The following is a 53,716-nucleotide window of genomic DNA, read 5'->3' as shown; positions in this document are numbered from 1 at the left end:
GCGCTCGCGCCGTCGGCCACCGAAGCCGCGGTCCGGCTCATCTTCGAGGCGGGCGGCACCCGGTACGCGGCGACGCGGGTGGTGCGCCGGGACGGCAAGGGTCGCGCCGCGACCCGGGCCGCCGGGCTGCAGGCGCTCACGCCGGGCTTCGACGCGTCCACGCTGGACGGCGACGACCTGCTCGACGAGCTGGGCGAGGCCCTGGCGGGCACGCCGAGCGAACTGGACCACGCTGTTGCCGACGTGGTCGGGCTGCCGTACGACCAGTTCATCAAGTGTGTGGTGCTGCCGCAGGGCGAGTTCGCGGCGTTCCTGCACGCGCGGCCCGCCGAGCGGCAGGAGATCCTGGTCCGGCTGCTGGGCCTGGACGTGTACGAGAAGATCCGGGAGAAGGCCGCCACGCTGGTCGGCGAGGCCAACGCGAAGCTCGCCGCGACCGAGCCGGTGCTCAACGAGCTGACCGCCGCCGCCTCCGACGAGGCGATCGAGGCCGCCGAGCAGCGGCTGGAGCAGGCCCGCGCGCTGGCCGCCGACGTCGACGCCGCGCTGCCGGAGCTGGCCGAGGCCCAGCGCAGGGTCGAGCAGGTCAGCGCCGAGGCGACCGCCGCCGAGCAGCGGCTGCGCGTGCTCACCGCGGTCGCCGCGCCCGCCGGGGTGACCACGCTGGCGCAGACGGCCCGTGCCGCGGCGGCCGCCGCGGCCGACGCCGCGATCGCGGTCGGCACCGCCGAGGAGTCCGAGGAGAAGGTGCGCGCCCAGCTGGAGGCAGCCGCCGACCCGACGGTGCTGCGCGGGCTGCTGGAGGCGCACGCCGAGAACTCGCGGCTGGCCACCCAGCTGTCCGAACTCGACGCGGCCGCGTCGCAGGCGCAGCAGCTGCACGACTCCGCGCTCGGCGCGCAGCAGACCGCCGTGGCCCGCCAGACGCAGGCCGAGCGGGCGCTGACCGACGCGCAGCAGGCGCTGCAGGCCGCGCAGACCTCCGACCGGGCCGCCTGGCTGCGCCGGGACCTGAAGGCGGGGCACGCCTGCCCGGTCTGCACGCAGCACGTGGCGACCGTGCCACCGATGCCCGACCAGCCCGCGATGACCGCCGCGAAGAAGGTCGTCGAGCAGGCCGAGCAGACGGTGACCACCACCCGTGCCGCGCGCGAGCAGCTCGACCGCAAGGTCAACGAGGCGAGCGTGCGGCACGCGCGGGCGTCCACGCAGCGTGAGGCCCTCGGGGTGCGGGCCGCCGAGGTCGCCCGGGTGCTGCACGGCGCCGCCCCGGTGCCGAAGCTGCGCGAACAGCTCACCGCCGCCGAGGCGCTGCGCCGCGAACTGGCCATGGCGACCACGGCACTGCGGGCCGCGCGGGAGGCGCAACGGCAGGCCGCCGGGTTCGCCCAGCAGGCCCAGGACCGGCTGGCGGCGGGCTGGCGCTCGTTCGACGCGGCCCGCGACACGGTGACCGCGCTGGTCCCGCCCGCCGCCGACCGCGACGACCTCGCGGCCGCGTGGCGCGCCCTGGACGGCTGGGCCCGCGAGCAGGCCGCCGCCGCGCAGACCGCCCGTGACGGCGAGCGGGGGCGGCTGGCCCAGGCCCGCGAGCACGCGACCGCGCTGGTGCACCGCCTCGACGAGATGTTCGCGGCAGCCGCGCTGCCCCGGCCGGGTGCCGGGGAGCACCAGCGGGCCGCCGCGGTGACCGTGGAGCGCATGGCCGCCGCCCGGGACACGCTGCTGGAGCGGCGCGCGCAGGCCGAGACGCTGCGGGCGCAGCGGGCCGTGGTCGAGACCGACCGGCAGGTGGCCACGGCGCTGGCCACCCACCTGCGGGCCAACAACTTCGAGGCGTGGCTGCTGCAGGAGGCGCTGGACGCCCTCGTGGACGGCGCGTCGGCGATCCTGCGCGAGCTGTCCGGCGGGCAGTACGACCTCATCCACGAGGACCGCGAGTTCTTCGTGGTCGACCACCACGACGCCGGGCTGCGCCGCACCGTGCGCACCCTGTCGGGCGGCGAGACGTTCCAGGCCTCGCTGGCGCTCGCGCTGGCGCTGGCCGACCAGCTCGGCGGCCTGTCGCCGACGGCGAGCCTGGAGTCCATCATGCTCGACGAGGGCTTCGGCACATTGGACGCGTCCACCCTGGACACGGTCGCCGCTACGCTGGAGAACCTTGCGGCGACGGGTGATCGCATGGTCGGCGTGGTGACGCACGTGCAGGCGCTGGCTGAACGCATCCCGGTCCGCTTCGAGATCAGCAAGGACGCCCGTACGGCCCGCGTGGAGCGGGTCGGATAGACGAGAGCTGGTAGACAGATCTCATGAAGTTCCATGTGGACGCCTGGGATCCCGGCTTCGGCGCCAGCCTCGACGGCGCGGACCGGGGGCCCGCCGAGGCCAGCAGCGCCAAGCTCGACGCCGAGATCGAGCTGCTGGCGGCGGACTGGCGACCCCTGGACACCCCGCCGGGCGTACGCGCCCCGGACGTGGTGCTGCTCGTCGACGGCGTACGCCGCACCGACGCCCGGCTCTGGATCGAGGACCACGACGGGGTCACCCGCCCCGGTCTGGCCTGCTCGTACGCGGCCGGGGTGGTGCGCTGCGAGCGCTCGTCCGGGGCCAGCGTCACCGGCGTGAAGGTCGAGCGCACCCTGTTCACCGCCGCCGAGCGCCCCGCCGACGTGAACGCCGGGCAGGCCGCCCGCTACCGCGCGGAGACCATCATCGGCGCGGAGGAGGGCGACCTGTCCAACGGCGTGCAGCGGGCGCTGACCGAGCTGGAGATCGAGGTGTCCCGGCAGTTGCGGGAGGACGGCGATCTGCTGATCGTGGACGGGCCGCTGCGCAGCCGCGACGCGCTGCCGCGCACCCTGGGCTACATCAAGACCCAGCAGAAGCAGTACCTGCCCGACCGCCTGATCAGCGTGGTCGCCGCGCTGAAGCCCGCGCAGCGCACCCCGGTCTTCCGGATCGCGGGCGTCTACGAGCGGCTCACCTGGTATCTGCGCCTGCCGCACGGCGGCAGCTCGCCCTGGGCGGGCATCGTGCGTGTCGAGTGCTCGGCCGAACTGCCCGAACACCAGGCCGTCGCGCTGGCCGAGCTGTCGACGGCGACGATCCCCCGCTTCGCCTCGCTGCCCTACAAGGACCCCCGCGCCCCGCAGAACCTGGTCCCGATCGCGGGCCTGGAGAAGAAGTTGCGCCACCTGCTCGGCGACGGCAAACTCCTGCACCGCTCGCTGGCCCTGGCCGCCCAGCGGGGGCAGTCCGCCGTCGCGTAACGGTCCGGCGGCGACCCATTGATCAGCATGGACGTGAGGCGTAAGTTCATCTCTTAGTTAAGTTTCCTTATTGGAACTTCCCACAGAGAGGTGGACCGCATGCGCGCCGTTACCCGCGCTGCCCTCGCCACGACCGTCCTGGCCCTCGCCCCGACCCTCGCCGTGATCGCCCTGACCGGGCCCGCGTCGAGCCACGGCACCATGACCAACCCGGCCAGCCGCGTCTACACCTGCTACCTCGAAGGCCCCGAGTCGCCCGACACGAACGCCTGCAAGGCCGTCGTCGCGCTCGGCGGCACCCAGCCGCTCTACGACTGGAACGAGGTGAACGTCGCCAACGCCGCCGGGCAGCACCGCAGCATCATCCCCGACGGCAAGCTGTGCAGCGCCAACCGCACCAAGTACGCCGGCCTCGACCTGGGCCGCGGCGACTGGCCGACGACCACGCTGCCCGCGTCCGGGGCGTACACCTTCCGGATCCGCGCCACCGCCCCGCACCTGGGCACCTGGCAGCTCTACATCACCCGGCCCGGCTACAACCCGGTCACCCCGCTGCGCTGGAGCGACCTGGAGGCCAGCCCGTTCCTGACCGTCACCAACCCGGCGGTCACCGACGGCTACTACCACCTCGCCGGGACCATCCCGTCCGGGCACCCCGGCCGCCACCTGATCTACATGGTCTGGCAGCGCTCGGACAGCCCGGAGGCGTTCTACTCGTGCGCCGACGTGGTCCTCGGCGGCACCGTGCCGTCGCCGTCGGTGTCGCCGAGCGCGCCGCCGTCGCCGAGCGCGTCGCCCAGTGCCCCGCCCTCGCCCAGCGCGTCGCCGAGCAGGTCGCCCAGCGCTTCCCCGTCGGCACCGCCGAGCAGCAGCCCGTCGGCCAGCCCGACCGGGTCGTACCCGGCGTGGGCGCCGAACGTCGGCTACGCGACCGGGGCCCGGGTGACCTACCAGGGCGTCGTCTACGCCTGCCGCCAGGCGCACACCTCGCTGTCCGGCTGGGAGCCCGCCACCACCCCCGCCCTGTGGGTGGCCGTCTGAGCGTGGCAGATTCGATGCCGTGACCGAGCGACACGAGCTGCCTGAGCGATACGACATCGCCGGTACGCTCGCGCAGCTCAGCCTCGGTCGCCACGACCCCTGCTCACGCTGGGTCGACGGCGTCTACTGGCTGGCTGCCCGGACACCCGAGGGTCCGGGCAGTCTCGCCCTGCGCTCGGCAGGCGGCTTCCTGCACATCGAGGCGTACGGGGCGGGCGCGGGCTGGCTGGCCGAACGCGCCGAGGCCATCGCCGGGCTGCGCGACGACGTCACCGGGTTCGCCGCGCTGGCCAGGGCCCATCCGCTGGTCGCCCGGCTGGCCCGCGAGTTCGCCGGACTGCGCCTGCCCGCGACCGGCCTGGCCTGGCCCCGGCTGCTGCGCGCGGTGTGCGAGCAGAAGGTCACCGGCACCGAGGCCTACCGCGCGTACGCGGCCATCGTCCGCAGGTTCGGCGGCAAGGCCCCCGGCCCGGTCGACAACCTGTGGCTGCCCCCGGACCCGGAGGTCATCGCGGGCGCCCAGTACTACGAGTTCCATCCACTGGGGCTGGAGCAGCGGCGGGCCGACACCCTGCGCCGGGTCGCCGCCCAGGCCGGGCGGCTCGAACGCCGCCCCGACAGCGCGGCCCTGACCGCGCACCTGCTCACCATCCGCGGCATCGGCCCGTGGACCGCCGCCGAGACGGCCGCCGTGGTGTTCGGCGACCCCGACGCGGTCAGCGTCGGCGACTTCCACCTGCCGAACTTCGTCTGCTACGCCCTGGCCGGGGAGCCGCGCGGCACCGACGCCCGGATGCTGGAGCTGCTCGCCCCGTTCGCCGGCCACCGCGGCCGGGTCTGCCACCTCATCGAGTCCTCCGGCATCGGCGCCCCGAAATACGGCCCCCGCATGCCGATCCGCAGCTTCAAGACGTTCTGATGCACGCCAGCAGGCCGCCCGGAGCACCCAGGCATGATCGCTGTTTCGTGTCATGATCTGCGCTCCAACCACCGTTTCTGACCCGAAACAGCGATCAACAGCGGGACAACGGCCCTCACGGCCGCCAGCGGCGACCCGTCACAGGTCCAGGGCCAGCTCCGAGGTCGGCTCGGAGCAGCAGATCAGCAGGTTCCCGTCGCCGGGCTCCTCGACCGGCTCGGGCGAGTACGCCACCTGGCCGGACAGCAGACCGCTCACGCAGGTGTGACACACCCCTGTCCGGCAGGACCAGCGCACCGGCACATCACACGCCTCGGCGAACTCCAGCAGGCTGGCGTACGCCGGACTCCACGGCACGGTCAGCCCGCTGCGGACGAACGACACCGCCGGACCCGTGCCCGGTGTGCCGTCCGGCGCATGCGGCGGCGGGGCGGGCGCGGCCGCGATGCCGGGGGTCAGGCCGCCCTGCGCGCCGAACAGCTCGCTGTGCACCTGCGTTGCGCCCAGCCCCAGTTCGCCGAGCGCGGCCGTGATCTCGCTCATGAACGCCGTCGGGCCGCACAGGTAGGCGGCCGTGTCCGGGGGCAGGTTCAGCGCGCGCAGCACGTCCGGCGTGATCCGTCCCGTGCTGTCGAAATCGCGGTCCTCGGGGCCGGGGCGGCTGTAACAGATGTACGCGTGCGCGTTCGGCAGCCGTCTCAGCAGCTCGCGGCTCTCCACAGCGAAGGCATGCTCGGCGGCGTCCCGCGCGCCGTGCACCCACCACACCGTGCGCTCCGGCTGCGTCGCGGCGAGGGCGTGCAGCATCGCCATCACCGGCGTCGCCCCGATCCCGGCCGACAGCAGCAGCACCGGCTGCTCGCCGGTGTCCAGCGTGAACGAGCCGCGCGGCGCGGCCGCGTCCACGGTCAGGCCGGGCCGGGCGTTGGCGCGCAGATACGTGCCCGCCGCGCCGTGCGGCTCCTGCTTCACGCTGATCCGGTACACCGCGTCGCCGGGCGTGCCCGACAGCGAGTAGCTGCGGATGATCGGCCCGGCCGGACCGGGCAGCCGCACCGTCAGGAACTGGCCGGGCAGCGCGGCCGGCAGCGGGGTCCCGTCGGCGGCGGCCAGGTGCAGCGAGAAGACGTCGCTGGTCTCCTCGTCGAGCGCGGTCACGGTCAGCGGCCGGAACCCGGCCCACGCGGGCGGGGCGGCCGCCGTCTCCAGACCCGCGTTGCCCTCCTGCCCACCGGCCTGCTCCAGCAGCCCCTGCATGGAGGTCTGCCAGCCCGGGCTGAGCGCCGGTATACGCAGCGCCCGCGCGGCGTCGTCACGGGAGTGGCCCGGCAGGTACAGCAGGGCGTCGATCTCCGCGACCGTCATCGCCTCGGGCCCGGTCGACAGTTTCACGAACTCGTCCCCGGCCCGCACCAGCCCCTCGGTCAGCACCCGCAGGTAGAAACCCGGCCGGTGGTGGGCGACCATCAGCGCCGCCATACGCGGCTCGTTCATCCGCATCCCGACCCGATAGCAGGTCACCCGAGGCTGGGTCACCTCGACGACGGCCTCGCCGACGCGGTAGCGGTCACCGATGCACACCTCGTCGTCGGGCAGCCCGTCGACGGTGAAGTTCTCCCCGAACTGGCCCGGCACCAGGTCGTCCCGGCCCAGCACCTCCTGCCAGTAGCGGTAGGAGTCCTGCTGGTACACCAGCACGGCGCGCTGCTCACCGCCGTGCCCGCCCAGGTCGCCCTGGCCGTCGCCGTCGAGGTTGAGGCGGCGCAGCAGCACCGGGCCGTCCACGGGCTGCTTCCACACACCGGTGTACACGGTCCGCCCGCGCCAGTCGACGTCCTTGGGCAGGCCCACGCTCACCGTCAGCAGGGTGGCCACCCGTCCGAAACTACGCCCCGAGCGTACGCCCGGAGTTCGCTTCGCCGATCTTCGCCGCGTTTGGGCGGTGACGCGTGCTACCGCACCGCGGCGGCCCCGCTGGGGCGTCCCGACCGGCGTCTACCATGCCGGACATGGCGCTTCTGTACCGTGCGGAGATCCGACCGACCAAGCTCGAATTGATCGACTCGTGGCTGCCCACCCGGTCCTGGTATCAGGGACCGGCCGAGCCCGGCGTGCGGCGGGTGTCCGCCTGCCGCTTCGACGACCCCGACGGCGAGGTCGGCGTCGAGACGATGCTCGTCCAGGCCGGTGACGGCCCCGTCCTGCACGTCCCGCTCACCTACCGGGCCGCGCCGCTGGACGGCGGCGAGCCGTGGCTGGTCGGCACCACCGAGCACTCCGTGCTCGGCAAGCGCTGGGTGTACGACGCCACCGGCGACCCCGTCTACCTGCAGGCGCTGGCCACCGCGATCCTGACCGGCGGCGGCGAGGCCGAGGAGTTCGTCGACGGCGACGACGGCCAGGAGCAGCGCACCCCCGCGATGACCCTGCGCGGCAGCGGCACCCCCGGCACCGCCGTGCCGACCGTCGGCCCCATCGAGCAGACCACCGACGGCGACCCCGGCCGCATCATCACCGGCACTGTCGAGCTGGTCGTACACCGGGTGCTCGGATCCGCCGACAGTGACGGACCCGTGCTCACCGGTTCCTGGGACGGCGGCTCACCGACCGTCCTGGCCGCAGTGACGTTGCGCTGACGCGATATACCGCGCGCGGGCGATGGCACACCTCGCCCGTGTGCGGTATCCACAAAGGATGCCTGAACCGGAGAACACGCCAACGCCGGAGCCCACCCGAGACGGCCGCGTCCCGGCCGCGGTCAAGTGGACCGTCCTCGGTGGCATCATCGTCGCCGTCATCGCCGCTGTCGGACCCCCGCTGGCGGAGCGGCTGCGGCCCGACCCGAAACCGACTTCCACCGCCTCCGCGCCGCAGTCGGCCGCCGCACCCGCCACACCGCCGTCGCCCTCACCGGTCGCCTACACGCTGACCAGCGCCGCTGCCGTGCCGCAGTGCGCCGACCTCACCGGGCAGGGCACCAAACCGGCGGGCCGGGAGGTCGGGCTGTTCATCAAGCACGTGGGCGACACGAAGTACTTCTGGGAGAAGCTCCTCCAGTTCGACGGCGACTCGTGGCGGGTCGACAAGGTGATGATCGGTGCACCCGGCGATGCGGGCAAGGAGTTCGAGCTGTTCTTCGTGCCGATGTCAGTGCAGGCCGTGGTCGAGTTCAGCAAGCACGACGGTGCCCCGTACGCCGTCGACAACCCGCCCCTGACCCCGCTCGCCACCATCCCCGTAACCCGGACCACCAACACCACCCCCTGCTGACCAGACACCCCCCGCGTTGATCATGAACTTATGGATGTGTTCGACGGCGTGTCGGCACCCGTAACTTCATGATCGACGGCGGGAGGGACTGTCGGCCGCTACTCGCAGACGACTCCGTCGCTGTCAGCGTCGCGATACCACGAGTACTCGGGGTCGACACCCCTGCGGTACGGGCCGTATCCCGCGGCCTTCGCCTTCGCGCAGGTGCTGTAGCGCGGGTCGTTCTGCGGCTTCGGTTTGGGGGAGGCCTTCGGCTGAGTCTTGGGCTGGCCACCGGTCGAACCTTCGGTCTGCTCGCAGGCCACCCCGTCGGCGTCACGATCCAGCGCCGCACGGTAGCCGGGCAGCCCTCTGCGCAGTGGCGCCTTGCCCGCCTTGCGTACGGCGTCGCAGCTGGCGAAATAAACCGGCGTGGGCGAAGGAGCCGCCTTGGTCGGCGCGGGCGTGGTCACCTGTGTGGCCGCCGACGCGGACGGAACGACCCCGCCCGGCGTGGGCCCACCCGGTGCGACAGCGGCAGCGGGGCGGGAGCCCGGTGCTGCTTCGTCGTCGCCCCCACCGATCATGGAGTTGACGCCGTTACAGACGCCACAGAAGGCGAACGCGGCCACGCCGAGGGCGGCGACCAGAAGCAGCGGTTTCTGCGATTTCCTCATCGTGACATTCTGAGCACGATGCGTGATCACCATCACCGTGCGAGTAGGCTGACCGCTTTGGACGGTCGACATCGCGCGACGACCGGTGAGCACTGTTCGGCCACCGCCCGGCTTACCCGTTCCGAGTGGCCCGGTCACTGAGCGTGGCCCACCGAGCCATCCGCCACCACCGCCGGTCGGGGGGCATGGGCCACTCGGACCTGGACCGTGGAGACAGGTCACCGCCTGCGACGCGACGGCTCTCGCTGTCGGTACGTACGGTGCTTGCATGAGCCTCGCAGCGAAGACTCGTATTTTCGTCCTATGGGACGTGGACGGCACACTGATCGATAACGGCGGGGTGAGTAAGGAGGCCTACGCGCGCGGCTTCGAGATTCTGACCGGGGCCCCCTCCACACAGCCCGTCGTCACCGACGGCATGACCGATCCGGCGATCATGCGTACGCTGTTCGAGCGACATGGCTTGGCCTTCAGCGATGAGCCGAGAGCTGCCCTCCCCGATGTGATGGCAGCCGCTCTCGAAGCCCTCGTTCCTCGATTGCGGGAGCGCGGACGGGCCATGCCCGGTGCAGGCCAGGCTATTGCGGCACTCGCAGCGGCACCGGGCGTCGTCCAGTCGGTGCTCACCGGCAACATCGCGCGCAACGCGTACGCCAAGGTTGCCGCGTTCGGTCTGGAGGCGGGCCTGGACTTCGAGGTCGGCGGCTACGGCGAGGACAGCGAAGTCAGGGCCGACCTGGTCACAGCCGCGAGGCGCAAGGCCAGCGGGAAGTACGGCACGGTGTTCAGCTCCGAGGACACGGTGTTGATCGGGGACACACCTCGCGATGTCGAAGCCGGTCGGCTCGGCGGGGCGAGGGTGGTCGGCGTGTGCACGGGCAAATTCAGCGAGGCCGAGTTGCGGGCCGCCGGTGCGCAGACCGTGCTACGCGACCTGCGCGATACCGCGGCACTCGTACGTACCGTGGTGTCCCCGTGACGGCGGCCAGACCGACTCGTCATCGGGGGCACGGGTAGGCACGTTCCCAGACACGTTCGAAGGATCCGGCATACATGCCGAAGAGGCCGTCTTCCCCGTGTCTGCGCAGGTGCAGAATTGGTGCCAGGTACCCGTACACGCCGTAGGCGTGCTGGTTGACCAGCATCTCGTCGTCGTAGACGAAGACGGAGTTGTACAGCGTCGTGCGGTGCAGGCGGAAGTCGACCGCGACGACGTCCAGCAGGGGGCGGTAGTAGGCGACTGCCATGCGCACGCGGCCCGCCAGCGCCTCCCCCAAGCCCTCCTCGGCACCGCGTCGCGCCACCTCGGGTGAGTCCGGGTCCCCCAGCGCGAGCCGGACCCGCACACCGGACTCCGCCTTCTCCGCCAGGAGCCGTATCGACTCGGGGTTGTCCTCGGGCAGGAACAGGCTGGCGTATGCCATCACGACGATCTCGCGCTGTGCGTTCTTGAGCAGGTCGAACCACAGTGATCGAGGTACGAGATGACGGTGCGGGTAGAGGCCGATCACCTCGTTCTCGGGTGCCGCCGCTCTGCTGGCGAGCGCGGGCCAGACGTACGCCATGGGGCTGCCGAGCAGGCGCGCCGCGTTGAAGGCTGTCGTCCGATGGGGAACGGTGTCGCGGGTGACCCAGCGTTCGACGGTCTTCGGGTCCACGCCGAGTTCCGCAGCCAGCCGATGCGTGGTGATCCCGGTCGAGTGCATGACAGCACGGAGGCGTTCGTTCGCCATGGACGGCCATTCCTTGGAACGTTCAGGGGCATCTACATAGTCCACTAAATATCCCAGGAAGGGAACCTCGGTGCGGTGCCAACGCCCCCGCCCGCAGGCGTTACATCGACTCATGGTTAGAACGATCCCGGAGCAGGAGTTCACCCGCTACGCCGAAGCACAAGCGGCCTACGGCGCTCACCTGCTGGCCGCACATCGGCGAGACCTCAGCGGCTGCTGCTGTCACTGCGGCCGTAGCCACCCCTGTGAACGCCGCGTTCATGGAGCCCAGCTGCTGGCCCACTTCGCCGACTGGCCCCACGACGGGCCCTCGCCGGAGCGCTGACCAGCTCTAGTGCCGGTACGGCGGGCACGTCCTCCACCATGGCTCGCACCTGGCTGGACGTGCCCGCCGTACCCTCCTGTCGATGGAGTGGCCCGCCGGTCAGAGGCGGCCCGCACCTGCTCCGGCGGTCACTATCGCGGGAACGGTGGAGGGGGCCGCGACGGTGTACGGGTAGTACGCGGCGGGGTCGCCGACGGTTCCGGAGACCTCGCAGGGGCCGGATGCTGTGAAGATGTTGTTGCGCTGAACCAGGCGGCCGGGGCCGCTGTCGGCGTAGCCGCCGGCCGAGAAGCACGGGAACGGCACGTCCTGGAAATAGTTGCCCTCCAGCAGCACGCCGCCGTCCTGCGTCGACGCGACGCCGTACAGCTCGTTGCCCAGAAAGTAGTTGTTGTAGACGTGCACCGGGTCGCCCCAGCGCACGCGCGGGTGGCGCTGGCGGCTGTGGTCGAAGAAGTTGTGATGGATGGTCACCTTGAGGTGGCCGACGTCCTCGCTGGCGCTGCCGTCGGAGTGGCCGATCAGCATCGACTTGTCGGTGTGGTCGAAGTGGTTCCAGGACACGGTGACGTACTCCGCGCCCCGCACGATGTCGATCGAGCCGTCGACCGGGGCCACGAAGCGGTTGTGGTCGATCCAGACGTGGTGCGAGTTCTGGCCCACGTTGACCGCGTCGTCCTCGGCGTTGGTGAAGGTCAAGTTCCTGACGATCACGTTGTACGAGCGGTAGAAGTCGAATCCGCCCCCGTTGATGACGGCGCTGGAGCCCAGCCCGATGATCGTCTTGTGCGGGCGTACGCCCCGCTTGCTGTCGATGGTGATCGTCCCCTGCACCTGGATGACCATCGGCCCGATGGTGTCGATCGCGGCCAGCAGCTCGGCGGTGGTGTCGACGACGACCGTCGGCCCGCCCACACCGCCGTACGTGCCGTTCTGGCCGAGCGCGTTCACGCTGGCGAAACCGTCGGCCTGGTTCGGCGGCACCGGTCCGGGGCTGGTGCTCGGCGACGGGCTCGGCGGCCGCGACGGCGACGCGCTCGGGCTCGGGCTGCTGCTCGGACCGGGTGATGCGGACGCGCTCGGTGACGGCATCGGGCTGGTGCTCGGGCTCGGCGGGGTGCCGGGCCCGCCGTCGACGGTCACGTCGTCGAAGGCCGCGCTCGCGTAGGACGCCGTCAGCCCGACCCGCCCGCTGGCGAATGTGCCGTCAGCGGTGCTGACCAGCGTCGCGCCGTTGACCGCGCCGGACAGCTGGGACCCGCTGACCCGCAGCGCGAGCGTGTACCAGGTGCCGGTGGTGACCGTCACCGGCGCGCTGGCCAGGGTCGTCACCCCGCCGCCGGAGACGCGGCGCAGTTGCGCCGTGCCGGCGCCGGTCAGCACCAGGGCGTAGAAGTTGGTCGTGTTCTGGGCGCGGGCGAGCACACCCGCGGCCCGGGTGCTGTTGCCGAATGCCGTCGGCTGCACCCGCGCCTGCACCGTGTAGTCGGTCCACGCGGTGGAGCCCGCCTGTGCTTTCGCGTCCGCGCCGGTGCCGGACTGGCGGTAGGCCTGACCGGACACCGACCAGCTGCCGCCCGAGGTCGACCAGCCGCTCGCGTTGCCGTCGGCGAAGTCGTCGCTGAACAGGTTCGCCGCGTCGGCCCGGCCGACCGCGACGGCGCTGAACGCCACCGTCGCGGCGAGCACGGCCGTGGCGACCCACGCCCGGTGTGCTGTCCTCATCGCGTACCCCCTCAGATCTTTCCGACGCCCGCGCCCGCCGGGACGATCGTCGGCACGGAGGCCGGTGCGTCCACGGTGTACGGGTAGAAGGTCGCCGGGTCGGTGACGGTGCCGCGCACCTCGATGGGGTGGTTGCACTCGACGAGGATGTTGTTGCGCTCGACCATGCGGCCCAGCGGGCCGCTGAACTCCACCCGGCCGGGGTTGTTCACGCTGTAGAAGTAGTTGCCCTCCACGAACAGGCCGGACTCGTTGGTCGACGCGATGCCGTAGCTGTTGTCGTAGTAGTAGTTGTTGTAGACGTGGACCAGCGGCGAGAAGCGCACCCTCGGGTTGCGCTGGTCGGAGCGGTCGAAGAAGTTGTGGTGGTAGGTGACTCGCAGCCGGCCGGTGTCCTGCGCGCCGTTGGCGTCGTCGTGGCCGACCAGGGTCGTCTTGTCGTGGTCGTGGAACCTGTTCCAGGACACCGTGAGCAGGTCAGAGCCGCGCTTGATGTCGAGCGCGCCGTCGCCGCCGTCGGACAGGTCGTTGTGGTCGATCCAGATGTGGTGCGAGAACATCTGCACGTTGATCAGGTCGTCGGTCGCGCCGCTGATGGACAGGTTGCGGATGATGACGTTGTGCACGGCGTTCGCGGGGGGCGAGGTCACCGCGTCGCTGATCGGCACGCCGATGTTGAGGCCCCCGCCGACCAGGCGCGCGGTCGAGCCGAGACCGACGATCGTCTTGTCGGAGGTCACGTTGTGCATGCCGTCGGTGGTGCCGGTCGGCAGCGTGATCGTGCCGGACACCTGGATCGTGTACGGCCCCGTGCGCGCGATGTAGTCCAGGAACTCCTCGGTGGTGTCCACCGTGACGGTCGGCCCGCCGGCCCCGCCCGTGGTGGTGGCCTGCCCGTATCCGGCGACGGTCGCGAACCCGTCCGGCTGCCCCGGGCCCGGCGGGTTCGGGGGCGGCCCGCTCGGGCTGGGGCTCGGATTGGGGCTTGTGCTCGGGCTGGTGCTCGGCCGCGGGCTGGCGCTCGGGCTGCTGCTCGCGGACGGGCCGGCGCTCGGGCTCGGTGACGGCCCGGCCGCGTCGGCCACCAGCACGTCGTCGAAGTTCGCGGCGGCGTTGTAGGTGGCCACGCCGATCTGCCCGGTGGCGAACTGGCTGTCCGTCGCGGACACGGCCGTGCCGCCGTTGACGGTGCCCTGGAGACTGCTGCCGCTGACCTTGAGGCTCAGCGTGTACCAGGCGCCGGTGGTCACCGTGACCGCCGCGCTGGCCAGGGTCGTGGACGACCCGCCGACCAGCTTCTTCAGCTCGACCGTGTGGTCGGTGCGCAGGGCCAGGTAGTAGTAGTTGGTGTTCGACTGCGCCCTGGCCAGCAGCGCGGCGAACCGGTTTGTGCCGTTGACCGCGGTGATCTTCACCCGCGCGGTGACGGTGTAGTTCGCCCACGCGGTCGAGCCCGCCCGGGCGCGGGCGTCGGAGCTCGTGCCCGCCTGCCGCAGCACGGACGTGCCGTCGGCGATGACAGACCAGGTCCCGCCGGACATCGTCCAGCCGGCCGAGTCGCCGTCGTTGAAGTCGTCATGGAACAGCGTGGCGGCGTTGGCGGTGCCCGCGTACAGCATCGCCGCCGCCACCGCGGCAGCCACCGCGGCGGTGGCGAGCCGGGAACGTACCTTCATGCGCCTTCCCTTCCGCGAGATCGAGCCGTCGAGCGCCTGAAACATCGACGAAACCCGACGTGACCTCCGAGCATAGGAAAGCGCTTTCCACGCATGCAAGGTTATCGATGTGCAGGTTTGTTGCAGCCCGCCGTCCGCCGTCCGCGTTGATCATGAACTCATGGGCGGGTTCGGCGGCGTGTCGCCGGCCTAAGTTCATGATCGTCTAGCGGGGGGCGGAAGGTTGACCTCAAGCACGATGGAGGTGATGGGATCTAGGCATGATCTTCGAGGGACTGCGGGTGGCGATCACCGGTGCGGGGCGGGACACCGGGCGGCTGCTCGCCGCCGACTTCGCGGCCCGGGGCGCGCATGTGTACCTGTCCGCCCGGGACGCCGATGCCGCCGCCACCGCCGCTGAGCTGATCAACAGGGACGGGCCTGGCCGCGCCGAGGCGTTCCGGTGCGACCTGGCCGACCCCGACGCGGTACGCGGGTTCGCCGCGGCCCTCGCCGAGCGGACCGGCCATCTCGACGTGCTCGTCAACAACGCGGCCGCGTACGCGAAGGGGCCAGATCTGGAGGATGTCCCCGACGACGTCATCGTGTCGATGATCAGCGGGGCGGCGACCGGGACCACGCTGCTGATCAAGCACCTGTTGCCACTGCTGAGGGCGTCGGCCCGACCGGACGTCGTCAACCTGATCTCCGGCTGCGGCGAGATCGGCCACCACCGCTCGACCGCACATCCGGCCTTCTACGCCGCCAAACACGCGCAGGCGGGGCTGGCCGGCATCCTGTCGCACCGGCTGCGCCCCGAGGGCATCCGGGTGATCTCGCTGTACCCGCCGGACTTCGTGCAGGACGGGCCGCGTACCGCCGGGGCGCTGCTCACGGCGCGCTCGGTCGCCGACTGCGTGCTGTTCGCGGTGGGCCAACCGCGCGACTGCTTCATCCGCGAGTTCCGCTTCGAGCAGGAGCGGTCCAGTCCCACCCCAGCCACCGCCTGATGGCACGACCCACCCCGACGATCATGAACTTTTGGACGCGACACGCCATCTAGCCGTGCCCACAAGTTCATGATCGACTCGAAAGGTGAGAAGGGGCTGGGAAAACGGGGGGATTGGCGCGGGGTGGGCGGTTTGCTGGTTGACTGATGGCATGGATCTACCGGTGAACCCCCCTGTGGAACCGATGCTGGCCAAGCCGGTGTCGACGATTCCCGATGCGCCGGGTATGACGTTCGAGCCCAAGTGGGACGGCTACCGCTGCATCATCTTCCGTGACGGCGACGAGGTCGAGCTGGCCAGCCGCGGTGGCAAGACGCTGACCCGATACTTTCCCGAGGTCGTGAACCTGGCTCTCAAGCAGTTCCCGGCCCGGTCGGTGATCGACTGCGAGCTGGTCTGCATCCGCCGCGACGCCGACCGCATCCCCCGCCTCGACTTCGACATGCTCAACCAGCGCATCCACCCTGCGGCCACGCGGGTGAACAAGCTGTCCGTGGAGACCCCCGCCGACGTCATCGCCTTCGACCTGCTGGCGCTGGACGACCGGCTGCTGATGGACCAGCCGTACGCCCAGCGCCGGGCCCTGCTGGCGCAGACTCTCGCCCACGTCGAGCCGCCGGTGCACCTGACCCCGGTCACCACCGACGCCGACACCGCCCGGGAATGGTTCACCGCGTTCGAGGGCGCGGGGCTCGACGGGCTCATCGCGAAACCGGCCGACATGCCCTACTCCCCCGGCAAGCGGCTCATGTTCAAGATCAAGCACGCGCGTACGGCGGACGTGGTGGTGGCCGGGTTCCGGTACCACACGTCCGGGCCGGTGGTCGGGTCGCTGCTGCTCGGCCTGTACGACGAGCACGGCGTGCTGCACCACGTCGGCGCGAGTTCGGCGTTCACCGCGGCACGCCGGGCCGAACTGCTGGAGGAGCTGGAGCCTTACCGCAACCCCACCGAGCACACGTGGGGGACGGCGACGGAGGGCCAGCGCGTGCCGGGTGCGCCCAGCCGATGGAGTGGGGGGAAGGACCTTGGCTTCGAACCGCTACGCCCCGAACTCGTGGTCGAGGTCGGGTACGACGCGATGGAGGGCGACCGCTTCCGGCACACCGCCCAGTTCAAGCGCTGGCGTCCCGACCGCGAACCCCGGTCCTGCACCTATGACCAGCTCGACCGTCCTATCAGCCTCAACGTCGACGAGGTACTGCGTACCCCGTAGGCTCGGGCGGATCCGTTCCGGGGGGAGTGAACACGCTCGTGCGACTCAGGGTTGACAAGCGAGTGGCGGGCGCGGTTGTCGCGCTACTGACCTCAGCACTGACCACCAGCGGCTGCATACTGCCGCTGCCCGACTTCGGACGCCGTCCCGCCGCCGCGGTCAGCCCCGAGGCGGGCTGGCGGCTGTGCCCCGAGATCGCCGCCGACCTGCTGGGCAAAGCCCCTTCCGGGTACACCTTCGAATGCAAGACCGTGCAGGTGCCGCAGAACTGGCACAAGCCCGAGGACGGCCAGACGTTCGACATCGAGGTCATCCGCGCCCGGGCCACCGACCAGCGCGACCGCATCGGCGCGCTCATGGTCAACCCGGGCGGTCCGGGCGCGTCCGGCGTGGACCTCGCGGCATACCTGACCCTGGGCCTGCCCGCGGAGATCACCCGGCGCTTCGACATCGTCGGCTTCGACCCGCGCGGCGTCGCCCGCTCCACCCCGGTCGACTGCTACACCGACGCCGACCTCGACGCCACCTTCGGCAGCGAGCCCGACCCGGTGACCCAGGAGGAGTTCGACGAGGTCCTGGCGCTGACCAAGAAGATGGCCGACGGCTGCAAGGCCAAGTACGGCGACCGGCTCGGCCTGTTCGCCACCGAGCAGGCCGCCCGGGACATGGAGGCCATCCGCCTGTCGCTGGGCGAGGGCAAGATGAACTACCTCGGCTACTCCTACGGCACGCTGCTCGGCGCCGTGTACGCGCAGCTGTTCCCGCAGAACATCCGGGCCATGGTGCTCGACGGCGCGGTCGACCCGCTGCAGACCTCGATCCAGTCCTCGGAGAGCCAGGCGATGGGCTTCGAGCGCGCGTTCGACAACTTCGCCGCCTGGTGCGCCAAGAACAAGAGTCAGTGCCCGATCGACGGCGACGCCCGCGCGGTCGTGGAGAAGCTGATGCAGGAGGCCGACACCAACCCGGTCGGCAATCCTGACGGCCGCAAGGCCACCGCCGGCTGGATCTTCTGGGGCGTGGTGTCGTCGCTGTACACCCAGGCCCGCTGGCCCGACCTCGGTCAGGCCCTGGCGGACCTGCAGGACGGCAAGTCCGAAGCGATCTTCGCGCTGGCCGACTCGTACGCCGACCGCAACGCCAACGGCGAGTACACCAACCTGTTCGACGCCAACGCCGCCGTCAACTGCGCCGACGACGGCAAGTCGCCGAGCGTCGAGGAGGTGCGCAAGCTCCAGTCGGAGTGGCGGGAGAAGTACCCGCTGTTCGGCGCGCCGCTGGCGGTCGGCCAGCTGACCTGCTCGGTCTGGCCCGCCCAGCGCGACCCGTACCCGACCGGCAAGGCCGAGGGAGCACCGCCGATCCTGGTCGTCGGCACCAAGGGCGACCCGGCCACGCCGTACGAGCAGACCCAGAAGCTCGCCGACATGCTCGGGGTTGGCGTCGTGCTCACCTGGGACGGCGAGGGCCACACCGCCTACCCGGAGACACGCTGCATCAACAAACACGTCAACGACTTCCTGATCAACCTGACGGTCCCGCCACCGGGCACGGTGTGCCCACCACAGTGACCGTGACATCCGATGCCCCGTCTCCGTTCTCGGCGACGGGGCATCGGCATGTACGGCCGACCAGCCCTGCGGCAGTAGCTCAGCCCGGCCAGTGTTTGGGAGGTGCCATCGCGGGGTCCGTGACGCGAAGCCGATCACGAGCCGTGGGACTGATGCCGTTGAGCTGGACCAGCAGCTGTGTCGGTGCGTTCTCCAACGCGGCCAGTGCGATCGGCAGCCCGGCGCAGACCGCACCGATGGCGACGCCCAAGCCCACCAGCCCGGAGTGTCGCTGACTGAACTCGATGCGATGAATTCCGGCATCGGCGATGGCAGCGACCTCGTTCGGGCGCTGCATCTGCCGACCATCGGTGGTCAGGATCGCTTCGTAGCCGTCTTGAGCGGCGCGTTTGTACAGATCGACATCCGGCGTGCCCGCCCAGCCGTCGAGTTCCGTGAGGTGGTGAAGGGTATGTGCCGTCAAGAACGATCGCACCGCCACGGCGAGCGGCCGGGCGACGTTCTCATCCATGAGGATCCTCAAGCGGCCACCTGGGTCTGATAGCTGTCCGCATAGTCGGCGAAGTCTGCCGCGTCCACTGCCGCGGCCTCGGAAACCCCGGGGTAGAAGTCCCGGATGCGGGCCGCTGCGACGCCGTCCCGCACCAGGCTGGCGACCTGCTGGTACGGCACACGGGTGCCCTTGATCACCGGTTCGCCGCCCCGGACGTCGGGTCTGACCGAAAGATGGGGGCGCGGTTCGAACAGCGCTGGGACGCGGCGGCCGTTGTAGTAATACGGCCGCAGCACCTCGACCAGCTCGTGCATGACGAGATTGGCCCGACTGCGCACCAGGTCGACGGCCTCCTGCTCGTCGACGTCCACGAAGTAGATCGTGTCGTTGCCAGCCACGAGCGTGTATCGGGAGAGATGATCACGTTCGCCGAGGTCGACGCGCAGGGTGCTCAGCGCTTTGCGGATTCTTTGCAGCGAGGACTCTCTGCGTAGCGCCACGCAGGTGCGCAGAGCGAGGATGTCCCGAAACGAGTAGAGGACTGGCTTGGTGGCAGAGAGCTCCGGCAGGAGAATCGCGCCCTGGCCGTCCCTGGCGTTGCGCCAGTGCGCAAGCTGGGCGAGTGTCGCGCCGGACAGGGCGGCGGCAAGCTTCGGTTCGTAGGACATGCCGACCTCCTCGCGCCATCGACCGTGTCCCGCACATCCTCGCACCGCCACCACGCCACTCGCGGCTTACGACTACATAACGACCACGGGACGTTTGCTAACGCTCGCCGTCGCGGCCGGTCAATCCGCGTTGTTGTCCCGCGCACGACGGGGCTGCAAGCGCATGGGTTCGCCGGGCATCTTCGGATGTCACGGTCTGGTGGCTGTCGAGCTGTTGGCTCGGCTAGGGCATCGTCACGACCATGTTCAGTCCGCTGTCAGGGTGGTAGCGCCACGACGCCTTGAACTTGCCCCACTCGCCGTTCTGCTTACCGTCCAGCGCCCGTGTCTGGCCGATCTCGGACCGCACCGCGTCGGACACCTTCAGCTCGTCGAGGAAGCACCTCAGCTGCGTGTAGCTGATGCCTGGGTCTTCCTCACCCTCGGATTGCAGCGTCAGGGTGTTGCCGCCATCGCCGATCTTCGCGTACGAATTGCCGGGCGCGCACTTCTTCTGCGCCGATACGAGGGGCGACTCCACGGCGGACGCGACCACGTCACCGGCGGGCGTTTTCGTCAGCACGACCCACACGAGCAGCCCACCGCCAGCAAGGAGAACCAGCACGGCCAGCGCGATGAGGCCGACGAACAAGCTGGTTCTCCGGCGTTTCGCGGGTCGAGAGGCAGGCTCCGGAGCCGGAGGAGGTGCGCCGATGTGGAAGTCGTCCCGGTGAGGCATCTCGTCCATCTCGGCACCGTACGCGGAGTGCCTGCTTGATCACCGTCCGCCAATATGGCAGCGGTACTCAACTGGTGGACGGCCGGACCGACCAGCAGGCGACGTCGATGCGGCCGAGTCGCTCACGGATACGCCGCCCGGACATTGGCGGTGGGACGCAGCGGCCAACGGCCTCAGCCCGCATCCTCTGCGGGTCTTGCGGCCGTTCTGGCCGCGAATGACGAGCGCCATCTCCCACCATCACCGATTGCCTGGACAGCTAGTCGTTTTCGCCGCTGGAGGCCTTCGCTCGACTGGGTTGAACCCTCATCGGTTCGCCGGGCATCTTCGGGATGTCGCGGTCTAAGCGCTGTACTCACCAGGGAAAACGCTGCTGGCCAGGCACTGTGACCGGCCAGGTTATCGGGTGAATTTCTGACCCGTTTCGGGGCTGGTCCCGCCTACAAAGCAGCCCCGGACGGTGTTCGAGCACCGCGACCCGGGGCCTGACCGGAAGCGAGTCCGGCTATGGGAAAGCGTAATCGGCCCTCTGTGGCCGTCGTCACCACCCCCGCCGCCCACGGCATCGCCCGCAGCTGGGCCGGTGGCCCCGGTGAGTGCGGCGCGGAGTGCCTGTGCGGCAGGTTCTTCGACGGGTTCAACCGCGTCGTGGACGCCCGCAACGAGGCCTGGGACCACTACCTCGACAGCATCGAGCACCCCGCCTGGTGCGACCGCGAGGTGTGCGGCCAGGGCGGGGCGGACCTGCACGGCACGCCCGACCGCCGTGTCGAGCTGCCGGAGGAGAACAGCGTCATCGCCTGGCTGCAGCGGCGCCACGGCAACGCCGACGACCAGGCCGTCATGCTCGCCATCGACTCGTCCACCGGCTTCGCCGAGCTGAGCGTCGAGCAGGCCAGGCAGCTGCGCGACAACCTGAACGCGCTGATCACCGCCGCGACCGGCGAGCTGACGGGCATGGACGAGGTCGTCGAGGCGTACCGGGTCGGCCGGGAGCTCGGCGTGCTGCAGGCGAAGACCGATTGGGAGAAGGCCGACCGCAAGCCCCGCACCACCGCCGCGCCGGTGAACCCGCGCCGGGCCCCGAAGTCGACCGACTGCAAGATCCCGCGCCAGGCCACCGTCACCGCCCTGGTCGCGGCATGAGCAGCCACCCGGCCTGGTGCCAGATCCGGCACCCGGCCGGGCAGGCAGCCCAGGGCGTCCACTCCCGGACCCTCGGCGACATCCCCACCGCCGACGGCGGCAGCGTCCTGGTCGAGCTGAACGACCGCGACGACCGCGGCCCGCTGGTGAGCATCGGTGTCACCGACGAGGACGGCGCGTACGCCTCTGCCGACCTGGACGGCCCGACCGGCCGCGAGGTCGCCGCGCTGCTCGGCCAGGCCGCCGACCTGCTCGCCGGGGGTGCCCGATGAGCGACCAGCCGCCGACCGACCAGCAGATCGAGGACGCCGCGGTGACCGCGCTGCTGCGCCGCCTGGAGCGCGCCAGCGTTGACCGGGCCGTGCTCGCCGACATGACCGACCAGCAGCAGGTTGCGGTGTTCGCCGCCGAGGCCCGCGCCAGCAAGCGCCGCTGACATCCCCCGGGCGGGCCCGCGGAGTGCAGGCCCGCCCCCTCTGAGAGGAACCACCGTGAAGCTTGCCCAGTTCACCAAGTACGCCGCGATCGGCGCTGTTGCCGGGATCGCCGCGTACGCCTCCTACACCCACATGCGGGAGCTGGCCGTCGACCACGGACAGCCGGGCCTTGTCGCCGCGCTCCTTCCGGTCAGCGTCGACGGGATGCTGATCGTGGCCACCATCGCGATGCGCGAGGACCGCCAGGCGAACCTGAGGGTCCGCCCGTGGGCGTGGATCGCGTTCGTCCTCGGCGTCGCCGCGTCCGTCGTCGCGAACGTCCTCGCCGCCGCCGACGACATCACCAGCCGCGTCATCTCCGCATGGCCCGCCATCGCCCTGCTGCTCGTCATCGAGGTGCTCGCGACGGGGCGGAAGTCGGCCGAGCTTCCGGCGGAAGCAACCGTTGTCACACGGCGACGGTTGACCACGCCGCCGAACGTGGCTCCGTCAACCACGGTTGACGAGCTTCCGGCGGAAGTTGCGCCGACCAAGCCTGCCGCGAAGAAGGCCGCGCCGGTGAAGAAGGCAACGCCCCGGCGTCCGGTCGAGGAGACCCGGAAGCTCGCCACCGAACTGCTTGCTTCCGCCCCGGACGTGAAGCGGAAGGACGTCGCCCAGGCTCTCGACCTCACGGAGCGGCGTGTGCGCCAGGTCCTCAACGAGGACACCGGCGAGCAGCGGAAGGTCAACGGCACCGAGGTCCTGGAGCAGGTCGCCGCGTGACGGCCTCCGTGGGACCGGAACCAGCACGCCCGGTCCTCGCGGTGGCTGCCAGAGCGGCAGTGGCACAACCCGAGATCAGGAGGACGACATGGGCTGGTACGAGCGAGACCTGGCGCGACGTGAGCGCGAGCGGGCGCTGCTGAAGAAGCACTTCAACGACGACTCCGAGCCGCACGACCCGTACGCGGTGAAGAAGCCCAAGGGCGACGGCAACAAGGACAAGAAGTAGCAGCCCAGGAAGGGGCACACCGATGGACACCATCCAGCTCTGCGACGAGATCGACCGGATCGCCAGCGAGGCAAGCGCCGCGATGGACGACGAGACCGCCAATCGCAGCTACATCCTCGAGACACTGCTAGCCCAGCTGGCCGCGGTGACGTTCACGGCCCGACGCTCTCCGCGGCGGCCCGGCGTCGTCAACGTGGCTGAGGGCTCGGCCACGGTCGGAATCCAGATGGGCCACATCACCGGCGGCCACTTCTCCCTCTGACAGCTTCCGTGGGGCCGGAGCCTGCAGTCCCGGCCCGCGCGGTGGCCGCCAGCGGGGCGACCAGACATAGAAGGAGAGCAGCCATGGCCAAGAAATTCCCCACCGCGCAGGACATCTCCGCCGAGGCCAAGGCCCGTGGGCTGAACGCGCCGGGCAGGTTCGACGAGCGGACGGCGTTCATCGCGGCCCGGACCCGCGAGGTGGCCCTGGAGGAACACATCTCCGAACTGCGCGACATCGCCAAGCACGGCTACAACGTCTGACCCGACCCCGCGCGGGGCGCACCCCACCTTGGACAGTTCGGTGCGCCCCGCTCTCCCGCAAAGGAGGGATCCATCATGGCAATCGACCCGAACATCCCCATCGACTGGGATGCCGAACTGGTCGACCTGACCACGCCGCAGCCCGTCGACGTCGACGAGCACCGGGCGCCGCGACACACCGACCGTCAGCCGATCCTGCCGAAGTGGGCGCGTTCGGCCGAGGCGTTCCAGGCGCAGATGCGCTGGGCCGCGGAGAACGCCGCTCACCGCGCCGGCTACCACGCCGTACGCCTGCCGCTGTACGTCGCTCGGCTCATCGCCAGGGCACCGCGCGGCCTGGGACGCGTGCTGCGCAGCTGGGTCGCCTGGATGCTCGACTGGGACGGCCGCCAGGTCGTGCGCTCGGCCGTGGCGGTGTCAGCGGACGGCATGGCGCGGGCCCAGTACGTGACTCTCGCCGAAGAGCGCAGCCGCCGCATGAAGGCCAGGCTGCGCATGTCCGGGTTCGGCGTGCTCGTGTCAGGTGCTGTCGGTGTCGCGCTGCTGGCCGCACCGGCGTGGGTGCAGCTGCTCACCGCGGGTGTCGCCGTGGCCTGTCTCGGTGCGGCCGGCGGACGCCCCGATGCGCCGCTGGCGACCTCGGCCGTGGTCACCAGCAGGGTCGCCCGGCTGCACAGCGAGACGGTCATGCGTGCGCTGCAGTCGCTAGGTATCGCGGGCATCAACCGCTCGCCGAAGGAGATCGGGTGGCCAGCACCGATCAGCCGCGACGGTGCCGGTTGGCGGGCCGAGGTCGATCTGCCGCCGGGCGTCACCGCAGGCGACGTCATCGAGCGCCGCGAGGCCCTGGCGTCGGCGCTGTCGCGTCCGCTGGGCTGCGTCTGGCCCGAAGGTGCCCCGAGTGTGCACCCTGGCCGGCTGGTCCTGTGGGTCGGTGACCGGGAGATGTCGAAGTCTCCGAACCCGCCCTGGCCGCTGGCCCGTGGCGGAGCGGTGAACCTGTTCAACCCGTTCCCGTTCGGCACCGACCCGCGCGGCCGGGCCGCCTCGGTCACCCTCATGTACGCCTCGGCGGCGATCGGCTCCATCCCGCGCATGGGCAAGACGTTCAGCCTGCGCCTGCTACTGCTCGCCGCCGCTCTCGACCCGCGCGCCCAGGTCTGGCCGTTCGACCTCAAGGGCACCGGTGACTTCAGGCCGCTGCAGCCGATCGCGCACCGATACCGCGCCGGTGACGACCCGGACGACATCGAATACGCGCTGACCGCGCTGACCGAGCTGCAGACCGAGATGACCCGCAGAACGAAGGTGCTGCGCGGGCTGCCCTCGGACCTGGTCCCGGAGTCGAAGGTCACCGACCAACTCGCCGACAACTCCTCGCTCGGGCTGTTCCCGATCGTCGTCGGGGTCGACGAGTGCCAGCGCTGGTTCGAGCACCCGGAGTTCGGCGAGCAGATCCAGGCCATCTGTGAGGACCTGGTCCGGCGCGGACCGGCGACCGGGATCATGATGCTGTTCGCGACCCAGCGGCCGGACGCGAAGAGCCTGCCGCCGGTCATCAGCAGCAACGTCGTCCTGCGGTACGCGATGAAGGTCATGACCCACCAGGCCAACGACATGATCCTCGGGTCGGGCGCGTCCAGCTCGGGCATCAAGGCGCAGGCGTTCGCTCGGTCCGACCGCGGTATCGGCTACCTGGCAGGTGAGGGCGACGACCCGCAGATCGTCCGCACCCACTACGTCGACGCGGTCGTCGCCGAGCAGGTCGTGACCAGGGCCCGCGCCGTGCGGGAGGCGGCAGGGACGCTGTCGGGCTACGCCCTGGGTGTCGAGCAGGACGTGCAGGCCGGGCCGTCCCATGACGTGCTCGCCGACGTCCTGGGCGTCATCGCCGACAAGGCGTGGCTGGAGTCCATCGCCGAACGACTGGCCGAGTTCCGCCCCGCCTACGAGGGCTGGGACAAAACCTCCGTGTCGGCGGCGCTGCGGCCGTACGGCATCGTGCCGGCGCAGACGTGGCTGACCGATTCGGCGACTGGCAAGGGCGCGAACCGGTACGGCGTCACGGCCGACGCGATCCGCCGAGCAATCGCGGAGCGTGACGGAAAACGGCGCAAGTAGGCGGCGTGAATCTAGCGGGCGCGGTGCTAGACCTAGCGCGCCCGCTAGCGGTCCGCATATGCCCTGGCCAGGTGGCTAGTGGCTAGCGAATCTCTCGGCTCGACGGCAGACCACACCCCGGAGGCACCTCATGGACACCCGACAGGCACTAGGAACCACCCGCACACCGGTCACAGCGAGTAGTGCTGAGATCGTGCACCTGCCCGGCGGCCGGGCCGCCATCACCGGCACCGTCGGCGAGGTCGGCCAGGCCCTGGCGCACCTGCAGGCGACCGGGCGGCTGGTTTCGTCGACGTCGCCCGCACCGACCGGCGAGCGCGGCCAGGTGCTCGTCAACGTCCGCCTGATCCCACGACTCGTGCAGCGACAGGCACCAGTCCGCCGACAGCTGTCGACCCGCGCGCTCGTGGCCATCGCCGCAGCTGCGGCGATGGTGCTGGCCGGGTTCGGCTGGCTGCTGTACGCCGCGGTGACCGCGCTCGTCGAGCACGCGGCGGTCATCCTAGGTGCGCTGCTGCTCATCGCCGTCATCCTGGTCGTCCTCGGCAAGGCCAGCGGCCGCACGTTCAGCGGCACGTTCCAGGGACGCATGGACTGACCATCTCCCCCGCCGGGCCGCCCTTCGTCAGCGGAGGGCGGCCTTTGTTGCGCGGCATGTCTAATGTCGCTTCGTGGCTGATTGTGGATCATTCGTCAGTGCCGTCGGCACGTCGATCGAGTTCGCTGGCGTCGTCTGGTTCGCCGCAGGTGCGTGGTTCACCGCCCGCCGCGCCAACCGGACCCGCGCCGAGGCGAAACGGGTCACGGCCGAATACCTCGAACGGATGGGGAACGATCCGACGGCAGGCGAGTGGTACCGCGATGAACTGGCCAGGCTGGGGCTGACGTCCCCGCCCTACAGCGACGCCCTGCTGCCCCCCGAGGAAGCCTCTGAAGTCGCTGCCCGCGAGCATGTCGCAGGATGGCGCGGCCCGGCAGCTGTAGTCGCTATCGGCCTCCTTGTCGACCTGATCGGCAGCTGGATGCAGGCAGCTGCCAGCTGAAGTGGACAAGGTCACTTCTTGATCGACTAGCGGTTCGGCCCGTAGGACGGTGGGCAGCCGCGCTGCATGAAGATCACCCCGCAGCAGCGCGCCACCGCCGGACGACTCGGCGCCCACATCCGCTGGGCCAAGGAGTCCGACCCGAAGACCGCGACCGCACCCGCCCGCAAGGGCTTCATGGCCCGGTTCGAGAAGCAGGTCGACCCCGACGGCGTACTGCCCGAGGAGGAGCGGACCCGCCGCGCCAAGCACGCCCGGCAGGCGTACATGACCGCGCTCGCGCTCAAGTCGTCGATCGCCAGGGCCAAGCGATGACCCCCGAGGAGCGCCGGGCCTACGCCCGGGAGCAGGTCGCGAAGATGCCGCCGCTCACCGCTGAGACGCTCGCCGCGATCCGGGTCCTCATGGCCCCCGGCTTCGCCGCCGTCCGTGCCGCCAAGGCAAAGGCGGCCCGCCCTCGACCGCCGTAGCGGGAGGGCGGGCCTTCCCCGCGGCTCGCACCCCGGAGCGGCCATTATGCCATCGGCACCGATCGCGATCTTCAGCGGCTAACTCGGCTGCCTTTCGCGGGCGGCCTGAGGACAATCGACCGATGCTCGCATTGAACATCTCAACCGCTTCCCAGCCACTTTGGATCGGCGGTGGCGTCCTGGTCGGTGTCATCGTCACGGCCGCCCTCGGCCTGATCGGAGTGGCGCTGAAGAACAAGAACGATAGGAAGATCGCCGAGAGCCAGGAAGGGCGTGACCGGCGTAAGCACCTGCAGACTCTGAAGGTCGAGAAGCTGGAGGCTGCCTACACCAGGCTCACCCGATGGGTGTCCAGGGTGATGGACACGGCGGAGGGAATCTGTAACCGGGGCACCCTCGAGGGCCTGAAGCCTGAGGACCACACCCCGTACGGCGTGTGCGTTCACCTCCGCGACGACCTGCTCCGCATCCCGGAGGACACGGCCGACGCCCAGTGGATGTGGAGTCCTCGTGTCGCCGAGCTGGTAGAGCTGCTCCAGCAGCAGGCCGTCGACATGGCTACGGCCAACCTGATCCACGGTAAGGGCCCTGACGAAGATGGCCACGGACACGACGAGATGAAGGCCATCAAGGTGGAGCTCTTCGCGCTGATGCAGCGGGAGATCTTCGAGTTGCCTGAGAACACCGTGCGTACGAGCCGGTCATAAGGCGACGGGTCGTTGGGTGAACGGGTGACTGCCCAGCTGGGCGCAGGCGGACGCTGCGCCCAGCTGGGCCGCGCTGGCTTGTCACCGAGGACGCCGCACGCCGGCAGCGGGCCGAAGTCGAGCAGCTGCAACGTTCGCCCTACTGGTGGCTCGGCTAACTACCCGCGGCGATGACGGCGTCGTGCAGCGGCTTCAGCCCGCGCACGGTGATCCGGCCGATCAAGCGCACCTGGCTCACCACTCCCGAGAGGCCGTTGCGGCTGTAGAACTGACCGGCGGCCTGGAGCATCTTCTCCCGGCCCTCTCTCGCCGTCGACCGATGCACGGCTCCCTCGACGTTGGCGAGCTGGTCGATCACATCCCGGACCGTGATCATCTCGTTCTGGAACAGCATTAGCGGCCTGGCCAGGAACTGGTCCAGGGTGGCGTCCACTACCGGTCCGAACGGCGCGCCCTGCTCCGGGTCGAGCGCGTCATCGATCGCCCAGAACACCGGCTTGCGGCTTAGGATCAGCTCCTCCATCGGGCCGGAGCCAACATAGCGGAACCGCAGCTTCAGCTTGAACTGCCGGTTGACCCGGTCCATGACGCGAGTCTGGTCCAGCAGCAGCTTCCTGAGCAGGGCGGCACCCATGAGCACCTCGTACTCGTCGGATAGTGCAGTCCGCCGGTCGAGGTCGCGCAGCGTGTGCACGAAAAGCTGGCCGTCATCCACAGCTGCACCCCTGGGCTGTCACGGCGTTGTCCTGAACTCGGCACCCAGCTTCTCGGCCGCCCGCCTGCCCCACTCGTGGTCGTCCGGGTTCAGGGTCCAGATGTCGCCGACCACCAGGGCCGCCTTGGACTCGCCGAGGATCAGCGCCTTGTGCATGTTCCACTGCGCCTCGACGTCCGCCTTCGACTCGTACACGCTGATGGTGACCTCGTCGGTGCCCACGTAGCACGACGAGCGTGCCACCGCCCCGATCGGGTTGCTGATCGGAGACAGGTTCGCGCACGGCATCCCCAGTTCCGCCAGGCGTGCAGCGATCGCCTGAGGGGAGTCGAGCCGGACCGGCGGGGCAGTGGGGGCCGCTTCGCCGCTGTCACGCCCCAGCGTGAAGGCCAGAACGACGATGACGCCCACGGCGAGGACAGCGAAGGCGACCAGGCCTGCCACCAGCGGCACCATCCACGGCGGCCGGGCGGCGGGGGCGGGAGGCGGAGGCGGCGGTGCACCGATGTGGAGTTCGGACATCAGCGCACCGTACGCGCGTCGTCACCGTGATCGCCCTCCGTCGATGTGGCTACGATCCTGGCCGAGTCGCACCCGCCCCGCCGATGTGGCCGAGCGGGTGCCGTCAGGCGGTCAGCGCGGCCGGCCGACCCGGTCGTAGGCGTCCCGTGCTGCCTGCACGGCGCGTAGCTCGTTCACGCCGAAGTTCGCCTGCTGGGGGTAGATGTTGTAGGCGGTGCTGTAGCTGTTGCCGCCGCCTCCGCCTCCGCCGTTCTCCCAGGGCACGACCGACGCCCGGTTCCAGCGGGCCGCCTCCGACAGGATCGCCATGTTGCGGTCGTGGTCGCCGTACTTCGGAATGAACGCCTCGCCGCCGGTGGCGGGCTCTGCGAAGGCGTACCGCGCTCCGGCCGCGACCGGTGAGTAGATCGCCGCGTCGCGCAGCAGGCCCGTCTGGGCGTGCTCGGTGATGCCACCCCAGCGGCGGATGAGCGTGCCGCCAGGAACATGGAGGTCACCGCTGCTGGTCCAGTACACGCTCGCACTGATTCGGATCGACTTGTCCTTCAACAGCAGCGTCTTCGCGATTGTCGCCTGCAGCGCCGCGTCAGCCTGTGCAGTGTCCGCATGCACCTTGGCGGTGTACGTCCCGGCGAACTCGCCGCCGGCCTTCGCCGCGGCCATGAACGCTTCCTCGACGTCATCGATCTGCTTCTCGGTCAGCCCAGCCGCGCGCAGCGCCGCGTACAGCTGCGGCGTCAGCTGCCCGTTGAACTTCTCGCTCGCCGTCGACACCGCCCCGGCAAGGGTCACCGAGGCCTCCGCCAAGGCCAAGGACGCGGCCTTCGCCTCGGGTGAGTTCCTGCCGTGCTCCCTGACGGCCTCGTTGTACCCGGCCTGCGCGGCCTTCAGGTCCTTCTGCGCCTTGAGCAGCGCGAAGGCCGGATCGGTCTGTGCCCGCAGTTCCTCACCGAGAGCCTTGACCGCGCTGATCTGCCCGCGGATGGCATTCGTACTGCCCTGCACCGCCTGCCGCTGGAGCGCGTTACCTGCGGTGGCCTCGTCCAACTCGACGCCGTACTCGGCCAGGAAGTCCCTGACCTCCTTCGTCGACTTGCCCTGCTGCGCGTATGCCGGGCCGATGTGCGTGACCTCGGTCTGGTTGCGGAGCAGAGCATCGTTCAGCGTGTTCATCGCGGCGGCGTTGCCGAGGATCGCGTCCACGACCACGTCACTGCCGACGCCCAGGTCGGCGAAATGCTTCAGCAGTCCACGGCCCTGCAACTCTGCGGCGATGACCGCCCGGGTGTTCTCGGTGACGGCACCGGTCTGCTGGTCCAGGGACTCGGCCAGCGCCTGGACCCGCTGACGGGCGTCAGCCTCCGACATCGCCAGGACAGTGACCGCCGTAGCGGCAGCGGTCAGCGCCAAGCCCCAAGGCCCGCCGAACATCGCCGCGACACCCTTGGCCGCGGTGCCCGCCTGGACCGCCGACACCTTCATGGCGTCGAGCGCGCCCTTCAGCATGATGACCCGGCCGGTCACCATGAGCGCCGCACCGCCGAAAACGGCGAACGTCACCACAGCCGACTGCACGCCAGTCGGCAGCGCCTCGAACGCCAGCAGCAGCCCATGGACCACGTCCAAGCCGATGTGCAGCACATCGAACAGCGCCTCGGCCCCGTCGACGAGCGCAGGGTTGTCGACGATGTCGGCCAGCAGCAGGCCGGCACGTCCCGCGATCTCACCGAGCCGCTGCAGGATCCGGCCGCCGTTGTCGAAGATCTGGTTGAGCTGGCCGGTGCTGCGAGCCGTGCCCACCCAACGCTCGAAAGCCTCCGCGCCGTCGGCGAGACCGTCGACCGTGTCACGGGTGAAGTCCTTACCAGCATCGGCCAGGTCCAGCATCGCCCCGGCACCAGACCGCAGCAGGCGGCTCAGGTCGTCGACGACGTCGACCGCGAGACGAAGCTGACCGCTGACCTGGCTCACCGTCTTCGGCGCGGTCGCCCAGGCCGTGAAGTCGGTGCCGACCCGTGCTGTGGCCGCGGCCAACTGCGGCATCTGCCTCAACAACGTGGGGATGTACACCGAGGTCAGACGCGTCAGATCACCTTCCAGTTGGCTGAAGAGCGCAGACTGGCTGGCATCGCCGACAGCTCCCAACGCCGGCCCTACGCGCTGGAACTCCCGGACAAAGGCCTGCGCCTCCTCGGTGAGGCCATCCAGTGCCTTGACCAGCAGCGCCGCGTCGTCATCGGCAACCGCCGACAGCGCCTCACCTACGCCGTTGGTCGCAGCCATCAGCGTGGTCATGGCCGCGAAGCCGGACAGCGCCGCCGCCGGGAGCAGCCCGAGCCCGGCCGCGGCCGCCGACGCAACGCCGGGCACACCGGCGAGCATGGTGCTGAAGCCGCCGCGCGACATCGCTGCCCCAGCCTCCTGCAGGCGCTGAGCTTCGTCGCGGATGTCCCGGGTCGCCCGCTGGACATCGCGTGCCTGCCGCAGATACGCGTGCGCCTCCAGCGACAAGCGGACCGAGACCGTACGTGTTGCCATCGAAGATCACTCCAATCTTGGCCGAGGGAAGATTACTATCTGTAGTCGCCGCCGGAAGCCGATGCATAAATTGTGGATCTCTATACATTCCAGAAATTTGAGGTCAATCCGGGACGATGTAACTCTCTGTAATCCCAGACCCGTACAAAAAAGAAGTCCCGTGCCCCCGCGGTCCGCCTGATGATCGTTTCTGGATTTTTTCCAAGGTCACCATGCCCTTGACCTGCGGAAACGTAACGCTGATCGGTGGCCTGAAAGGGCTGGTCAGAGGCGTTGGGCCCGCTTTCATGACGCAGAGTCACACCCGGTACCCCCCTCTCAGGGGAGAGAGCGTCGCGAGTGGCCCGGCGGTCGCCCTGATGCATATCAAATTTTCTTTTATGCGGTATATGTATGCATCGCATGGTCATGCAAACAGCCCCCGCATCACGGTGTGTGACACGGGGGCGGGGCCGATGCGTCGCGCAGCGCGGATCAGTGCCGCGAAAGGAGGGAACGGCTCCCCGGCTTCGCTCCCGCGTACGGCCAGGGATGGATGCGACCCGGCCCGGGTGACGTTGACGCACTGCATCGGCTGTGGCGCTAGCGCCGGGATCGGGTCTGGTTGAACAGCCTGTTCACTGCCTCGTCGGCGGCCAGGTCGTCTTCGTCATCGTGCGGCGCGCTGCGGAACCAGGAGTTGACGCGGGCGGTGTAGTCCCTCACCGCGTCGTTGCTGTCGAGGTCCTGCCAGATCTCCTCGCCGCCGTGGTCGGCGTACTGCTGGGCCAGCTCGAAGGCGCGCTGCCGGTCGGGTTCGTAGGCGACGACGAGGCGGGCACGCCACGGGAGCGGGCCGAGCAGCGACGTCTCTACTCCGCTGGCCGTGGCCAGGGGCATGTTGCCGCTGCCGGCGAACAGTTGCGGCGCGCTGGTGTGGCGCTCGGCTGCGGCGACGGTGCGCGGCATGTTCGAGCGCAGCTCCTCGACCAGGTTGGCGTAGCCGGGTGCGCCGCTGTTCCTGGTCGCGGCCTGCGGGGCGTCGGCCAGGGCGGGCGGCGTGAGGCCGAGCTTCTTCGCGTTCTCCTCGGCGATCCACGGAAATGCGCCGAGGCTCGCGAGGGTCTGCGCGATGCCCGCAGGGTCCGCGGCGTACTGCGCCTTCCACGAGCTGAGGGTCTTGTCGGAGATCCTGCCGGTGCGGAAGGCCCAGTCGGCGGGGTGCTCGTTGGCTCCCCACGGGCCCGGCGTGTGCTGCTCTGTCATGACTTCCCCTGCCTCTGCTGCTGGACGTATTCGCCGAGCGAGTCCGTGACGATGAACCAGGACCGTCCGCGCTGGACGGCGCTCAGCCGGCCTTCGCGGCACAGGCGCCGGATCCGGCTGGTGCTGACGTCCAGGGCCTTCGCCGCCTGCGCTGTGGTCAGTGCCGACTGTGCCGCCGTTGAGCCCTCGTCGGAACAGGCACTTCCGAGCACGGAACGGGACGCGTTCCGGGCGGCCTGCGTGACAGCCCGGAGCAGCCGCATCTCCTGGTCGGTCGGGTTCCGGCCACGGCCGAGCGCGTCAACGCCGGCGGCGACGAGTCGTGCCAGCGCGGCGGCGTCGCCGGGGACGACGAGCAGGTGCCCGGGGCTGAGCGTGCCGGTCACCGCTGCTCACCGAGGGTCCGTGCGAGCCATTCGTCGCCAGTGAACACGTCGCTCTTCTCGCGGATCTTCATCAGCCACAGCACCAGCTCGGTGACCGTCTGGTCGTACGCCCCCGGCCTGAGCCGTGCCAGCGGCAACGGCGACGGCAGCGGCTTCAACAGCCGCCGTGCTAGCGGCCGCAGCTGTCCCGTGGTCATCAGCTCCGTGCAGGTCCCGCAGACGTAGGACGGGACGCCGACGGGCAGGCTGACCACGGGCAGGTGGCCGCTGCCGTGCATCTGGTGCGTGACCTCTTCGCGCAGCACCCATACGCGCCACAGGTCGCGGTCGTCGGGGGTCGGTTCGAGGCCGCAGGCGCACCGGATCGGTGGGGCCTGCTCGATCCGGGCGAGCAGCTCCTCGGAGATGACGAGCTCGCCGTCGACGAAGCAGATCTCGTGCTCGTGGATGGGCTCCTCGTAGTGGCTGGTCATGACAGCCCCGCCAGGTCCTCGGCGTGCAACTGCGCGGCCGCCGCGGGCTCGACCCGCTCGAGGGCGTCGACGAACAGCAGCGGCCAGCAGACAGGGCCGCCGTCGACCCGGACCACGAGGACGTCCTGCGACCCGTCGGCGGCCACCGGGCGGCGCAGTGCCTGGGCGACGCGCCGGGCGGGCACGGTCTTCGGGATGGTCAGCACGGCGACCGCGGGTCGGCCGAGGACCTGGGCGACGCCGCACAGGGCTGCGAACTGCTCGGCGTTGCCCTGGGCGACGGTGTCGCGGCCGGTGTCGAGGTAGCCGGTCCAGCCGGGCAGGTGGCGCAGGCGGCCGGTTGTCTCGGCGAGCAGGTCTGGCGGGGCGAGGACGACGAACGCCGTCCGGTCGGCCAGGTGCCCGGCGATGGCGTCGACTGCGGCCTGGCGGGTGATGAGGTGGGTCATGGGTCTCTCCGTTCGAGTCGACGGGGCGGAGCCGAACCGCAGCGGCCGCACCACGGGGCAAGGCCATGCGGTCTCACTCATCAGGCGGACACCACACAGCGGGTGGCGAGGGAGGCGAAGGGGACGAGCTGACGTGGTTTCAGTCCCCGTCCAGTCCTCGTCCCCTATAGGGACGGGACGAGGACACTGGACCCCGTCCGGGACGAGGACGGGACGAGCTGGGACGAGGGACGAAGTCATGAACGCTCCCCCTCCCCGAAGGGCTTCTTCAGGCTGTGGAGCAGCGATCCGCGAGAACCGGCGGTGACTGCCACGTAGCCCTCGTCGACCAGTGCGGCCAGCGCCAGGCGTACGAACGTGGCCTTGCCGGTGACGCGGTCCTCGATGCCCTGCTTCGTCAGCGGCTGGCCGGCACCGGCGAGCGCGTCGGAGATCTTCTGCATCAGCGCGGTCGGCCGCGGGCGCTCCCCGTTCGAGGCGGGCACGACGAGACTCGTCTCCACGAATGTCTCGTCGTGGCTGATGATCTCCATGGTGGTCAGCCAGAACAGTCCCTCGGCGGACGGCAGGGCTGCCTTGCGGAGCTGGCCGGGCCGGTCCTTCGCCACGTAGACCGTGGACCTGCCGGTGCGGCCGATCCCGAACGGCGTGCGGTTCTCCAGCACGTAGGCGGCCCCGTTGATGCCGTTGAGCTTGTGCACGCCGCCGATGGCGTACCGGCCTCGCCCCTCGGCGTTCTTCACGACGTGGTCCAGCGCGACGGCGGCCGGGCCGTGCTCGGCGATGGCCCGCGGCAGCAGTTTGCCGAAGCGGGCGACGTCGGTGTTGTCCTTGAGTTCCAGCCCGTGCATGCTCATCGCCTCGGTGACGCCGTCGAGGATCGCCAGCGTCGGCTTGAGGTCGCCGAGCACTTCGGCCAGGTCACCGGCGTTGGTCAGCGCCTCGATCTCCTCCCGCGCGGCGATGAGAGCGAACCAGGTCTTGCCCGCCTCGGACTCGGACGCGATGGAGTGCACGCGCCCGGGGTAGAACAGGCCGACCCCGTCGTCACGTCGTCCCACGGTGGGACGAGGTGCGACGTAGCGCCCGGACAGGACGTCGTCGAGGTCGACCGGCCGCCAGGTGCGCCGCGCCTGGGCCTGCGGGGTGCCGTGGTCGCGGTGCGCACCCTGGTCCAACGGCTCGGTGTCGAGGGCGTCGAAACTCAGGTCCTCGGCGGTGAATGCTGTGGTCATCAGCTCACCGCCCCGACGCTGCCGTAGCCGATCCTGCGCAGTTCACGCGCCGCGGCGCTGAAGTCGCCGCCGTGGTGCAGCAGCGTGTACACGGCGAACTTGCTGTAGCTGACGTCCTTGTCGAACGGCGGGGCCTCGCTGGTGAACACGCTGAACAGGTCGCCGCGGTCGCCGCCGGTGAGCGCTGACTTGCCGCCGTCCTTGCCGGGGCGTCGCCACTGCAGGGCGGCCCCGCGCTGGCGTACGAACGTCCACCCGGCGCCGCCGAGGAGCATCTGGTCCGCCCAGTCGGCGCGCGCTTCGAAGTCGTCGCCGGGGCTGATCTCGCCGGGCTGGCGCTCCCTCGCCGGGCGGGGTGCGGGCACCGGCGGTGCCGGGCTGAGCAGCTGCAGGATCGCCGGGATGTCGGCGGCGTGCACGGCCGGATGCTGCCGGTGCCGCTTGCCGGTCAACCGGTACTTGCGGCCGAAGATCCGGGACGGCGGCGCGAGCACGTACTTGCCCTGGCACTGGATGTCGAGGCCGAGCGCCTTCCCGTCTGCCTTAGGCGCGCCGCTGCGGTGTCCGCCGGCCGGGAAGTAGAGGTGGCATCCGCCGCTGGGCGTGGTGACGGTGGCCTGCACGCCACGGAGCAGTCCGGCGGCACGCAGCCGCTGGTAGGTCTCCATGCCGAGGCCGCCGTTCTTGACGTCGAAGTCGAGCACGTCCGGGCCGGGAGCTCCGGTGGCGATGCCGATGTTCGCGAGCGGCCACTCCTGCCACCACGCCGCGACCTGGGCCGCGTCGGTGGTGGCGTCGAGGACGCCGTGCGGGGTTCGCGGGTGCTTGCCCGCGTCACGGCCGCAGTCCTTGCGGCAGGAGCAGCCGTGCTCGTCCGTCCAGTGGACGGGGAAGACCGGCCAGCCCGCGAAGACGGCGTACTGCAGCGCGATGCTCTCCATGTCGACGACCAGGTCGAGGCCGGACTGTGGCGCGGCAGCGGGCCGCTGGGTTACCTTCGACTCGGTCGCAACACTGCTTTCGCTGATCACGGGGCCGCTCTGTCGGGGGCGGCCCTCAGCGTTTCCGGGGTTCATGCGGCCTTCGCCCCTCCCCTGCGGCCGCGCCGGGCCTGGGCGCTCCGGAGCGCGAGCCGCGAGTAGTAGGCGCTGCGCAGCGAGGCCGCCCTCTTCGCCCGCTCTGCGGGAGCGAGCACGCCCTCGGGGTCGACCTCCTGCTCGAACTTGCTGGCGAACGCGTTCCGCGCCGCCTTCGTGGCCTCGGTGCGGCTCGGCTCCTTCGCCCACCGGGTGGCCGCGGCGATGCGGGCAATCAGTGCCCGCTCCGAGGGGGTCCGGGCGCTCATGCCGCGGCCAATGCGGCTTTGACCTCAGCAAGGTCGAATCGACGCTGGCGGCCAACGCGGTAGCTAGGGATCTTGCCTTCGCTGGCAAGTCGATGAACGGTCCGGGGCGATACGTGGTAGTGCTTCGCCACAGCAACGGCCTCGACCAACTGAGAGGGTTCTTGTGTCATCAGATGTCACCTCATGGCTTGTCTGTGCTCCTGAGTGGCAGTCTGACTCGGCAGTTCTCAGATGTCAACTTGATGGGTTACTGTGACGCCATGACACAACCGGACTGGCCTGCGCGCGTCGCCGCCACGGTGGCCTCCCAGGTGAAGAGGCTTCGGGAAGACCGGAAGATCAGCGCGCAGCAGCTGGCCGACGCGTGCGCCGGCCTCGGCTACCCGCTTCAGCGGTCCGTGCTTGCGAACTTCGAAAGCGGCCGCCGCCAGACCGTCACGCTCGCGGATGTCTACGTTCTCGCGCAGGCGCTCGGGGTGCCGCCACTCGCGCTGATGGTTCCCGTCGGGGTCGCCGAGAGCGTCGAGATCCTGCCTGGCTCCGACGTGCCGATCGTCGAGGCGATGAAGTGGCTTGCTGGCGAGGAAGCCCTGCCAGGCTCTGACTGGGACGGAGCGTCCAGGGAGCTGAGTGCCATCTCCAGCTACAAGAGCCATGCGACCTTGGTGGAGAACTGGAACAAGTATCGGCACCTCGCGCGGCACGCTGAAAACGCCGAGGAGGTCAGGCGGAACGAGGAGCTTGCCGAGATGATGCGCGGCGAGCTGCGGTGGCTGCGCGAGTTGATGAAGAACCGGAAGATGACGCCGCCGGCCCTGCCCACCGAGATGCCGCCGGTCGACTAGTCGCGACCGACTCGGCGATCAGATCTGGTCGCCGAGTCCGAACCGACGGTGCGCCGACCGGGCCCGCTCCCCTGCGGTCGACCTGGCGTAGACACTCAGCATCGAGTCGGACCGCCAGCCCGCCAGCATCATCAGGTCCCGCTCCTGTCCACCGCCGGCCAGCCAGCGGTGGGCGAACGTGTGCCGGAAAGCGTGCGGGTGGACGTCGACGACACCGGCCGCCTCGCCCAGCTGCTCCAGCCGCCACCGCACGCCGTCGGCGGACATCGCCCCGCGCTCCCCGAGCAGCAGGCGCGGGTTGGTGGCGTGCGGGTGGCCGGCCCGCACCCGCTTGTACCTGTCGACCGACTGCGCGGTCCTGGCCCCGAACGGCACCACCCGCGGCCGGGCGCCCTTACCGGTCACGTACGCCAGCTCCTGGTCGAGATCGACGTGCCCGAGTTCCAGCCCGACGAGCTCGGATACGCGTAGCCCGCAGTCGGCGAGCATCCTGATCAGGACCTCGTCGCGTCGGCCGTCGAAGATGGAACGGTCGAAGATGCCCGGCTTGCCGCGGGGCACCGCACACGCCTTGATGAGCTTGGCCAGCTCGGCGTCGGAGAAGACACGCACCGGCTTGTCGACCTTCGCGGGCATCTCCACGCCCTCGGTCGGCGCCTTGTCGACCTCGCCCTCCAGGACCAGCCAGCGGCAGAAACGCCGGAGTCCGCGCAGACGTGTGGCCACCGTGGAGACCTCGTTACCCGCCTCGATCAGCCCGGCCAGCCACGCGGAGATGCTGTGGCGTGTGAGCTGGTCGAGCGTTGCGGGTCGCTGCTGCGATTCGAGCCAGTCGCAGTAGAAGCGGATCGACTGGCCATACAGGACGATCGTCCGATCGGCCTTGCCGGCGGCCCGGAGGTGCCGCCGGAAGCTGGCCGCGAGGTCGTCGATCCGGGGGGAGGAAGTCACGGGGCTAGATTATCGGGCGAGTCAGCGTTATGCTAGCCCCACATTGGCTGGACAGTCAGTCGTCTTCGCTGCTAGAGCCCTTCGCGCGACTAGGTTGAACTCTCATCGGTTCACCCGGCATCTTCGGGTAGTCCGGGGGGTAGGGCATCTCGCCGAGTTTGCGGTCGCGCTCGTCGCGGTCCCACCACTCCAGCAGCGTGCCGAGGTCGTGCCGCACGTCGTCCATGCCGCCGTAGAGGTCGCCGACCTCGGCGAGCCGGGCGGGAACCGTACGCAGGTCGAAGTCGTTGGGTTCGACCTGGGTCAGCTCGTCCCAGGTGACCGGGGTGCTGACGGTGGCGCGGGGGTTGGCGCGCAGGGAGTACGGCGCGGCGATGGTGCGGTCGCGGGCCATCTGGTTGTAGTCGATGAAGACCTGCTCGCCGCGCTCCTCCTTCCACCACGCGGTGGTGATCAGCTTGGGGTCGCGCCGCTCCAGCTCCCGGGCGAACGCGATCGCCGCCCGGCGGGCCTCGACGAACGGCCAGTCGGGTTTGATCCGGACGTAGATGTGGATGCCCCGGCCGCCGGAGGTCTTCGGGAAGCCGACCAGGCCCGCGTCGGCGAGCACCGTGCGGGCCAGGCCCGCCACCTTGACCGCGTCGGCGAAGTCGGTGCCGGGCTGGGGGTCGAGGTCGATGCGCAGCTCGTCGGGGTTCTCGGTGGCGGGGGCGCGGACCGGCCACGGGTGGTAGACGATGGTGCCCATCTGGGCTGCCCAGAGCAGGGCGGCGGGCTCCTTCGGGCACAGCTCGTCGGCCTTGCGCCCGCTCGGGAACTTGATCTCGGCGGTGGTGATCCAGTCGGGAACGCCCCGGGCGGGCACCCGTTTCTGGAAGAACATCTCCCCGTCGAGCCCGTCGGGGAAGCGCTGCAGCATGGTGGGCCGGTCGTGCATGTACCGCAGCATCGGCTCGGACACGGCGAGGTAGTACTCGAAGACGTCCTGTTTCGTGTAACCGCGCTCCGGAAAGTAGATCTTGTCCGGGCTGCTGAGTCTTACGGAACGGTTACCGACCTCGTACTCGAGCGCTGGGGCCTTGGGCATGGCCCGACGCTACCGCGTACGGTCGAGGCATGGAGCAGAACGTGAGCCAGCTGAGCGAGCAGGAATGGCGCGTGCGCCTCAACCCCGAGGAGTTCCGGGTGCTCCGCCAGGCGGGCACCGAGGCCCCGTGGAGCGGCAAGTACGTGGAGACCAAGACCCCGGGCACCTACCGTTGCCGGGCGTGCGGTGTGGCACTGTTCGACAGCGTGACGAAGTTCGACAGCCACTGCGGGTGGCCGTCGTTCGACGAGGCGCTGCCGGGGACCATCAAGTACATCGAGGATCGGGCGCTGGGCATGGTGCGGGTCGAGGTGCGGTGCGCCAACTGCGACTCGCACCTGGGGCACCGGTTCGACGGCGAGGGTTTCACCCCGAAGGACGCCCGGTACTGCATCAACAGCGTGTGCCTGGACCTGGAGCCCGGGGCGGAGTGACGGCGGCGACAGGAGAAGAGGCCACCGGGCACTCCCCGGTGGCCTCTTCTCGCGCTCAGCTGGTCCAGTACCCCTGCACGTCGCCGTAGTCGTCGGACACCTGGACCTTCAGCCCCGCGAACTTCTCCGGGTCGATGTCGAACACGACCAGGCCGGTCTTGCGCTGGCCCTGCTCGACGGTGGTCATCGCGTCCAGTTGCGGGTCGATGCCCGCGACCAGGATCTCGTACTGGTATACCGTGCCGTCCTTGGCGATCAGCCGGAAGTTCGAGGGGCCCAGGTCGGTCTGGCCCTTGGTGGCGAAGATGTCGACGTTCACTGCCACGTACTGGCCGCGCTCGGGTTTGTCGAACATGTTGTCCGACTTCGCCTTCTTCACCGACTTGACCGTCACCTTGGTCTCGCTGCCCCGCGCCTTCAGATTGAGCGCCTGCCCGACCTTGACGGTGGCTGGACCATCGGGTGCGGCGGCCTCGGTCGGCTTCGGAGCGGCCGGCGAGACGACCGCGGCCGGACTGGCCGCCGGCGGCGGTGCGTCGTCGGTGGCCGCCACGGCGCTCGGCTGGGTGTCGTCTCCGCCGAAGACGGACACGATCGCGCCGAAGCCGCAGCACGCGATGATCACCGCTCCGATGACGATGGCGATGATCGCGCCCGTGCCCAGGCCTTTCTTGGGCGGCGGTGCGGGATACATCGGAGGTGGCGGGATGGGCTGCCCGAAGTTCTGGTTCGTCACCTGATGAATGCTCGAACAGATCGGCTCTGGCGGGAACGGTCCGACCGCACTGCTATGTCGACGTTCCGTGTTGGCCTTGTCGCCTGTCCGTCACCGGCGGCTGGGATGATCGACCGCCGCCGACGTCCCATCCGCGAAAAGGCGGGCCCGATGTCGCGCGATACCCGTCGACGAGCGGTCGCCGCCGACCTGCTGATCCCGCCTCGGTGACTGGACGGCGTACCACTTCCGGGTTGCGGCGCACGGGCGATGATCGCTGTTTCGGGTCAGGATGTGCGGTCCAGCCGCAGATCATGACCTGAAACGACGATCTCCACGGGGGTGTGGCCGTCCGTCGGTGTCAGGTAGTTCCACCATGGGTGGTTCCGGAAGGCTTGGCGTGCCACCATCATCGGGACTTTGGGGAGGGCGCGATGGCGGACGGCACGGCGCAGACGATCTGGTGGCAGCGGCTCACCTCGCCCGGCGGCGCGCAGCTGCCGATGAGCGTGCAGGAGCGGCTGCTGTGGTATTCGAAGCAGGTGCGCCGCCAGCGGGTCACGAACTACACCCTGGAGGGGGTGACCGTCGTGATCGCCGCGAGCATCCCCGCGGCGGCGGCGCTCGGCGGGTCGACGGCCCTGGCCGCGGTGCTCGGCGCCACCGTCGCGGTGCTGGCGGGCCTGCGGCAGCTGGTGCGGCCGGGTGAGAGCTGGGTCCGGGCCAGCGCGACACTCGTCGCGATGCAGCGCGAGGCCGTGGTGTGGAGCGCGGGCGCGGTCCCCTATGACGGCGAGCGCGCCGAGACCCTGCTGGTGGAGAACATCGAGAGCCTGGTGGCCGCGGAGACGTCGCAGTGGGCCGAGCAGCGCACGGTGCGCCGCTCGGAGCCGGAGCAGCAGCCGGTCAGCTGACGTACCAGTCGAACAGCTGCCAGCCGGGCGGGGTGGCCATCACCAGCAGCATGAGCGCGGTGGCCGCCCCGGCCGCGACCAGCAGCCGGCGGGTGAACGGATCGGACTGCACCAGCGGCGAGCGCCAGGCGCGCCACGCGAACACCAGCAGCACCGCGGCGGGCACGAAACCGAACATGGTCACCAGGACGGCCGGCCAGGACCAGCCGGGCGGGGACTGTTCGGGGAAGTAGGCCGCGTCGGTCGTGAGGTAGGCGACGGCACCGTAGCCGTAGGCCAGCACGAGCAGTAGCAGGGCGGCGCTGAGCGTCCCGGCCGTGCCGCGACTGATCGACGTCTCTCGCATCGGCGCACCGTAACCCGGGCCGCCGTGTCCTGCCAAGACGCCGGACCGGTCACCCGGCGAGGCGACTCGCGAGAGGGCGACATGGCGGTGGCCGGCACGCTGGTGTCGTCTTCCTGCCAGCCGGTGTCGCAGGACCGTGGTGGACTGGCCGCATGACGAACGACAAGTACGCCGCCTTCCGCGCTCTGCACCGGCCCGGCACCCCGCTCCTGCTCGCCAACGCCTGGGACGTGGCCAGCGCCCGGCTCGCCGAGCAGGTGGGCTCGGCCGCAGTGGCCACGACCAGCGCGGGAGTGGCCTGGAGCCTGGGCGCGGCCGACGGCGGCGGGCTGGACTCCGACCGTGCGGTCGACCTGGTCGCGCGGGTCGCGGGCGCGGTGGCCGTGCCGGTGACCGCCGACATCGAGGGCGGCTTCGCCGACGACGCGGCCGGGGTCGCCGAGACGGTGCGGCGGGTGGTCGCGGCCGGAGCGGCGGGGGTCAACCTGGAGGACAGCGGCCCGAGCGGGCTGCTGCCCGTCGACGAGGCCGCCCGGCGCATCGCGGCCGCGCGCGCGGCCGCCGGGGCGGGGCTGTTCATCAACGCACGGGTCGACACGTTCCTGATGGGGAGCGGGGACGTCGCGGACGCGCTGACCCGCGCACGGGCGTACGTCGCGGCCGGCGCGGACGGCGTCTTCGTGCCCGGCACGGCCGACCCGGCCGTGATCGCCGAACTGGTCGCCGGGGTCGGCGCGCCGCTGAACATCCTGGCCGGGCCGGGCTCCCCCAGCATCGCCGAGCTGGCCGCGCTCGGCGTGGCCCGGGTGAGCCTCGGCTCGTCGGTGGCCGCGGCCGCGTACGCGGTGATGCGCCGGGCGACCGAGGAGCTGCTGACCAAGGGCACCTACGACACGCTGTCGGACGCGATGGGCTACGGCGAGCTGAACAAGCTGCTGGCCTGAGTCACCGCGTCAGCAGCAGGGCGGCGGTCCCGGCGGTCAGCGCGGCGGCCCCGGTGACCGCCCCGGTCAGCGCGAACCGGCCCCAGCCGACGCGCACCCCGGCGGCCTGGCAGCGCTGCGCCCACAGCAGCGTGGCCAGCGACGCCCAGGCCGTCACCAGCGGGGCGACGTTCGCGCCGATGAGCAGCCCGAGGAGCTGGTCGCGGTGCCCGGCGGCGATCACGGCCTCGCCTGCCACGTACGCGGGCAGGTTGTTGACGACGTTGGCCAGCAGCCCGCCGGACGCCGCCGCCCGCACGACGCCCACCGCGCCGGGGTCCGCCCCGATCATGGCGCCCATCAGGTCGGCCAGGCCCAGCCGCCCGAGCGCCTCCACGGTCAGAAACAGGCCGGTGACCAGGACGAGCAGCCGCCACGGCAGCAGGTTCCAGCGCAGCGCGGCCCGGTCCCAGCGGGCGTACGCGATGACCAGCAGCAGCGCGCAGACCGCCGACACCAGGTCCAGCCGCTCACCCCACAGCACGCCCGCGAGGAACACCACGCAGGCTGCCGCCGCGACCAGCAGCAGCCGCCGGTCGCGGGGGCGCACCGGGGCGGGCGGGGTGAACCGGGCCGGGTTGCCGCGCCAGTAGAAGATCCACAGACAGAGGCCGACCGCGACCAGCACCGCCGCCTGCGGCAGGACCATCGCTCCGGCGAAGCCGCCGACCGACAGGCCGATCCGGTCGGCGGCCAGCAGGTTCGTCAGGTTCGACACCGGCAGCAGCAGGCTCGCACCGTTGGCCAGCCAGATCGTGGTCATCGCCAGCGGCAGCGGCGGCACGCCCGCGCGGGCCGCGGTCGCCAGCATCACCGGTGTGAGCAGCACCGCCGTCGTGTCGAGGTTGAGCAGCGCGGTGGTCGCCGCGGCGAACGCGAAGCACAGCGCGAACAGCGCCACGTTGCGGCCGCGCGCCCAGCCGGTCAGCCGGGTGGCGATCACGTCGAACAGCTGGGCCCGCGCCGCGAGTTCGGCCAGCACGATCACCGTGCCGAGGAAGATCAGGATGGGCAGGATGCGGCGGCCGGTCGCCAGCGCCCCGGCGGGCGGCACCAGCCGCGTCGCCACCGCCAGCAGCCCCGTGCCGAGCAGCGCGAACGCCAGCAGGTCGAGTCCGCTGAACCTGGTCCGGGCGCGCGCGGGCCCGGCCCCGGCGGCGTCCGCCGGGACTGTCGCCTGCCCCATGTCAGTGGGTCGCCGGGGTGGCCAGGGCACGAGCCAGGGCCTCGGGCGTACGCCCCACGATCGCGGTGCCGTCGTCGAGCAGCAGGATCGGGCGCTGGATGAGCTGTGGACAGGCGACCATCGCCGCGATCCAGCGCGGGCGGTCGGCCTCGTCGCGGCTCCAGCCCGCCAGGCCCAGTTCGGCGGCGGCGGGCTCGCCCAGCCGGCAGACGTCCCACGGCTGCGCGCCGAGCCGGTCGAGCACATCGGCGAGCTCCGCGGCGGTCGGCGGCGCGTCCAGGTAGGGCCGCAGCGTCACCGGCACCTGGTTGAGCTCGAACGTCTCCCGGGCGGTGGCGCACTTGCCGCACGAAGGGTTGTTCCACATCTCCACCCCGTCATCCTCCCTGATCCCGGGGCCGATCCGCCCGGCGGACCGGCGTGATCCACGAGACTTCCGCCGACCGGTGGGACCGGTGCCGGGCCACCGGCCGCCGCCCGCGCGGACGCGTACCCTACGGGCGAAGTTTTCTCGCGACAGCACCCCACCGGCGCCGCCGTCCAACCGGTACGTGTTGCTGACGGCGGCGATCAGGAGGCTTGCGGAGCATGGCCGGCACGGCGGAGTTCGACGAGTTCGTCATGGCGCGGTCGCGGCACCTGCTGCGGATCGCGTACCTGCTCACCGGCGACCACGCGCTGGCCGAGGACCTGCTGCAGACGGCGCTGGTCAAGTCGTGGTCGGCCTGGAAGCGCATCCACGGCGACCCGGAACCGTACGTGCGGCAGGTGCTGCTCAACACGTACCGGTCGTGGTGGCGTCGCCGGTGGAACGGCGAGCGCCCCGCCGAGTCGCTGCCCGAGCAGGCGATGGCCGCCCCGCAGTCGGCCGTCGACGAGCGCGACGAGGTGTGGCGGGCGCTGGGCAGGCTGTCCCGCCAGCAGCGGGTCGTGCTGGTGCTGCGCTACTTCGAGGACCTGACCGAGGCCGAGATCGCCAAGGCGCTGGACATCTCGCCGGGTTCGGTGAAGAGCTACGCCGCCAAGGGCCTGGCCCGGCTGCGCCTCGACCCGGACCTGCAGGCCCTGCCGCGTGCCGTCGAGGACGCCCCGGCGGGCAACGAACGGCTGGCGGGCGTACGCCGCCGCATCGTGGCGCAGCGCCGCGGCCGTCTCGCCTCCGCCGCCGCGGCGGTCGCCGTGTTCCTGGCCGGCATCGTCGGCTACGCCCTCGGGCCGCGCGGCGAGCCGGAAGGGCTGGCCGGGGTGCCCGACTACTACCAGGGGTACCGCGTCACGGAGCGCGCGCAGACCACCTTCGCCGAGCGCAGCGGGGAGCTCACTCTCACCCCGTCCAGCCTGGACCTGGCGTTCTTCCCGGCCTGCACGCATTCGGGATACGACCAGCAGCGGCTGCAGATCTCCGTGTGGGTCGGCGGCTACTCCCTCGGCGCGGTCGACTGCGCCACGGACGGGCTGTCCTTCGAGCACCGGATCACCCCGGCCACGGAGACGCTGCGCTCAGCCGGCGTCGAGGTCGGCAAGCCGATCACGGTGCAGTTCAACCTGGACGTGCGCTACGCCTACACCGGTTCCTCGGTCGTCATCGACCCGTCCCCCACTCCGGTGCCCAGCGACGGCGTGCTCGCGCTGCTCGTCGGGGAGATGGTCGGCTTCGGCGAGGTCGAGCTGCCCGACCGCCCGCAGACCCTGCCGGTGCTGGACCGGCCCGCGTACGCGTCGGGCACCAGCGTGCTGATCACCGCCGACGGGCCCCGCACGGCCACGCTGGACTGGCGCAGCGGCGGAGTGCGCATCATGGCCCGCTCGCAGACGCCGGGCGTGCTGCGGGTGCGCATCAACGGCGTGCTCGTCGACGTCAAGACGTGGTGGGACTACGAGCAGCAGACCTGGCAGTCGGAGTTCGCCCCCGCCTCCGACGACGCGAAGGCGCGCGGGCTGACCGCCCAGTATCCGGACCGGCTCACCATCACCGTCGAGCCCGACCAGCTGACGGGTGACTGGTGGCTGGCGGTGATGCCCGCGGGCTGAGCCCCGGTCCCGCGCCGGAGAGCGGGGCGGCCGCGTTAGGGTCGGGCTGTGGCGGAAGAGTCGGACTGGCGCGCGAAGCGCGATCACGCGGTGGCCCAGCATGCCCTGGCCGAGCAGCGCCACCGGGCGGCCGAGACGGCGCGGGCGATGGAACTGGTGACCCGGTTCGCCCGCGAGGCCGCCGCGCGCGGGCTGCGCACCACGGCGCTGACGGCGTTCGCCTACGACGGCGGCGGCCGCTTCCGGACCGGGCTGCGCGGCTGGTACGTGCACCGCAACCGCACCCTGGCGATCACCGAGGACGGCCGCTACTACGTGCTCGGGGTGTCCTCGTCGCTGCGGGCCCGCCTGTTCGGGGCCCAGGTGCCGCCCGCGGACCCGCCGCTGATCGTCGGCCGGGGTGCTCGCGACGGCGAGTCGATGCCGCTGGAGACGCTGCTGCAGCGCCGCCTGGACGCCGGGGACGACTGGCCCTAGCCCGCGCCGGGTCCACATCGTTTCCCCCGGCTGTCGCACCGGACCGGATGGCACTACGCTCTCGCGAATGAGTGACGCGCGCGCCCAGGGCCTCATGTTCGGCGAGATAGCCGAGGAGTTCGACCGGATCCGCCCCGGCTACCCGGAAGGGCTCGTCGACGACGTGCTCGCGTACACCGGGATCGGGGTGCAGGCGCTGGAGGTCGGCGCGGGCACCGGCAAGGCGACCACCGCCTTCGCGGCGCGCGGCCTGCAGATCACCGCGATCGAGCCGGACCCGAAGATGGCCGCCCTGCTGTCCGAGCGCCTGGCCGGGCACTCCGCGGTGCGCATCGTGGTCGCGCTGTGGGAGCAGTACGAGCCCGACACCGCCTTCAACCTGCTGTTCTGCGCGCAGGCATGGCAGTGGACGGACGGTTCGCAGCGCTGGCGGCGGGCCGCGGCGGCACTGGCTCCCGGCGGCACGATCGCCCTGTTCTGGAACTTCGACCGTATCGCCGACGACGACCTGCGTGCCCTGGTCCGCGAGGTGCACAGCGGCTACGCCCCGCACGCCATGATCGACGAGGAGCCCTCGGACGGCACCGACCTGTCGGCGTACTGGCCCGGACCCGACCTGGCCGCGCTGCCCGAGTTCGGCGACCTGACCGAGCGGCTCTACACCTGGGAGCGCACGCTGTCGGCCGACGACTACGTGTCGTACCTGTCGACCCAGCCGACGTACCGCATCCTGCCGGAGGCCACCCGCGAGGCGCTGTTCACAGCGCTGCTGCAGCGGCTGCCCGAGAAGGTGACCCTGGCCGTGGAGACGCTGCTCTACCTGGGCCGCCGCACGGCCTGAGCCGCCGGGGCGACCGCTCAGGCGAGCCGGCGGCGCAACGAGTAGGTGCAGGCGTGCATGCGGTAGGGCTCGGTGTGCAGGAACACCGAACCCCGGTCGTACGCCTGCCAGCCCGCCTCCCCCGCCCGGTTGAGGTGGCGCAGGTCGTCGAAGCGCTCGTCGGTGCCCCACCGCTCGACACCGTCGGGGCCGTGGAAGACCGCGTCCCAGTCCATGAAGCGGTCGGTGCCCAGGGTGCCTGCGGACCGGTATTCGAGCCGTGCGTACTGCCAGCGGGTCATGCGGCCATTGTGCAGCAGCCGAATGCGCCCTGTCCAAACGCGACCACGAAACGTCGCCATCCCGACGACAACCCGCAACGACCGCACCTTCGCCCCACCCGCCCCGCCCCGCCCCGCTTCGCTTCGCTTCGTAACGACGCTGGCCTATCTCATCGAATTTCAGCCACGAAAATTCGATGAGATAGGCCAGCGTCTATTAAAAACGGGGTTTTGCGCAGTGCGCTCGGCGTGCCGGGCGGACGTCAGCGCGAACGGCGGCCTCGGCGGGAACGGCTGGAGCGGCTGGCGGGCTGGCCCTCGCTGGTCCGGGTCGCCACGGCAGGCGGGGCCGGGAGGACGGCCGGGGTGCCCGACGGGGTGCGGGCGCCGGTGATCCGGGCCAGCTCCTGGTCGTGCGGGCGGACGGCGGTGGTGCGCGCGGCGACACCCGCGGCGGCGATCAGCCGTGCGGTCTCCCGGCGCTCCTCGGCCACCACCAGGGTGACGACCGTGCCGGTGCGACCGGCGCGGGCGGTGCGGCCACCGCGGTGCAGGTAGTCCTTGGCGTCGTTCGGCGGGTCGTAGTTCACGACCAGGTCGAGGTCGTCGATGTGGATGCCCCGCGCCGCGAGGTCGGTCGCGATCAGTGCGTTGACCTGGCCCGACTTGAACTGGTCCAGGATGCGGGTGCGCTGGGGCTGCGACTTGCCGCCGTGCAGCGCGGCGGCGGTGACGCCGCTGGCCAGCAGCCGCCTGGCGACCCGGTCCGCGCGGTGCTTCGTCTTCACGAACATGATCACCCGGCCGTCGCGCGCGCCGATGTGCGCCGTGGCGGTGTCCTTGTCCGCGGCGTCGACGTGCAGCAGGTGGTGCTCCATGGTGGTGACCGCACCGGCCGGCGGGTCCACCGAGTGCCGGGCCGGGTCGCTCAGGAAGCGCCGGACCAGCCGGTCGACGTCGCCGTCGAGGGTCGCCGAGAACAGCATGCGCTGCCCGCCCGGCGCGGTGGCCGTCAGCAGTGAGGTGACCTGGGGCAGGAAGCCCATGTCGGCCATCTGGTCGGCCTCGTCGAGCACCGTGATGTCGACCTGGTCGAGCTTGCAGTCACCGCGGTCCAGCAGGTCGTTGAGACGGCCCGGGGTGGCGATGACGATCTCCGCCCCGGCCCGCACCTGGTCGGCCTGGCGGCCCAGGGACAGCCCGCCGACGACGGTGACGGTGCGCAGGTTCAGCGCGGCGGCGTACGGGGTCAGCGCGGCGGCGACCTGGGCTGCCAGTTCCCGGGTGGGGACCAGCACCAGGGCCAGCGGCTGACGGGAGCGGGCGCGGCGGCCCGCGAGGCGGGTCAGCATCGGCAGCCCGAAAGCGAGCGTCTTGCCGGAACCGGTGCGGGCACGGCCGAGCACGTCACGTCCGGCGACGGCGTCGGCGATGGTGCGCGCCTGGATCGGCGACGGCACGGTGAGACCCTGCTTGGCCAGCACACCGGCCAGCGAGGGGTGGAGCGGCAGTTCGGTGAAGCTCGTCGCCACCGGGCCGGTGAACTCCGGCTCCGGCGCCACGGGCGCCGGGGTGGGGGTGGCCTTCACGGCGGCCTGCTGGCCGTTCTGCGTGGGGCGGCGACGGGGACGACGGCGCACGGGGTGAGCCGACGAGTTGTGTACTGCGGTGGTCAAATTGGAGCCTCTCGCTGTCGGCACGCCGCGCGAAGGCTCTCGACCCGGGAGGCCCGGGGAGAGTCAACAGGTAACGAACCGAATGGTGGGGTGTTGCAACCGGTTCCGCGACGTGTCGCCGCGGAACCGGACAGTAAGGCATACGCGCCACGCTCAGGGGCGTGGCGGGCAGTTCAGACGAGGCGTACGGCCTCGGCCTGCGGGCCCTTCGGGCCCTGCACGATCTCGAACTCGACGCGCTCGTTCTCGCGCAGCTCACGGAAGCCGTCGAGCTGGATGACCGAGTGGTGGACGAAGACGTCAGCGCCACCGCCGTCGACGGTGATGAAGCCGAAGCCCTTGTCGGCATTGAACCACTTCACGACACCAGAAGCCATGTTGTTCTCCTAACGGATGGGGCCACGCTCAGCTGCGAGGCCCGGATGGGCCGTCTCGAGCAGCGGTAGACCAGCGGCGATCCGAAAGGAGAACCGATCCCGGTGTACTGAAACCAGGCAGGTGAAGCAACCACAAACAAGAAACTGTCTCTCCACCATACACGTCAGATCACCTTCGGGCCGGTGTGCCGGGTCCGGGCCGGTGTGTCCTGGCTAACCCAGCTCCATCGCGACGAGCAGGAATACCGCCAGGCCGGTGACCAAACCGATGCCCATCGCCAGCGGCAGGTCCGCCCCGAAGAAGGTCGCCACGAAGGTGGCCAGCCCGCCCGGGACGGCGAAGAACCCGGCCGCCTGCACGGGCTTGCGCCGGGAATACGACAGGGCGGCCTTGAACACGAACTTCGCCACGATGCCGGTGAATGCCAGGACCGCCAGCGCGGCCAGGCCGAGCAGCACCCAGAGCACGACCTCACCGGCAGACATGCGACCGAAGGTAGCCGCTGCGCCGCGCCGGGGCCAGTGACGGGCGTTGCTATTTCACGACTCGGTAGCGCAGGTGCGTGACGTGCGGCGACTTCTCGGACGCGAGCTGTTCGAGTGCGATGTGGCCGGTCCCCAGGTGCTCGAACAGCCGCCGCCCGCCGCCCAGCAGCACCGGCGCCAGCTGCAGGTGGATCTCGTCGAGCAGGCCCGCCCGCAGCACCTGCTGCACGACCTCCGCGCCCATCAGCGTCACCGCCCGCTCGCCCGCCGCCGCGATCGCCTGCTCCACCGCGTCGGACAGGCCGGTGTGCACGAAGGTGAAGGTGCCGCTGCGCGCGGTCCGGACCGGCTCCGGCCGGTGCGTCAGCACGAAGCAGGGCACCGGGTACGGCGTGTCGCCCCAGACGTCCACCCCGACGTCGAACGTACGCCGCCCGAGCAGGACCGCGCCGGTGAGCGCGAACTGCTGCCGCACGGCTGCGGCGTCCACCTCGCTCGACCCGTCGAAGATCCACTGGTGCAGGCTCTCCCCGCCCCGGCCCATCGGAAACGCCGTGCCCACGTCGGGACCGGCCATGAAGCCGTCGAGCGACATCGTCACGTGCGCGATCACCCGGGCCATCGCGGTCCTCTCCGTCGAGCGGCATGAATGCGTGTCCATGCTGTCACGGCGCGGTCCGCCTCAGGTGAGCAGTGCGGCCCCCACGTCCTCCAGGAACGTCAGGTCGGCGGTGACGTGGCGGGCGGCAGATCGCACGGACGCACTGTCGATTTCGGGGGCGGGTGTTCGTATAGAGGGTGAGAGTGATCCTCGACCATGGGAGAACCGGCATGAAGCAGTACCTGCTCAGCATCTACCAGCCCGCTGGCGGGCCACCGCCGCCCGAGGTCCTGGACCCGGTGATGCGGGCCCTGGACGCGCTGAACGCCGAACTCGACGCGGCCGGGGTGACCGTCCTGCGCAACGGCCTGCTGCCACCCGAGACGGCCACCGTCGTACGCGCCAAGGGCGACGACGTCCTGCTCACCGACGGCCCGTATCTGGAAGGCAAGGAGCACGTCGGCGGCTTCTGGATCATCAAGGTGCCGGATCTCGACGCGGCGCTGGAGTGGGCGGCCAAGGCGGCCCGCGCGGTCACCCTGCCGATCGAGGTGCGCCCCCTGCACGCCGAGGCCTGAGGTGGCCGACGTCGGCGGCGTCTTCCGGGCGGAGTACGGCCGCGCGGTCGCCGTCCTGGTGCGCGCCTTCGGCGACATCGACCTCGCCGAGGAGGCGGTGCAGGACGCGTTCGCCGAGGCGGTGCGGCGCTGGCCGGACGACGGCGTGCCGCCCAGCCCGGCCGGCTGGATCATCACCACGGCCCGCAACCGGGCCGTGGACCGGCTGCGCCGCGAGGCCGGCCGTGACGACCGGCACGCGCAGGCCGCCCTGCTGCTCGCGGCGGAGCCACCCGCCGAGGAGGGTCCCGTGCCCGACGACCGGCTCCGCCTGATCTTCACCTGCTGCCATCCCGCGCTCGCGGTCACCGCCCAGGTGGCGCTGACCCTGCGCCTGCTCGGCGGCCTCACCACCACCGAGATCGCGCACGCGTTCCTGGTCCCCGAGGCGACCATGGCACAACGGCTGGTCCGCGCCAAGAACAAGATCAAGGGCGCGGGCATCCCGTATCGGGTCCCCCGCGACGCCGACCTGCCCGCGCGCCTGCGGTCCGTGCTCGCCGTGATCTACCTCGTCTTCAACGAGGGCTACACGGCCAGCTCCGGGAACGCGCTGGTGCGCGCGGACCTGTGCACGGAGGCGATCCGGCTGGGACGGCTGCTCGCCGAGCTGATGCCCGACGAGCCGGAAGCGCTGGGCCTGCTCGCCCTGATGCTGCTCACCGAGTCCCGCCGGGCCGCGCGCACCACCGCCACCGGGCAGCTCGTGCCCCTGCCCGAGCAGGATCGCGGCCGCTGGGACCAGGCCCTGATCGCCGAGGGGCTGACCCTGGTCGGCCGGTGCCTGCGGCGGCGGCAGCTCGGGCCGTACCAGCTGCAGGCCGCGATCAGCGCCGTACACGCCGCCGCACCCGACGCCGCGGCCACCGACTGGCCGCGCGTGCTGGCCCTGTACGACCGCCTGCTCGCGCTGACGCCCACCCCGGTCGTGGCGCTGCACCGCGCGGTGGCGGTGGCCGAAGTGGACGGCCCCGCCGCCGCGTTGGCCCTGCTGGACCGGCTGGACCTGGACGGCCACCACGTGTACCACGCGGTCCGCGCCGACCTGCTGCGCCGCCTGGGCCGGGTCGCCGAGGCCGACGAGGCCTACCGGGCGGCGATCACCGCCGCCGGTAACGAGGCCGAGCGTGCCTTCCTGCGGGAACGCCGCAGCACACTGCGCCGGTGAACCTCACTGGCCTGGCGCGTTGCAGAGCTTGGCGAACCTGCTCCCAACCAAGATCGACGTCTGCGGGCCGCCGGGTCAGCGCCCGCACACCCCGGGTACGCGCTGGTCCCTGGCCATGCCCTTGTTGATCGCGTCCGCCACCCGGAACACCTTGCCGTCGTAGTCGGTCCCCGCCGCCTTCAGCTCGGTGAGCCGCTTGTTGACGTAGACGATGTCGGCCCGCATCGCCCCGGCGAGCTGCTTGTCGACGGCGGCGCCCACCCGCCGGGCGAGGTGGTCGCGGTAGTCCCCGAGCGCCTGCTTCAGCTTGGCCAGCTCGTCGCGCTTGGCGGGCTCCCCACCCTGGTAGCGGCCGTCGACCAGCCCGAGGTACCGCAGGTCGTGGGTGGTGATCGCGGCGTAGGCCTCCGCGCGGCCGGAGCAGATCGCCTGATCGGAGGCGGGCAACCGGGCGGCCGCACCCGAAGGGGCGGCGGCCTGGCCTGACGGGGCCGCCGAGGCGGGAGCCGTCGCGCCCGGCACGGTTCCCGCCGAGGTCACGACGGCTCCCGGCGAGGGTGCCGCGTCGTTCCTCGTCGGGTTGCCGCCGCAGGCCGCGGTGGCCAGGACGGCCACACCGAGGACCGCTGAGACTACAAGACGCCGCATATGTCACTCCTGATCACTACGCAAACGGCGTTCAGCCTGCCACGTCCGCCGTTGCCATGGGGGCGGTGACCCCGGCGGCGGTTGCGATCACGAGCGGCAGTCGGCTGATCCAGGCCGTCTGCTCGGCCAGGCCTGCGGAGCCGTACGGGGGTACCATACGGACATGGCTTCCGTGACGTCGTTTCGTACGGTCGATGACGCAGCCGCGACCGCTGCCCGGATGCTGCTGTCTGGCGAACGGCTGAGCCGGGTGTGGCGGTTTGCGCTGACCCAGATGCTTGACGACTACATGAGCGCACTTCGGAACAGTGGCCGCGATGCGGCCGCGCGTATGTGGCAGGAATGCCCCTCGCCCACTGGTGACGTACGGGTCGACGCCGCCTTCGCGGCCATGGCAGAGCACCTGGGACGCCGAGACGGCTGGCCGGTTCCGTCCTGGGCCCGCGATCCGCT

The 53,716-nt window shown here is 70.9% G+C and carries 64 protein-coding genes (2 of these 64 cut by a window edge); 33 read left to right on the top strand and 31 right to left on the bottom strand.

Annotated features, from left to right (window positions below):
- From HAV40_RS31610 to HAV40_RS31595, 4 genes are all read left to right on the top strand, one after another.
- Positions 1-2,286 carry the 3' portion of an AAA family ATPase gene (locus HAV40_RS31610; protein ID WP_166387787.1) on the top strand. Its footprint begins 192 nt before the window's first position, so only the last 2,286 of its 2,478 coding nucleotides appear in the window; the start codon falls outside the window, past its left edge; the stop codon is at positions 2,284-2,286.
- A 23-nt stretch (positions 2,287-2,309) separates the two neighbouring features.
- Positions 2,310-3,269 (top strand): hypothetical protein, encoded by a 960-nt coding sequence (locus HAV40_RS31605; protein WP_166387785.1) that lies wholly within the window; start codon positions 2,310-2,312, stop codon positions 3,267-3,269.
- Between the two features lie 99 nt (positions 3,270-3,368).
- Positions 3,369-4,310, top strand: a complete 942-nt coding sequence (locus HAV40_RS31600) for a lytic polysaccharide monooxygenase auxiliary activity family 9 protein (RefSeq protein WP_166387783.1) — start codon at positions 3,369-3,371, stop codon at positions 4,308-4,310.
- 19 nt (positions 4,311-4,329) lie between these two features.
- Positions 4,330-5,229: a DNA-3-methyladenine glycosylase family protein gene (locus HAV40_RS31595; RefSeq protein ID WP_166387781.1), complete on the top strand. Its 900-nt coding sequence runs from the start codon at positions 4,330-4,332 to the stop codon at positions 5,227-5,229.
- A gap of 138 nt (positions 5,230-5,367) precedes the next feature.
- Here the strand turns inward: HAV40_RS31595 and HAV40_RS31590 are convergent, their stop codons facing one another.
- Positions 5,368-7,104, bottom strand: a complete 1,737-nt coding sequence (locus tag HAV40_RS31590) for an MOSC and FAD-binding oxidoreductase domain-containing protein (RefSeq protein ID WP_166387779.1) — start codon at positions 7,102-7,104, stop codon at positions 5,368-5,370.
- A gap of 134 nt (positions 7,105-7,238) precedes the next feature.
- On the opposite strand from HAV40_RS31590, the gene HAV40_RS31585 reads away from it, so the two are divergent.
- Together HAV40_RS31585 and HAV40_RS31580 are read left to right on the top strand one after the other, a co-directional pair.
- The gene (locus HAV40_RS31585; protein ID WP_166387777.1) at positions 7,239-7,865 is read left to right on the top strand and encodes a CG0192-related protein; all 627 of its coding nucleotides are present in this window, start codon (positions 7,239-7,241) and stop codon (positions 7,863-7,865) included.
- Between the two features lie 58 nt (positions 7,866-7,923).
- Positions 7,924-8,499, top strand: a complete 576-nt coding sequence (locus HAV40_RS31580; RefSeq protein WP_166387775.1) for a hypothetical protein — start codon at positions 7,924-7,926, stop codon at positions 8,497-8,499.
- 98 nt (positions 8,500-8,597) lie between these two features.
- On the opposite strand, the gene HAV40_RS31575 is transcribed toward HAV40_RS31580, so the two are convergent.
- Positions 8,598-9,155 (bottom strand): excalibur calcium-binding domain-containing protein, encoded by a 558-nt coding sequence (locus tag HAV40_RS31575; RefSeq protein ID WP_203671573.1) that lies wholly within the window; start codon positions 9,153-9,155, stop codon positions 8,598-8,600.
- 268 nt (positions 9,156-9,423) lie between these two features.
- On the opposite strand from HAV40_RS31575, the gene HAV40_RS31570 reads away from it, so the two are divergent.
- Entirely contained in the window at positions 9,424-10,134 is a 711-nt protein-coding gene (locus HAV40_RS31570; protein WP_239086604.1) for an HAD family hydrolase, read from the top strand.
- Between the two features lie 19 nt (positions 10,135-10,153).
- Here HAV40_RS31570 and HAV40_RS31565 read toward each other — a convergent pair whose 3' ends face one another.
- From HAV40_RS31565 to HAV40_RS31555, 3 genes are all read right to left on the bottom strand, one after another.
- Positions 10,154-10,888, bottom strand: a complete 735-nt coding sequence (locus tag HAV40_RS31565) for an XRE family transcriptional regulator (protein WP_166387773.1) — start codon at positions 10,886-10,888, stop codon at positions 10,154-10,156.
- Positions 10,889-11,312: 424 nt separating this feature from the next.
- Entirely contained in the window at positions 11,313-12,938 is a 1,626-nt protein-coding gene (locus HAV40_RS31560) for a pectate lyase family protein (protein WP_166387771.1), read from the bottom strand.
- A gap of 11 nt (positions 12,939-12,949) precedes the next feature.
- Positions 12,950-14,614 (bottom strand): pectate lyase family protein, encoded by a 1,665-nt coding sequence (locus HAV40_RS31555; protein ID WP_166387769.1) that lies wholly within the window; start codon positions 14,612-14,614, stop codon positions 12,950-12,952.
- Positions 14,615-14,874: 260 nt separating this feature from the next.
- Between HAV40_RS31555 and HAV40_RS31550 the strand changes: the two genes are divergently transcribed.
- From HAV40_RS31550 to HAV40_RS31540, 3 genes are all read left to right on the top strand, one after another.
- On the top strand, positions 14,875-15,603 hold the full coding sequence (locus HAV40_RS31550; protein ID WP_166387767.1) for an SDR family oxidoreductase: 729 nt from the start codon (positions 14,875-14,877) through the stop codon (positions 15,601-15,603).
- Positions 15,604-15,754: 151 nt separating this feature from the next.
- A complete protein-coding gene (locus HAV40_RS31545) occupies positions 15,755-16,819 on the top strand; it encodes an ATP-dependent DNA ligase (protein WP_166387765.1) in 1,065 nt (354 codons plus the stop codon).
- A gap of 38 nt (positions 16,820-16,857) precedes the next feature.
- Positions 16,858-18,390, top strand: a complete 1,533-nt coding sequence (locus HAV40_RS31540) for an alpha/beta hydrolase (RefSeq protein ID WP_166387763.1) — start codon at positions 16,858-16,860, stop codon at positions 18,388-18,390.
- A 79-nt stretch (positions 18,391-18,469) separates the two neighbouring features.
- Here the strand turns inward: HAV40_RS31540 and HAV40_RS31535 are convergent, their stop codons facing one another.
- The 3 genes from HAV40_RS31535 to HAV40_RS31525 form a co-directional block, all read right to left on the bottom strand.
- Positions 18,470-18,901, bottom strand: a complete 432-nt coding sequence (locus HAV40_RS31535) for a PIN-like domain-containing protein (RefSeq protein ID WP_203671571.1) — start codon at positions 18,899-18,901, stop codon at positions 18,470-18,472.
- Between the two features lie 8 nt (positions 18,902-18,909).
- On the bottom strand, positions 18,910-19,551 hold the full coding sequence (locus HAV40_RS31530; protein ID WP_166387760.1) for a DUF433 domain-containing protein: 642 nt from the start codon (positions 19,549-19,551) through the stop codon (positions 18,910-18,912).
- 223 nt (positions 19,552-19,774) lie between these two features.
- Entirely contained in the window at positions 19,775-20,278 is a 504-nt protein-coding gene (locus HAV40_RS31525) for a hypothetical protein (RefSeq protein ID WP_166387758.1), read from the bottom strand.
- Positions 20,279-20,776: 498 nt separating this feature from the next.
- Here HAV40_RS31525 and HAV40_RS31520 point away from each other — a divergent pair, with 498 nt between their 5' ends.
- The 13 genes from HAV40_RS31520 to HAV40_RS31460 all read left to right on the top strand — a co-directional run bounded on the left by HAV40_RS31520 (position 20,777) and on the right by HAV40_RS31460 (position 27,712).
- On the top strand, positions 20,777-21,415 hold the full coding sequence (locus HAV40_RS31520) for a hypothetical protein (protein ID WP_166387756.1): 639 nt from the start codon (positions 20,777-20,779) through the stop codon (positions 21,413-21,415).
- Positions 21,412-21,687: a hypothetical protein gene (locus HAV40_RS31515; RefSeq protein ID WP_166387754.1), complete on the top strand. Its 276-nt coding sequence runs from the start codon at positions 21,412-21,414 to the stop codon at positions 21,685-21,687. Before HAV40_RS31520 ends, HAV40_RS31515 begins: the two co-directional genes overlap by 4 nt.
- Entirely contained in the window at positions 21,684-21,851 is a 168-nt protein-coding gene (locus tag HAV40_RS31510; protein WP_166387752.1) for a hypothetical protein, read from the top strand. The genes HAV40_RS31515 and HAV40_RS31510 overlap by 4 nt, the downstream gene beginning before the upstream one ends.
- A 55-nt stretch (positions 21,852-21,906) precedes the next feature.
- Complete coding sequence (locus HAV40_RS31505; protein WP_166387750.1) at positions 21,907-22,617, top strand: DUF2637 domain-containing protein; 711 nt, start codon at positions 21,907-21,909, stop codon at positions 22,615-22,617.
- Positions 22,618-22,705: 88 nt separating this feature from the next.
- The gene (locus tag HAV40_RS31500) at positions 22,706-22,846 is read left to right on the top strand and encodes a hypothetical protein (RefSeq protein ID WP_166387748.1); all 141 of its coding nucleotides are present in this window, start codon (positions 22,706-22,708) and stop codon (positions 22,844-22,846) included.
- A 22-nt stretch (positions 22,847-22,868) separates the two neighbouring features.
- On the top strand, positions 22,869-23,108 hold the full coding sequence (locus HAV40_RS31495; RefSeq protein ID WP_166387746.1) for a hypothetical protein: 240 nt from the start codon (positions 22,869-22,871) through the stop codon (positions 23,106-23,108).
- 83 nt (positions 23,109-23,191) lie between these two features.
- Positions 23,192-23,371 (top strand): hypothetical protein, encoded by a 180-nt coding sequence (locus tag HAV40_RS31490; RefSeq protein WP_166387744.1) that lies wholly within the window; start codon positions 23,192-23,194, stop codon positions 23,369-23,371.
- Between the two features lie 75 nt (positions 23,372-23,446).
- A complete protein-coding gene (locus HAV40_RS31485) occupies positions 23,447-25,492 on the top strand; it encodes an FtsK/SpoIIIE domain-containing protein (protein ID WP_166387742.1) in 2,046 nt (681 codons plus the stop codon).
- A 130-nt stretch (positions 25,493-25,622) separates the two neighbouring features.
- Entirely contained in the window at positions 25,623-26,090 is a 468-nt protein-coding gene (locus HAV40_RS31480) for a hypothetical protein (RefSeq protein WP_166387740.1), read from the top strand.
- A gap of 73 nt (positions 26,091-26,163) precedes the next feature.
- Complete coding sequence (locus HAV40_RS31475; RefSeq protein ID WP_166387738.1) at positions 26,164-26,535, top strand: hypothetical protein; 372 nt, start codon at positions 26,164-26,166, stop codon at positions 26,533-26,535.
- A gap of 66 nt (positions 26,536-26,601) precedes the next feature.
- A complete protein-coding gene (locus HAV40_RS31470) occupies positions 26,602-26,850 on the top strand; it encodes a hypothetical protein (RefSeq protein ID WP_166387736.1) in 249 nt (82 codons plus the stop codon).
- Complete coding sequence (locus HAV40_RS31465) at positions 26,847-27,005, top strand: hypothetical protein (RefSeq protein WP_166387733.1); 159 nt, start codon at positions 26,847-26,849, stop codon at positions 27,003-27,005. The genes HAV40_RS31470 and HAV40_RS31465 overlap by 4 nt, the downstream gene beginning before the upstream one ends.
- A gap of 122 nt (positions 27,006-27,127) precedes the next feature.
- The gene (locus HAV40_RS31460; RefSeq protein WP_166387731.1) at positions 27,128-27,712 is read left to right on the top strand and encodes a hypothetical protein; all 585 of its coding nucleotides are present in this window, start codon (positions 27,128-27,130) and stop codon (positions 27,710-27,712) included.
- 154 nt (positions 27,713-27,866) lie between these two features.
- Here HAV40_RS31460 and HAV40_RS31455 read toward each other — a convergent pair whose 3' ends face one another.
- The 11 genes from HAV40_RS31455 to HAV40_RS39250 form a co-directional block, all read right to left on the bottom strand.
- Positions 27,867-28,427 (bottom strand): hypothetical protein, encoded by a 561-nt coding sequence (locus tag HAV40_RS31455; protein ID WP_166387729.1) that lies wholly within the window; start codon positions 28,425-28,427, stop codon positions 27,867-27,869.
- A gap of 18 nt (positions 28,428-28,445) precedes the next feature.
- Entirely contained in the window at positions 28,446-28,949 is a 504-nt protein-coding gene (locus HAV40_RS31450; RefSeq protein ID WP_166387727.1) for a hypothetical protein, read from the bottom strand.
- 111 nt (positions 28,950-29,060) lie between these two features.
- Positions 29,061-31,487, bottom strand: coding sequence for a hypothetical protein (locus tag HAV40_RS31445; RefSeq protein ID WP_166387725.1), 2,427 nt, complete (start codon positions 31,485-31,487; stop codon positions 29,061-29,063).
- Positions 31,488-32,069: 582 nt separating this feature from the next.
- Positions 32,070-32,732, bottom strand: a complete 663-nt coding sequence (locus HAV40_RS31440) for a hypothetical protein (protein WP_166387723.1) — start codon at positions 32,730-32,732, stop codon at positions 32,070-32,072.
- Positions 32,729-33,118 (bottom strand): helix-turn-helix domain-containing protein, encoded by a 390-nt coding sequence (locus HAV40_RS31435; RefSeq protein WP_166387721.1) that lies wholly within the window; start codon positions 33,116-33,118, stop codon positions 32,729-32,731. Before HAV40_RS31435 ends, HAV40_RS31440 begins: the two co-directional genes overlap by 4 nt.
- Positions 33,115-33,591: a hypothetical protein gene (locus tag HAV40_RS31430; RefSeq protein WP_166387719.1), complete on the bottom strand. Its 477-nt coding sequence runs from the start codon at positions 33,589-33,591 to the stop codon at positions 33,115-33,117. The genes HAV40_RS31435 and HAV40_RS31430 overlap by 4 nt, the downstream gene beginning before the upstream one ends.
- On the bottom strand, positions 33,588-34,040 hold the full coding sequence (locus tag HAV40_RS31425; protein ID WP_166387717.1) for a hypothetical protein: 453 nt from the start codon (positions 34,038-34,040) through the stop codon (positions 33,588-33,590). The genes HAV40_RS31430 and HAV40_RS31425 overlap by 4 nt, the downstream gene beginning before the upstream one ends.
- Positions 34,041-34,276: 236 nt before the next feature.
- Positions 34,277-35,275, bottom strand: coding sequence for a DNA primase (locus tag HAV40_RS31420; RefSeq protein ID WP_166387715.1), 999 nt, complete (start codon positions 35,273-35,275; stop codon positions 34,277-34,279).
- A complete protein-coding gene (locus tag HAV40_RS31415; protein ID WP_166387713.1) occupies positions 35,275-36,306 on the bottom strand; it encodes a bifunctional DNA primase/polymerase in 1,032 nt (343 codons plus the stop codon). The genes HAV40_RS31420 and HAV40_RS31415 overlap by 1 nt, the downstream gene beginning before the upstream one ends.
- A gap of 41 nt (positions 36,307-36,347) precedes the next feature.
- Entirely contained in the window at positions 36,348-36,620 is a 273-nt protein-coding gene (locus HAV40_RS31410) for a hypothetical protein (RefSeq protein WP_166387712.1), read from the bottom strand.
- Positions 36,617-36,790, bottom strand: a complete 174-nt coding sequence (locus HAV40_RS39250) for a helix-turn-helix domain-containing protein (RefSeq protein WP_166387710.1) — start codon at positions 36,788-36,790, stop codon at positions 36,617-36,619. The genes HAV40_RS31410 and HAV40_RS39250 overlap by 4 nt, the downstream gene beginning before the upstream one ends.
- 90 nt (positions 36,791-36,880) lie before the next feature.
- Here HAV40_RS39250 and HAV40_RS31400 point away from each other — a divergent pair, with 90 nt between their 5' ends.
- Positions 36,881-37,465: a helix-turn-helix domain-containing protein gene (locus HAV40_RS31400; RefSeq protein ID WP_166387708.1), complete on the top strand. Its 585-nt coding sequence runs from the start codon at positions 36,881-36,883 to the stop codon at positions 37,463-37,465.
- 18 nt (positions 37,466-37,483) lie between these two features.
- On the opposite strand, the gene HAV40_RS31395 is transcribed toward HAV40_RS31400, so the two are convergent.
- Positions 37,484-38,416, bottom strand: coding sequence for a tyrosine-type recombinase/integrase (locus tag HAV40_RS31395; protein WP_166387706.1), 933 nt, complete (start codon positions 38,414-38,416; stop codon positions 37,484-37,486).
- Positions 38,417-38,471: 55 nt separating this feature from the next.
- Positions 38,472-39,503: a non-homologous end-joining DNA ligase gene (gene ligD / locus HAV40_RS31390; protein WP_166387704.1), complete on the bottom strand. Its 1,032-nt coding sequence runs from the start codon at positions 39,501-39,503 to the stop codon at positions 38,472-38,474.
- A gap of 29 nt (positions 39,504-39,532) precedes the next feature.
- On the opposite strand from ligD, the gene msrB reads away from it, so the two are divergent.
- Positions 39,533-39,937, top strand: coding sequence for a peptide-methionine (R)-S-oxide reductase MsrB (gene msrB / locus HAV40_RS31385; RefSeq protein ID WP_166387702.1), 405 nt, complete (start codon positions 39,533-39,535; stop codon positions 39,935-39,937).
- A gap of 55 nt (positions 39,938-39,992) precedes the next feature.
- Here the strand turns inward: msrB and HAV40_RS31380 are convergent, their stop codons facing one another.
- Complete coding sequence (locus HAV40_RS31380; RefSeq protein WP_166387700.1) at positions 39,993-40,673, bottom strand: DUF4352 domain-containing protein; 681 nt, start codon at positions 40,671-40,673, stop codon at positions 39,993-39,995.
- A gap of 413 nt (positions 40,674-41,086) precedes the next feature.
- Here HAV40_RS31380 and HAV40_RS31375 point away from each other — a divergent pair, with 413 nt between their 5' ends.
- The gene (locus HAV40_RS31375; protein WP_166387698.1) at positions 41,087-41,566 is read left to right on the top strand and encodes a DUF4231 domain-containing protein; all 480 of its coding nucleotides are present in this window, start codon (positions 41,087-41,089) and stop codon (positions 41,564-41,566) included.
- Here HAV40_RS31375 and HAV40_RS31370 read toward each other — a convergent pair.
- Positions 41,559-41,912: a hypothetical protein gene (locus HAV40_RS31370; RefSeq protein WP_166387696.1), complete on the bottom strand. Its 354-nt coding sequence runs from the start codon at positions 41,910-41,912 to the stop codon at positions 41,559-41,561. The genes HAV40_RS31375 and HAV40_RS31370 overlap by 8 nt on opposite strands.
- Positions 41,913-42,064: 152 nt before the next feature.
- Between HAV40_RS31370 and HAV40_RS31365 the strand changes: the two genes are divergently transcribed.
- Positions 42,065-42,856, top strand: coding sequence for an isocitrate lyase/PEP mutase family protein (locus HAV40_RS31365; protein ID WP_166387694.1), 792 nt, complete (start codon positions 42,065-42,067; stop codon positions 42,854-42,856).
- Between the two features lies 1 nt (position 42,857).
- Here the strand turns inward: HAV40_RS31365 and HAV40_RS31360 are convergent, their stop codons facing one another.
- Positions 42,858-44,081: an SLC13 family permease gene (locus tag HAV40_RS31360; RefSeq protein WP_166387692.1), complete on the bottom strand. Its 1,224-nt coding sequence runs from the start codon at positions 44,079-44,081 to the stop codon at positions 42,858-42,860.
- A gap of 1 nt (position 44,082) precedes the next feature.
- A complete protein-coding gene (locus HAV40_RS31355; protein WP_239086678.1) occupies positions 44,083-44,448 on the bottom strand; it encodes an ArsC/Spx/MgsR family protein in 366 nt (121 codons plus the stop codon).
- A 221-nt stretch (positions 44,449-44,669) separates the two neighbouring features.
- Here HAV40_RS31355 and HAV40_RS31350 point away from each other — a divergent pair, with 221 nt between their 5' ends.
- From HAV40_RS31350 to HAV40_RS31340, 3 genes are all read left to right on the top strand, one after another.
- Positions 44,670-46,112, top strand: coding sequence for a SigE family RNA polymerase sigma factor (locus tag HAV40_RS31350; RefSeq protein ID WP_166387689.1), 1,443 nt, complete (start codon positions 44,670-44,672; stop codon positions 46,110-46,112).
- Positions 46,113-46,160: 48 nt separating this feature from the next.
- A complete protein-coding gene (locus HAV40_RS31345; protein ID WP_166387687.1) occupies positions 46,161-46,589 on the top strand; it encodes a hypothetical protein in 429 nt (142 codons plus the stop codon).
- Positions 46,590-46,656: 67 nt separating this feature from the next.
- Positions 46,657-47,430, top strand: a complete 774-nt coding sequence (locus tag HAV40_RS31340) for a class I SAM-dependent methyltransferase (protein WP_166387685.1) — start codon at positions 46,657-46,659, stop codon at positions 47,428-47,430.
- A 17-nt stretch (positions 47,431-47,447) separates the two neighbouring features.
- Here HAV40_RS31340 and HAV40_RS31335 read toward each other — a convergent pair whose 3' ends face one another.
- The 5 genes from HAV40_RS31335 to HAV40_RS31315 form a co-directional block, all read right to left on the bottom strand.
- Positions 47,448-47,711 carry a hypothetical protein gene (locus HAV40_RS31335; protein WP_166387683.1) on the bottom strand — a complete coding sequence of 88 codons (264 nt, stop codon included), beginning with the start codon at positions 47,709-47,711 and terminating at the stop codon, positions 47,448-47,450.
- Positions 47,712-47,953: 242 nt separating this feature from the next.
- Positions 47,954-49,330, bottom strand: coding sequence for a DEAD/DEAH box helicase (locus HAV40_RS31330; protein ID WP_239086603.1), 1,377 nt, complete (start codon positions 49,328-49,330; stop codon positions 47,954-47,956).
- A gap of 209 nt (positions 49,331-49,539) precedes the next feature.
- Positions 49,540-49,743 (bottom strand): cold-shock protein, encoded by a 204-nt coding sequence (locus HAV40_RS31325; protein WP_120318694.1) that lies wholly within the window; start codon positions 49,741-49,743, stop codon positions 49,540-49,542.
- Between the two features lie 213 nt (positions 49,744-49,956).
- A complete protein-coding gene (locus HAV40_RS31320; protein ID WP_166387679.1) occupies positions 49,957-50,229 on the bottom strand; it encodes a hypothetical protein in 273 nt (90 codons plus the stop codon).
- Positions 50,230-50,278: 49 nt separating this feature from the next.
- Positions 50,279-50,851, bottom strand: coding sequence for a dihydrofolate reductase family protein (locus tag HAV40_RS31315; protein ID WP_166387677.1), 573 nt, complete (start codon positions 50,849-50,851; stop codon positions 50,279-50,281).
- A 209-nt stretch (positions 50,852-51,060) separates the two neighbouring features.
- Here HAV40_RS31315 and HAV40_RS31310 point away from each other — a divergent pair, with 209 nt between their 5' ends.
- Both HAV40_RS31310 and HAV40_RS31305 read left to right on the top strand, forming a co-directional pair.
- Positions 51,061-51,408 carry a YciI family protein gene (locus tag HAV40_RS31310; protein WP_166387675.1) on the top strand — a complete coding sequence of 116 codons (348 nt, stop codon included), beginning with the start codon at positions 51,061-51,063 and terminating at the stop codon, positions 51,406-51,408.
- Between the two features lies 1 nt (position 51,409).
- On the top strand, positions 51,410-52,615 hold the full coding sequence (locus tag HAV40_RS31305; protein ID WP_166387673.1) for an RNA polymerase sigma factor: 1,206 nt from the start codon (positions 51,410-51,412) through the stop codon (positions 52,613-52,615).
- 75 nt (positions 52,616-52,690) lie between these two features.
- Here the strand turns inward: HAV40_RS31305 and HAV40_RS38170 are convergent, their stop codons facing one another.
- Positions 52,691-53,263 carry a hypothetical protein gene (locus HAV40_RS38170; protein WP_203671570.1) on the bottom strand — a complete coding sequence of 191 codons (573 nt, stop codon included), beginning with the start codon at positions 53,261-53,263 and terminating at the stop codon, positions 52,691-52,693.
- A 163-nt stretch (positions 53,264-53,426) separates the two neighbouring features.
- On the opposite strand from HAV40_RS38170, the gene HAV40_RS31295 reads away from it, so the two are divergent.
- Positions 53,427-53,716, top strand: the 5' portion of a protein-coding gene (locus tag HAV40_RS31295) for a hypothetical protein (RefSeq protein WP_166387671.1). The gene runs 130 nt beyond the window's last position; the window shows 290 of its 420 coding nt (coding positions 1-290); it begins with the start codon at positions 53,427-53,429; the stop codon falls past the right edge of the window.

The sequence above is a fragment of the Catellatospora methionotrophica genome, from assembly GCF_011297335.1.
Lineage (GTDB): Bacteria > Actinomycetota > Actinomycetes > Mycobacteriales > Micromonosporaceae > Catellatospora > Catellatospora methionotrophica.
The sequence above is the reverse complement of the archived record's forward strand: the minus strand, read 5'-3'. Positions and strand labels throughout refer to the sequence as shown.

Coding starts and splice junctions, on each gene's coding strand:
- HAV40_RS31490 (WP_166387744.1), top strand. CDS start 23,192: ATGGCCAAGAAATTCCCCACCGCGCAGGACATCTCCGCCGAGGCCAAG.
- HAV40_RS31545 (WP_166387765.1), top strand. CDS start 15,755: ATGGATCTACCGGTGAACCCCCCTGTGGAACCGATGCTGGCCAAGCCG.
- HAV40_RS31520 (WP_166387756.1), top strand. CDS start 20,777: ATGGGAAAGCGTAATCGGCCCTCTGTGGCCGTCGTCACCACCCCCGCC.
- HAV40_RS31600 (WP_166387783.1), top strand. CDS start 3,369: ATGCGCGCCGTTACCCGCGCTGCCCTCGCCACGACCGTCCTGGCCCTC.
- HAV40_RS31400 (WP_166387708.1), top strand. CDS start 36,881: ATGACACAACCGGACTGGCCTGCGCGCGTCGCCGCCACGGTGGCCTCC.
- HAV40_RS31370 (WP_166387696.1), bottom strand. CDS start 41,912: ATGCGAGAGACGTCGATCAGTCGCGGCACGGCCGGGACGCTCAGCGCC.
- HAV40_RS31555 (WP_166387769.1), bottom strand. CDS start 14,614: ATGAAGGTACGTTCCCGGCTCGCCACCGCCGCGGTGGCTGCCGCGGTG.
- HAV40_RS31585 (WP_166387777.1), top strand. CDS start 7,239: ATGGCGCTTCTGTACCGTGCGGAGATCCGACCGACCAAGCTCGAATTG.
- HAV40_RS31485 (WP_166387742.1), top strand. CDS start 23,447: ATGGCAATCGACCCGAACATCCCCATCGACTGGGATGCCGAACTGGTC.
- HAV40_RS31420 (WP_166387715.1), bottom strand. CDS start 35,275: ATGACCACAGCATTCACCGCCGAGGACCTGAGTTTCGACGCCCTCGAC.
- HAV40_RS31375 (WP_166387698.1), top strand. CDS start 41,087: ATGGCGGACGGCACGGCGCAGACGATCTGGTGGCAGCGGCTCACCTCG.
- ligD (WP_166387704.1), bottom strand. CDS start 39,503: ATGCCCAAGGCCCCAGCGCTCGAGTACGAGGTCGGTAACCGTTCCGTA.
- HAV40_RS31315 (WP_166387677.1), bottom strand. CDS start 50,851: ATGGCCCGGGTGATCGCGCACGTGACGATGTCGCTCGACGGCTTCATG.
- HAV40_RS31525 (WP_166387758.1), bottom strand. CDS start 20,278: ATGGACGAGATGCCTCACCGGGACGACTTCCACATCGGCGCACCTCCT.
- HAV40_RS31355 (WP_239086678.1), bottom strand. CDS start 44,448: ATGTGGAACAACCCTTCGTGCGGCAAGTGCGCCACCGCCCGGGAGACG.
- HAV40_RS31560 (WP_166387771.1), bottom strand. CDS start 12,938: ATGAGGACAGCACACCGGGCGTGGGTCGCCACGGCCGTGCTCGCCGCG.
- HAV40_RS31510 (WP_166387752.1), top strand. CDS start 21,684: ATGAGCGACCAGCCGCCGACCGACCAGCAGATCGAGGACGCCGCGGTG.
- HAV40_RS31335 (WP_166387683.1), bottom strand. CDS start 47,711: ATGACCCGCTGGCAGTACGCACGGCTCGAATACCGGTCCGCAGGCACC.
- HAV40_RS31530 (WP_166387760.1), bottom strand. CDS start 19,551: ATGTCCTACGAACCGAAGCTTGCCGCCGCCCTGTCCGGCGCGACACTC.
- HAV40_RS31460 (WP_166387731.1), top strand. CDS start 27,128: ATGCTCGCATTGAACATCTCAACCGCTTCCCAGCCACTTTGGATCGGC.
- HAV40_RS31365 (WP_166387694.1), top strand. CDS start 42,065: ATGACGAACGACAAGTACGCCGCCTTCCGCGCTCTGCACCGGCCCGGC.
- HAV40_RS31495 (WP_166387746.1), top strand. CDS start 22,869: ATGGACACCATCCAGCTCTGCGACGAGATCGACCGGATCGCCAGCGAG.
- HAV40_RS31500 (WP_166387748.1), top strand. CDS start 22,706: ATGGGCTGGTACGAGCGAGACCTGGCGCGACGTGAGCGCGAGCGGGCG.
- HAV40_RS31430 (WP_166387719.1), bottom strand. CDS start 33,591: ATGACCAGCCACTACGAGGAGCCCATCCACGAGCACGAGATCTGCTTC.
- HAV40_RS31445 (WP_166387725.1), bottom strand. CDS start 31,487: ATGGCAACACGTACGGTCTCGGTCCGCTTGTCGCTGGAGGCGCACGCG.
- HAV40_RS31450 (WP_166387727.1), bottom strand. CDS start 28,949: ATGTCCGAACTCCACATCGGTGCACCGCCGCCTCCGCCTCCCGCCCCC.
- HAV40_RS31605 (WP_166387785.1), top strand. CDS start 2,310: ATGAAGTTCCATGTGGACGCCTGGGATCCCGGCTTCGGCGCCAGCCTC.
- HAV40_RS31440 (WP_166387723.1), bottom strand. CDS start 32,732: ATGACAGAGCAGCACACGCCGGGCCCGTGGGGAGCCAACGAGCACCCC.
- HAV40_RS31425 (WP_166387717.1), bottom strand. CDS start 34,040: ATGACCCACCTCATCACCCGCCAGGCCGCAGTCGACGCCATCGCCGGG.
- HAV40_RS31410 (WP_166387712.1), bottom strand. CDS start 36,620: ATGAGCGCCCGGACCCCCTCGGAGCGGGCACTGATTGCCCGCATCGCC.
- HAV40_RS31480 (WP_166387740.1), top strand. CDS start 25,623: ATGGACACCCGACAGGCACTAGGAACCACCCGCACACCGGTCACAGCG.
- HAV40_RS31470 (WP_166387736.1), top strand. CDS start 26,602: ATGAAGATCACCCCGCAGCAGCGCGCCACCGCCGGACGACTCGGCGCC.
- HAV40_RS31310 (WP_166387675.1), top strand. CDS start 51,061: ATGAAGCAGTACCTGCTCAGCATCTACCAGCCCGCTGGCGGGCCACCG.
- HAV40_RS31575 (WP_203671573.1), bottom strand. CDS start 9,155: ATGAGGAAATCGCAGAAACCGCTGCTTCTGGTCGCCGCCCTCGGCGTG.
- HAV40_RS31580 (WP_166387775.1), top strand. CDS start 7,924: ATGCCTGAACCGGAGAACACGCCAACGCCGGAGCCCACCCGAGACGGC.
- HAV40_RS31325 (WP_120318694.1), bottom strand. CDS start 49,743: ATGGCTTCTGGTGTCGTGAAGTGGTTCAATGCCGACAAGGGCTTCGGC.
- HAV40_RS38170 (WP_203671570.1), bottom strand. CDS start 53,263: ATGCGGCGTCTTGTAGTCTCAGCGGTCCTCGGTGTGGCCGTCCTGGCC.
- msrB (WP_166387702.1), top strand. CDS start 39,533: ATGGAGCAGAACGTGAGCCAGCTGAGCGAGCAGGAATGGCGCGTGCGC.
- HAV40_RS31550 (WP_166387767.1), top strand. CDS start 14,875: ATGATCTTCGAGGGACTGCGGGTGGCGATCACCGGTGCGGGGCGGGAC.
- HAV40_RS31515 (WP_166387754.1), top strand. CDS start 21,412: ATGAGCAGCCACCCGGCCTGGTGCCAGATCCGGCACCCGGCCGGGCAG.
- HAV40_RS31535 (WP_203671571.1), bottom strand. CDS start 18,901: ATGGATGAGAACGTCGCCCGGCCGCTCGCCGTGGCGGTGCGATCGTTC.
- HAV40_RS31360 (WP_166387692.1), bottom strand. CDS start 44,081: ATGGGGCAGGCGACAGTCCCGGCGGACGCCGCCGGGGCCGGGCCCGCG.
- HAV40_RS31340 (WP_166387685.1), top strand. CDS start 46,657: ATGAGTGACGCGCGCGCCCAGGGCCTCATGTTCGGCGAGATAGCCGAG.
- HAV40_RS31570 (WP_239086604.1), top strand. CDS start 9,424: ATGAGCCTCGCAGCGAAGACTCGTATTTTCGTCCTATGGGACGTGGAC.
- HAV40_RS31350 (WP_166387689.1), top strand. CDS start 44,670: ATGGCCGGCACGGCGGAGTTCGACGAGTTCGTCATGGCGCGGTCGCGG.
- HAV40_RS31465 (WP_166387733.1), top strand. CDS start 26,847: ATGACCCCCGAGGAGCGCCGGGCCTACGCCCGGGAGCAGGTCGCGAAG.
- HAV40_RS31320 (WP_166387679.1), bottom strand. CDS start 50,229: ATGTCTGCCGGTGAGGTCGTGCTCTGGGTGCTGCTCGGCCTGGCCGCG.
- HAV40_RS31565 (WP_166387773.1), bottom strand. CDS start 10,888: ATGGCGAACGAACGCCTCCGTGCTGTCATGCACTCGACCGGGATCACC.
- HAV40_RS39250 (WP_166387710.1), bottom strand. CDS start 36,790: ATGACACAAGAACCCTCTCAGTTGGTCGAGGCCGTTGCTGTGGCGAAG.